60 protein-coding genes (1 of these 60 running past the window's edge) are annotated in these 56531 nt (G+C 63.5%); 33 read left to right on the plus strand and 27 right to left on the minus strand.

The annotated features are described in order from the left end of the window. Positions 1-231: 231 nt before the first annotated feature. The 15 genes from DAT37_RS27420 to DAT37_RS27490 all read right to left on the minus strand — a co-directional run bounded on the left by DAT37_RS27420 (position 232) and on the right by DAT37_RS27490 (position 13084). The gene (locus DAT37_RS27420; protein ID WP_109527777.1) at positions 232-1170 is read right to left on the minus strand and encodes an aminotransferase class IV; all 939 of its coding nucleotides are present in this window, start codon (positions 1168-1170) and stop codon (positions 232-234) included. 67 nt (positions 1171-1237) lie between these two features. Then, positions 1238-1852, minus strand: coding sequence for a D-glycero-alpha-D-manno-heptose-1,7-bisphosphate 7-phosphatase (locus tag DAT37_RS46495; protein WP_109527778.1), 615 nt, complete (start codon positions 1850-1852; stop codon positions 1238-1240). After that, positions 1843-2448, minus strand: a complete 606-nt coding sequence (locus DAT37_RS27430) for an SIS domain-containing protein (RefSeq protein WP_109527779.1) — start codon at positions 2446-2448, stop codon at positions 1843-1845. The genes DAT37_RS46495 and DAT37_RS27430 overlap by 10 nt, the downstream gene beginning before the upstream one ends. Further along, positions 2445-3449, minus strand: a complete 1005-nt coding sequence (locus tag DAT37_RS27435) for a GHMP family kinase ATP-binding protein (protein ID WP_157978732.1) — start codon at positions 3447-3449, stop codon at positions 2445-2447. Before DAT37_RS27435 ends, DAT37_RS27430 begins: the two co-directional genes overlap by 4 nt. Then, the gene (locus tag DAT37_RS27440; RefSeq protein WP_109527781.1) at positions 3446-4405 is read right to left on the minus strand and encodes an NAD-dependent epimerase/dehydratase family protein; all 960 of its coding nucleotides are present in this window, start codon (positions 4403-4405) and stop codon (positions 3446-3448) included. Before DAT37_RS27440 ends, DAT37_RS27435 begins: the two co-directional genes overlap by 4 nt. Next, positions 4393-4974 (minus strand): NUDIX hydrolase, encoded by a 582-nt coding sequence (locus tag DAT37_RS27445; RefSeq protein WP_109527782.1) that lies wholly within the window; start codon positions 4972-4974, stop codon positions 4393-4395. Before DAT37_RS27445 ends, DAT37_RS27440 begins: the two co-directional genes overlap by 13 nt. Next, a complete protein-coding gene (locus tag DAT37_RS27450; RefSeq protein WP_109527783.1) occupies positions 4971-5711 on the minus strand; it encodes a sugar phosphate nucleotidyltransferase in 741 nt (246 codons plus the stop codon). The genes DAT37_RS27445 and DAT37_RS27450 overlap by 4 nt, the downstream gene beginning before the upstream one ends. Beyond that, on the minus strand, positions 5708-6898 hold the full coding sequence (locus DAT37_RS27455; RefSeq protein WP_109527784.1) for a glycosyltransferase family 4 protein: 1191 nt from the start codon (positions 6896-6898) through the stop codon (positions 5708-5710). The genes DAT37_RS27450 and DAT37_RS27455 overlap by 4 nt, the downstream gene beginning before the upstream one ends. Then, entirely contained in the window at positions 6895-7941 is a 1047-nt protein-coding gene (locus DAT37_RS27460; RefSeq protein ID WP_109527785.1) for a sugar phosphate nucleotidyltransferase, read from the minus strand. The genes DAT37_RS27455 and DAT37_RS27460 overlap by 4 nt, the downstream gene beginning before the upstream one ends. A 57-nt stretch (positions 7942-7998) precedes the next feature. Then, complete coding sequence (locus DAT37_RS27465; protein ID WP_198654459.1) at positions 7999-9246, minus strand: amidohydrolase family protein; 1248 nt, start codon at positions 9244-9246, stop codon at positions 7999-8001. 78 nt (positions 9247-9324) lie between these two features. Then, a complete protein-coding gene (locus tag DAT37_RS44345) occupies positions 9325-9921 on the minus strand; it encodes an FkbM family methyltransferase (RefSeq protein ID WP_157978733.1) in 597 nt (198 codons plus the stop codon). A 380-nt stretch (positions 9922-10301) separates the two neighbouring features. Next, positions 10302-10991 (minus strand): HAD family hydrolase, encoded by a 690-nt coding sequence (locus tag DAT37_RS27475; protein ID WP_109527787.1) that lies wholly within the window; start codon positions 10989-10991, stop codon positions 10302-10304. A gap of 46 nt (positions 10992-11037) precedes the next feature. After that, the gene (locus DAT37_RS27480) at positions 11038-11661 is read right to left on the minus strand and encodes a uridine kinase family protein (RefSeq protein ID WP_198654460.1); all 624 of its coding nucleotides are present in this window, start codon (positions 11659-11661) and stop codon (positions 11038-11040) included. After that, complete coding sequence (locus tag DAT37_RS44350; protein WP_332873364.1) at positions 11651-12331, minus strand: HAD-IA family hydrolase; 681 nt, start codon at positions 12329-12331, stop codon at positions 11651-11653. Before DAT37_RS44350 ends, DAT37_RS27480 begins: the two co-directional genes overlap by 11 nt. A gap of 15 nt (positions 12332-12346) precedes the next feature. Beyond that, positions 12347-13084 carry a methyltransferase domain-containing protein gene (locus tag DAT37_RS27490; RefSeq protein ID WP_157978735.1) on the minus strand — a complete coding sequence of 246 codons (738 nt, stop codon included), beginning with the start codon at positions 13082-13084 and terminating at the stop codon, positions 12347-12349. A gap of 601 nt (positions 13085-13685) precedes the next feature. Between DAT37_RS27490 and DAT37_RS27495 the strand changes: the two genes are divergently transcribed. From DAT37_RS27495 to DAT37_RS45020, 4 genes are all read left to right on the plus strand, one after another. Then, positions 13686-14630 (plus strand): NAD-dependent epimerase/dehydratase family protein, encoded by a 945-nt coding sequence (locus DAT37_RS27495; RefSeq protein WP_109527790.1) that lies wholly within the window; start codon positions 13686-13688, stop codon positions 14628-14630. A 107-nt stretch (positions 14631-14737) separates the two neighbouring features. Continuing rightward, positions 14738-16243, plus strand: coding sequence for a carbamoyltransferase C-terminal domain-containing protein (locus DAT37_RS27500; RefSeq protein WP_269814807.1), 1506 nt, complete (start codon positions 14738-14740; stop codon positions 16241-16243). Positions 16244-16391: 148 nt separating this feature from the next. Then, the gene (locus tag DAT37_RS45015; protein WP_332873366.1) at positions 16392-16715 is read left to right on the plus strand and encodes a transposase; all 324 of its coding nucleotides are present in this window, start codon (positions 16392-16394) and stop codon (positions 16713-16715) included. Between the two features lie 32 nt (positions 16716-16747). Then, a complete protein-coding gene (locus DAT37_RS45020) occupies positions 16748-17296 on the plus strand; it encodes a transposase (RefSeq protein WP_232840039.1) in 549 nt (182 codons plus the stop codon). A gap of 602 nt (positions 17297-17898) precedes the next feature. Here DAT37_RS45020 and DAT37_RS27510 read toward each other — a convergent pair. The 4 genes from DAT37_RS27510 to DAT37_RS27525 are packed head-to-tail and all read right to left on the minus strand — an operon-like array spanning position 17899 to position 20271. Beyond that, the gene (locus tag DAT37_RS27510; RefSeq protein WP_157978736.1) at positions 17899-18300 is read right to left on the minus strand and encodes an SCO4402 family protein; all 402 of its coding nucleotides are present in this window, start codon (positions 18298-18300) and stop codon (positions 17899-17901) included. Then, positions 18267-19571, minus strand: coding sequence for a hypothetical protein (locus DAT37_RS45025; RefSeq protein WP_198654462.1), 1305 nt, complete (start codon positions 19569-19571; stop codon positions 18267-18269). The genes DAT37_RS27510 and DAT37_RS45025 overlap by 34 nt, the downstream gene beginning before the upstream one ends. 59 nt (positions 19572-19630) lie before the next feature. Next, the gene (locus DAT37_RS27520; protein WP_157978737.1) at positions 19631-19933 is read right to left on the minus strand and encodes a WXG100 family type VII secretion target; all 303 of its coding nucleotides are present in this window, start codon (positions 19931-19933) and stop codon (positions 19631-19633) included. Continuing rightward, the gene (locus tag DAT37_RS27525) at positions 19933-20271 is read right to left on the minus strand and encodes a WXG100 family type VII secretion target (RefSeq protein WP_157978738.1); all 339 of its coding nucleotides are present in this window, start codon (positions 20269-20271) and stop codon (positions 19933-19935) included. The genes DAT37_RS27520 and DAT37_RS27525 overlap by 1 nt, the downstream gene beginning before the upstream one ends. Before the next feature lie 445 nt (positions 20272-20716). Between DAT37_RS27525 and DAT37_RS27530 the strand changes: the two genes are divergently transcribed. The 6 genes from DAT37_RS27530 to DAT37_RS27550 all read left to right on the plus strand — a co-directional run bounded on the left by DAT37_RS27530 (position 20717) and on the right by DAT37_RS27550 (position 23466). Next, positions 20717-21025 (plus strand): prevent-host-death family protein, encoded by a 309-nt coding sequence (locus DAT37_RS27530; protein ID WP_109527795.1) that lies wholly within the window; start codon positions 20717-20719, stop codon positions 21023-21025. Further along, complete coding sequence (locus DAT37_RS45030; RefSeq protein ID WP_198654463.1) at positions 21012-21167, plus strand: hypothetical protein; 156 nt, start codon at positions 21012-21014, stop codon at positions 21165-21167. Before DAT37_RS27530 ends, DAT37_RS45030 begins: the two co-directional genes overlap by 14 nt. A gap of 17 nt (positions 21168-21184) precedes the next feature. Continuing rightward, a complete protein-coding gene (locus tag DAT37_RS27535; protein WP_198654464.1) occupies positions 21185-21550 on the plus strand; it encodes a hypothetical protein in 366 nt (121 codons plus the stop codon). Between the two features lie 81 nt (positions 21551-21631). Continuing rightward, positions 21632-21928: a hypothetical protein gene (locus DAT37_RS27540; RefSeq protein WP_109527796.1), complete on the plus strand. Its 297-nt coding sequence runs from the start codon at positions 21632-21634 to the stop codon at positions 21926-21928. A 196-nt stretch (positions 21929-22124) separates the two neighbouring features. Next, on the plus strand, positions 22125-22586 hold the full coding sequence (locus tag DAT37_RS27545; RefSeq protein WP_157978739.1) for a hypothetical protein: 462 nt from the start codon (positions 22125-22127) through the stop codon (positions 22584-22586). A gap of 193 nt (positions 22587-22779) precedes the next feature. Next, on the plus strand, positions 22780-23466 hold the full coding sequence (locus tag DAT37_RS27550; protein ID WP_109527798.1) for an LppP/LprE family lipoprotein: 687 nt from the start codon (positions 22780-22782) through the stop codon (positions 23464-23466). A gap of 6 nt (positions 23467-23472) precedes the next feature. Here DAT37_RS27550 and DAT37_RS27555 read toward each other — a convergent pair whose 3' ends face one another. Beyond that, positions 23473-24306, minus strand: coding sequence for a DUF1460 domain-containing protein (locus DAT37_RS27555; RefSeq protein WP_408637446.1), 834 nt, complete (start codon positions 24304-24306; stop codon positions 23473-23475). Between the two features lie 173 nt (positions 24307-24479). Here DAT37_RS27555 and DAT37_RS27560 point away from each other — a divergent pair, with 173 nt between their 5' ends. From DAT37_RS27560 to DAT37_RS27570, 3 genes are all read left to right on the plus strand, one after another. Beyond that, positions 24480-24917 (plus strand): hypothetical protein, encoded by a 438-nt coding sequence (locus DAT37_RS27560; RefSeq protein ID WP_109527800.1) that lies wholly within the window; start codon positions 24480-24482, stop codon positions 24915-24917. An 89-nt stretch (positions 24918-25006) separates the two neighbouring features. Continuing rightward, positions 25007-25228, plus strand: coding sequence for a hypothetical protein (locus tag DAT37_RS27565; protein ID WP_157978740.1), 222 nt, complete (start codon positions 25007-25009; stop codon positions 25226-25228). 154 nt (positions 25229-25382) lie between these two features. Further along, positions 25383-26669, plus strand: coding sequence for a glycosyltransferase 87 family protein (locus DAT37_RS27570; RefSeq protein ID WP_232840040.1), 1287 nt, complete (start codon positions 25383-25385; stop codon positions 26667-26669). A gap of 125 nt (positions 26670-26794) precedes the next feature. On the opposite strand, the gene DAT37_RS27575 is transcribed toward DAT37_RS27570, so the two are convergent. Continuing rightward, on the minus strand, positions 26795-28981 hold the full coding sequence (locus DAT37_RS27575) for a glycosyltransferase family protein (RefSeq protein ID WP_232840041.1): 2187 nt from the start codon (positions 28979-28981) through the stop codon (positions 26795-26797). 215 nt (positions 28982-29196) lie between these two features. Here DAT37_RS27575 and DAT37_RS27580 point away from each other — a divergent pair, with 215 nt between their 5' ends. The 3 genes from DAT37_RS27580 (at position 29197) to DAT37_RS27590 (ending at position 30944) form a co-directional block, all read left to right on the plus strand. Further along, a complete protein-coding gene (locus DAT37_RS27580; protein WP_109527802.1) occupies positions 29197-29889 on the plus strand; it encodes a DsbA family oxidoreductase in 693 nt (230 codons plus the stop codon). 88 nt (positions 29890-29977) lie between these two features. Further along, positions 29978-30433: a MarR family winged helix-turn-helix transcriptional regulator gene (locus DAT37_RS27585; protein WP_109527803.1), complete on the plus strand. Its 456-nt coding sequence runs from the start codon at positions 29978-29980 to the stop codon at positions 30431-30433. A 52-nt stretch (positions 30434-30485) separates the two neighbouring features. After that, positions 30486-30944, plus strand: a complete 459-nt coding sequence (locus tag DAT37_RS27590; protein ID WP_109527804.1) for an SRPBCC family protein — start codon at positions 30486-30488, stop codon at positions 30942-30944. Here the strand turns inward: DAT37_RS27590 and DAT37_RS27595 are convergent. Next, complete coding sequence (locus DAT37_RS27595; RefSeq protein WP_109527805.1) at positions 30919-32532, minus strand: AMP-binding protein; 1614 nt, start codon at positions 32530-32532, stop codon at positions 30919-30921. The two genes, DAT37_RS27590 and DAT37_RS27595, sit on opposite strands and share 26 nt — an antisense overlap. A gap of 230 nt (positions 32533-32762) precedes the next feature. On the opposite strand from DAT37_RS27595, the gene DAT37_RS27600 reads away from it, so the two are divergent. The 8 genes from DAT37_RS27600 to DAT37_RS27635 all read left to right on the plus strand — a co-directional run bounded on the left by DAT37_RS27600 (position 32763) and on the right by DAT37_RS27635 (position 42181). Further along, positions 32763-33779 carry a GAF domain-containing protein gene (locus tag DAT37_RS27600; RefSeq protein WP_109527806.1) on the plus strand — a complete coding sequence of 339 codons (1017 nt, stop codon included), beginning with the start codon at positions 32763-32765 and terminating at the stop codon, positions 33777-33779. A 304-nt stretch (positions 33780-34083) separates the two neighbouring features. After that, positions 34084-34527 carry a GyrI-like domain-containing protein gene (locus DAT37_RS27605; RefSeq protein WP_109527807.1) on the plus strand — a complete coding sequence of 148 codons (444 nt, stop codon included), beginning with the start codon at positions 34084-34086 and terminating at the stop codon, positions 34525-34527. Further along, entirely contained in the window at positions 34524-34958 is a 435-nt protein-coding gene (locus DAT37_RS27610) for a GyrI-like domain-containing protein (RefSeq protein WP_109527808.1), read from the plus strand. Before DAT37_RS27605 ends, DAT37_RS27610 begins: the two co-directional genes overlap by 4 nt. Positions 34959-35214: 256 nt before the next feature. Beyond that, the gene (locus DAT37_RS27615; protein ID WP_157978741.1) at positions 35215-35988 is read left to right on the plus strand and encodes a hypothetical protein; all 774 of its coding nucleotides are present in this window, start codon (positions 35215-35217) and stop codon (positions 35986-35988) included. Next, the gene (locus DAT37_RS27620) at positions 35978-38119 is read left to right on the plus strand and encodes an Rv1355c family protein (protein WP_109527810.1); all 2142 of its coding nucleotides are present in this window, start codon (positions 35978-35980) and stop codon (positions 38117-38119) included. The genes DAT37_RS27615 and DAT37_RS27620 overlap by 11 nt, the downstream gene beginning before the upstream one ends. Positions 38120-38186: 67 nt before the next feature. Next, positions 38187-40004, plus strand: a complete 1818-nt coding sequence (locus DAT37_RS27625; protein WP_109527945.1) for a putative bifunctional diguanylate cyclase/phosphodiesterase — start codon at positions 38187-38189, stop codon at positions 40002-40004. A gap of 90 nt (positions 40005-40094) precedes the next feature. Beyond that, entirely contained in the window at positions 40095-41222 is a 1128-nt protein-coding gene (locus DAT37_RS27630; RefSeq protein ID WP_109527811.1) for a glycosyltransferase, read from the plus strand. A gap of 119 nt (positions 41223-41341) precedes the next feature. Further along, positions 41342-42181 carry an SDR family oxidoreductase gene (locus tag DAT37_RS27635; RefSeq protein WP_109527812.1) on the plus strand — a complete coding sequence of 280 codons (840 nt, stop codon included), beginning with the start codon at positions 41342-41344 and terminating at the stop codon, positions 42179-42181. On the opposite strand, the gene soxR is transcribed toward DAT37_RS27635, so the two are convergent. After that, a complete protein-coding gene (gene soxR, locus DAT37_RS27640) occupies positions 42150-42635 on the minus strand; it encodes a redox-sensitive transcriptional activator SoxR (RefSeq protein ID WP_109527813.1) in 486 nt (161 codons plus the stop codon). The two genes, DAT37_RS27635 and soxR, sit on opposite strands and share 32 nt — an antisense overlap. A 123-nt stretch (positions 42636-42758) precedes the next feature. Between soxR and arcA the strand changes: the two genes are divergently transcribed. Together arcA and DAT37_RS27650 are read left to right on the plus strand one after the other, a co-directional pair. Beyond that, positions 42759-44054, plus strand: a complete 1296-nt coding sequence (gene arcA, locus DAT37_RS27645; RefSeq protein WP_109527946.1) for an arginine deiminase — start codon at positions 42759-42761, stop codon at positions 44052-44054. A 6-nt stretch (positions 44055-44060) separates the two neighbouring features. Continuing rightward, the gene (locus DAT37_RS27650; RefSeq protein ID WP_109527814.1) at positions 44061-44423 is read left to right on the plus strand and encodes a GntR family transcriptional regulator; all 363 of its coding nucleotides are present in this window, start codon (positions 44061-44063) and stop codon (positions 44421-44423) included. A 17-nt stretch (positions 44424-44440) separates the two neighbouring features. Here DAT37_RS27650 and DAT37_RS27655 read toward each other — a convergent pair whose 3' ends face one another. After that, entirely contained in the window at positions 44441-46081 is a 1641-nt protein-coding gene (locus DAT37_RS27655; protein ID WP_109527815.1) for a dolichyl-phosphate-mannose--protein mannosyltransferase, read from the minus strand. Positions 46082-46415: 334 nt separating this feature from the next. Between DAT37_RS27655 and rsmI the strand changes: the two genes are divergently transcribed. Further along, entirely contained in the window at positions 46416-47258 is an 843-nt protein-coding gene (gene rsmI / locus DAT37_RS27660) for a 16S rRNA (cytidine(1402)-2'-O)-methyltransferase (protein WP_269814811.1), read from the plus strand. Beyond that, positions 47255-48007 carry an isocitrate lyase/PEP mutase family protein gene (locus tag DAT37_RS27665; protein WP_109527817.1) on the plus strand — a complete coding sequence of 251 codons (753 nt, stop codon included), beginning with the start codon at positions 47255-47257 and terminating at the stop codon, positions 48005-48007. The genes rsmI and DAT37_RS27665 overlap by 4 nt, the downstream gene beginning before the upstream one ends. Before the next feature lie 73 nt (positions 48008-48080). On the opposite strand, the gene metG is transcribed toward DAT37_RS27665, so the two are convergent. Continuing rightward, complete coding sequence (gene metG / locus DAT37_RS27670; RefSeq protein WP_109527818.1) at positions 48081-49643, minus strand: methionine--tRNA ligase; 1563 nt, start codon at positions 49641-49643, stop codon at positions 48081-48083. A gap of 163 nt (positions 49644-49806) precedes the next feature. Between metG and DAT37_RS27675 the strand changes: the two genes are divergently transcribed. From DAT37_RS27675 to rsmA, 3 genes are all read left to right on the plus strand, one after another. After that, positions 49807-50634 carry a TatD family hydrolase gene (locus tag DAT37_RS27675; RefSeq protein ID WP_109527819.1) on the plus strand — a complete coding sequence of 276 codons (828 nt, stop codon included), beginning with the start codon at positions 49807-49809 and terminating at the stop codon, positions 50632-50634. A 173-nt stretch (positions 50635-50807) separates the two neighbouring features. Continuing rightward, positions 50808-51935, plus strand: a complete 1128-nt coding sequence (locus DAT37_RS27680) for a resuscitation-promoting factor (protein ID WP_109527947.1) — start codon at positions 50808-50810, stop codon at positions 51933-51935. Positions 51936-51977: 42 nt separating this feature from the next. Next, complete coding sequence (gene rsmA / locus DAT37_RS27685; protein WP_109527820.1) at positions 51978-52859, plus strand: 16S rRNA (adenine(1518)-N(6)/adenine(1519)-N(6))-dimethyltransferase RsmA; 882 nt, start codon at positions 51978-51980, stop codon at positions 52857-52859. Positions 52860-53211: 352 nt separating this feature from the next. Here the strand turns inward: rsmA and DAT37_RS27690 are convergent, their stop codons facing one another. Both DAT37_RS27690 and DAT37_RS27695 read right to left on the minus strand, forming a co-directional pair. Beyond that, entirely contained in the window at positions 53212-54117 is a 906-nt protein-coding gene (locus DAT37_RS27690) for a hypothetical protein (protein ID WP_109527821.1), read from the minus strand. Beyond that, positions 54117-54323, minus strand: a complete 207-nt coding sequence (locus DAT37_RS27695) for a heavy-metal-associated domain-containing protein (RefSeq protein WP_109527822.1) — start codon at positions 54321-54323, stop codon at positions 54117-54119. Before DAT37_RS27695 ends, DAT37_RS27690 begins: the two co-directional genes overlap by 1 nt. A 185-nt stretch (positions 54324-54508) precedes the next feature. Between DAT37_RS27695 and DAT37_RS27700 the strand changes: the two genes are divergently transcribed. Together DAT37_RS27700 and DAT37_RS27705 are read left to right on the plus strand one after the other, a co-directional pair. Then, entirely contained in the window at positions 54509-55444 is a 936-nt protein-coding gene (locus DAT37_RS27700) for a 4-(cytidine 5'-diphospho)-2-C-methyl-D-erythritol kinase (protein WP_109527948.1), read from the plus strand. A gap of 82 nt (positions 55445-55526) precedes the next feature. Then, positions 55527-56531 carry the 5' portion of an ABC-F family ATP-binding cassette domain-containing protein gene (locus DAT37_RS27705; protein WP_109527823.1) on the plus strand. It continues 801 nt past the right edge of the window, so 1005 of the gene's 1806 nt are visible here — the first part of the coding sequence; it begins with the start codon at positions 55527-55529; its stop codon lies off the right edge, out of view.

The following is a 56531-nucleotide window of genomic DNA, read 5'->3' on the forward strand; positions in this document are numbered from 1 at the left end:
CCAGGTCGTGCACTGGTCGAACTGGCGGCGATTAAGCCAGACCCGCGCGCGCATCAGCCACTACAAACGACGCGGGCATCACAACCTGTCGTTGCCGTACTAAGTTGCCCGATAGTCCTGACCCAGCACGGGGTCACTGATCGCAACGGATGCTTGCCGAGCGTTCACCGGAAGTCGCTGCCAGAACCACGCATAAGCTTTTCCCGGACACCGAACCTAAAGAAATTGACCTCATAAAATTATCGGGCCAGGTGTTAGCCAGCCGCGACGATCACTCGCACCTGCGTGACAGGCACCGTAATATTCTTGTTGAAGCTGCCTTGTCAATTTCCCAGGAATGCCACGGCCTATCTTCGTCTGATCCACAAACGTTACCGGAGTTATCTCGCAAAGAGTTCCAGATAAAAAGATCTCGTCGGCGACATACAGCTCAGTACGATCAATCTCCCTAGCCTCCACTGGAATACTGAAAACACCTTCGAGCAGTTCCATTGCACTCTGTCGAGTAATACTTTCTAGGATCGAGTCACTGAGCCTCGGGGTTGCCACTCGACCATTACGCACTAAAAATATCGAAGCACCACCAGTCTCAGCGACCTTTCCGGCATGATTTAGCAGAATCGCCTCGTCAAACCCATATGCTTCTGCCTCTAGTCGCGCCAACCGAAAATTATAATAGTTTGCAGCGGCTTTTACGCGCGGCGGGGCAGACTCGTCCCCCGTTCTGCGCCACGAAGAAACGATACACCGCAATCCGAACTCGATTGACTTCTCTCTCGCCGACTGAAACACCGGCATGAAAAACCCGGTATCAGCTTCCGAGGTCTCATTAGTGTAGCGACCCTTTTTAAGGAACAATGTTGGCCGTGCGTAAATATCTTCCTGGTAGCCCAGCGTAGAGACAAGCTCAGTCAATCCATGAGTAATATCGTTTACGGACAAACTCATTGGAATATGGATCAGCTTAGCCGATTCCGCAAGCCGTCTGAAATGATCCGCAACGTGGACAAAATAGTGGCGCGATTCCGCTGGTATCCAATATCCGCGTAGTCCCTCGAACACGCTCGCAGCCCGCAAAACCACCTCTGACCACACATGCACGTGTGCATCACCCCAAGGGCGTACACCCCCATCCATCCAGATTACCTGCGGCTGAGTAAGTTCCGCCATCGCGCTATCTCCTCACTCCATCGCGTACCCTCAAGACCCTTCGCCCAATTCAGGAAGTTTCGTGGCTCTAACGCGAAATCGAAACATTCGTGCCTCCCAAGATCATTGTTACTGCCGCCAGCGGATCCGGTGCGACTAAGTCAGGCACAACATCAAGGTCGGACACGGAGGTTTCACAGTCGAATGATCGCACCCGGACACTACTGAAACCGGCTCGTTGGGCAGCCAGTATATCGACCCCGGAATCCCCGATCATCCAACATTGCTTGGGATCGACACCGAGACGGCTTGAGATACGCAGAAGCATACCAGGAGCTGGCTTACGATCCGGACATAGTGCACGTAGACCTGGCACTGCAGAATCGGGATGATGCAGACAGTAGCTGATTCCATCCACCACTGCGTCCTCTGATTCCAGTAGCTCAAGCAGCCTGCGGGTCGTCTTCGATAAAAGCGAAGCCGACATCTTCCGTTTTGCGATTCCAGGCTGATTGGAGGCAATAAAACAAGGTACGCCAGCATTGTTGACACGCCGCACAGCAAGCCCCGCTCCGTCGACAAGACGCACCTGACTCGGACTCGTTGGCGAATCGGCCAGACGCGACCCGGGAAAATAGCACAGTTCGTTAAGCACACCATCCCGATCAAACACGATTGCTGAAACACGTCCGGTCACGGGCATAGCGATTCCCAACGGGGAGCGGATATTCCAAGGCTCGGATGCAATACGAGCATGTGCCAAACCACCGACTGGTAGATCTCAGTGTGAGTGGTGCGGAAACGCCTATCAGTAACAGGAACGCGCACGCACTCATCCGAGACATCAGCCGTCACGCCGCCATCCGGACCGACTACCCCACAAACAAAGGCACCAGCCTTCTTAGCGAGTCGAACAGCCTCAACGATATTAATGCTTACCGGAGGATCCTCCGATCCACCACCTACCGAAAAAACCATCAGAGCATCATTTGTAGTTATCCTGCTGACCGACAGCCATTGTGCGATCGATCCGCGCCACCCGCTATCATTGATTGAGGCCGTCAAAGTCGCAACATTGTCTGTTGCCGAATAAGCCTCCAGGCCAGCAAGATTCCTCATGTCGCACACAGCGTGTGTCGCATTGCCCGCGCCGCCACCGACGCCGACAACGAACACTCTGCCACCCGATTCACGCACATTGGACAACCGGCAGGCGATACGGTCTATCACGTCACAGTCGATCCTCTCCGCGACTACAGCGACAGTACGGAGGAAAGCCATACTGTATTCGCGCGTCATAACCACACCTCCGTATCGGCACCCAATACACTTACCGTCGCGCCAGTCCGCGAGAACCGGAACGGCAAGTTCTGCAAACCAAACGACTCCAGTACCGAATTCAATGCCTCCCGTCGATCTGGGTCGACCCAGAATAGGATGAAGCCGCCACCTCCAGCACCGACCATCTTCCAAGCCGTTGCGCCGCCAGTTCGCGCAGCGTGAAAAATAGGCGCCCAAGCGGGATCGTGAGAATCTCCGGTCTTGATCGACCAGTGTTCGCGCAACAAACCGGGAACCTGATCCAAATCATCAGCCGCAAGGGCGTTTCGCATTCGTTCGCCAATCCTTCTAATTTGATGAAGTTGAGAAATCCTAGAATTCAGGCTCTTGGGGGATACAGCGAGCTGAGATGAGCTGTCCCGTCGAATTCCTGTATAGAACAACATCATACGCCGCTCCAGTTCACCTAATGTCGAATCCGCGACATCGACAGAATCAACTCGAACAGCCCCCTGTTCCGAAATAATCAACCTCCTAATGCCCCCGAGGCCGCAGATGTACTGATCCTGTTTTCCGACCGGCCGACCCAGCCGGTCCATCTCAAGCGTGCAAGCTTGTTCGATCAGCGCAATTCGATCCATGCGGTTACCCTTGAGAACATTCAGCACAGCGAGCAGGCCTACTGCGAACGCACCCGAGCTGCCGAGACCAGTTCCCGCAGGTACCGGGCCAATAGAGAATATCTCGCCCGAGTCACTGAACCCCACCATGTCCATCGCGGCAGATACAAATGGCTCCGACAGGCGCTGGGCGTGATTAGTGTAAACTGCGCCATCATGGACGAATCTAAGGGAACCGTCAAGCTGCCCACGACTGCCCACAACCACTACACGTGGAGAAATCGAGATGGCGAGTACGTCCGAACCAAACCGGCTCTGATAAAAAGGTAAATCTGTACCGCCCCCGCCGAGTGAGATACGAAGGGGAGTGCTAGCGACAACGATCGACTCACCAATCATTGCGGTGCCACCGAAATCCCAAGGTCGGCTACCATTCGATTTGCAGCAACACGAACCGCCTCGGTGGCCGAATATCGTGGAGCCCATCCCGATGCAAGAGCTTTTCCGATATCAAGCTCAATAACCGGCTGATCGCCTGGCCATGCTATCGAGGTTCCTTCAATAGCCAATTCCGGGGTCCGCAGCCCCATCGCGCGACTTACAATCCCGGCCACGTCGACAACACTCACGCTGCCACCTGCTGCTATATTGAAAATATCACAATAAGGCCCGTCGTTACGGCTATTTTCGCCGATCTGTCGCATACCTTCGATCGCATCGTCGACAAGAACAAAGCTCTTACGCTGGCGGCCATTACCCATCACGGGAAGCTGCTCAGGATTTTTGGAGAGCTTGCAGATGAAATCGTAAATTATACCTCGCCCCATCATTCCGCCGACGACATTTCCCAGCCGGAAGATGCATCCTTGAAGCCCGAATGTCGAACAATACGCGGATATAAGTCCCTCAGCCGCCAACTTTCCGGCAGCATGCAGCGAAGCGGGCAAGAAAGGCCCGACATGCTCAGCCCTCGCTAGTCCAGAGTTTCTCCCGTAAACGCCGCTAGTTGAGGGAAAGATCAACGATCGTACATGACTGTGCCGCATCGACTCCAGGAGTCGATGGGTTAGTAGTATCGATTCGCGAACATCTATACTAGTGTTATGCGCTCCCAGCGGGATATCTGCATTTGCGGCGAAATGCCAGACCTGATGCACGCCATCCATCACCCCAGGCAATATCTCAAAGAGATCACCTGGCACATAGCAGAGACCTTCATCTAGGAAATTACTGAGGCGAACCGCATCGGATCGCGGCAAAATATCCGTGGCGACAATATCGCACCCTGAGTTTCTCAGTGCGGCGACGACATGCGCTCCAATAAAGCCAGCAGCGCCTGTAATTAGAATAGCCACGGCCTACCACCGTCTCTCACGAGCAAATACACAAATATCGACGCGACCGTCGCAGCGTCGATAATAGAACCCCTCGAAATCAGATATGGCAGGTCAGTTAAGTCGATACTTCTCGCAGTTGAACCACTTTCATCTTCAGAAAGCCGCGGCGCCTCAAGACGGAGCGGCATGACCCGAACTATGTGAAAATGCTGGGTCGCCCAATCCGCAGCTTCATAGAAACTTCCTCCGAGAACTTCTGGTTCAGTACCAATCCACCCCGTTTCCTCACGCAGTTCGCGCAGTGCAGCTTGAACCACACTCTCTCCCGAATCGACTCCGCCCTGCGGAAGCTCGAGACTCCACCGATCTGCTGCGTAGCGATACTGATCGACCATCGCCAGCGCCCCGCCTGACTCACATATCACCGTTACAAAGTCAGACCGTGACACAACCCCAAATTCGTCCTTCCGACCATCCGCATGAAGAATTTCATCGACCCTGACACGTAGCCACGGCGACTCAAACACCGGCACGCTCGACAAACCCACCTTTGTTGAGGGCTTGCCGTCCCTTCCTGAAGGAATCATCGCATGTTCCCCGGGAAGGAGGTGATCAGACCTGCTTGGACCAGCCGGTCAAGCTCAGCAAGACCAGCCGGAGAGCCGATTTCGTAGAAACGCTGCGACACGTCCAGTGCAGCGAGCTCATCCTCTGCAATCAAAGAATCAAACAGAATCTTGAGATCGCATACGATGTCAGATCGTAGCCGCAATAGCGTCTCACGCCCAAGAATCGCGATCCCATAGTCGACGTAATCGAATCGGCCTTCTGCGCACAGCTTTGAATATTCCACAACTAGACCTTTGGCGATCCGCACATTGCTAGGGACCAACCAGCTATGATCACGCAGTACCACCATAGCTCCCGACCGGCCGGATGTTCGGAATCTCGACACTAGTTCACTGAAATCGATTGGCGTATAGGTATCGCCCAGTAAGACAACAAATTCTTTCTCCAACCATGGCAGTGCCATCCGGAGAGCACCTCCCGTTCCTAACGGGGTAGACTCGACGGTTGACGTAAATTCGAAGCCATTCGTTTCATATCGATTTAGATAATCCAAGATTTGCCGGGCGCAATAGCCGAGGCAAAAATGGATCCGCTTGATACCCTGGCCTAGTAGAAGTTTGAGCACGTATTCCAGGAACGGGCGCCCAGCCACTGGCACTAAAATCTTAGGAAGATCAGCAGTCACTGGTTGCAAACGACTCCCCATACCTCCTGCGATCACGACAACTTGAGGAACAGCTGACAGCGCGCTCATATATAAAACCTCGCGACAAGAGAACGTATGGCTTGATCTGTTTGCTCGATCATGTTATCAAGAGAGAAATTGTCTACAACATGTTTTCGACCGGCGCGGCCCAACATTAAACGCAGGTCGCGGTCATCGACAAGTTCATTTAGTGCACTCGCCAGCTCATCAACCTCCCCGGGCGCCACTAAGATCGCATTGTCAGATGATAAACGCATCTCAGCCGAACTCGCAATGCGAGTAGTGATTACCGGCCGCCCAACCGACATCGCTTCTAACACCGCTAAGCTGAACCCCTCGGCCAAACTCGGTTGAGCCACCAAGTCTGCTGCGGCCAGTACCTCAGGCATGTCAACATAACCGACATTCCGGTCGATTATAGTGCGATGTCCTACATCAAGCCGGTTTATCTCTTTTTCGAGACTATCAGCGTACTCTATCGATGCAGAGCTGAGACTTCCGACAATGAGCAGCCGTGCGCGCTCATCGCATATACTCGCAAACGCCCGCACTAGCTCCAATTGACCTTTACGAGGCTTTAGCCGGCCGGAGTTTACGATCAGGATCTCGTCGTCGCGTAGGCCGTATCGGCTCCGAACTTTGAGCCTTGAGGTTCGCGGACTGAATAACCCGGTATCGACGCCGTGGTAGACAACACGAACAATTTCATCTGACAGAAATGAGCGTGCCCGCTCGGCGTAGAACTCACATCCCGCGAGAACGAGATCTGGGGCAGCCCTGCGGTATGCCAACGACATACGCCCGCGGCCGAACGGTTCTGCCTCTGGAGCTTGTTCGTGGTAAATGCCGACGAGTGGCGCATCATACTGATCTGCGACAATGCGCCCAACAATTGTCATCTCCAAACTGTTCGATACCACCACATCCGGGCGCCAAGCACACATAGCTCGATGTAGCTCGGGCAACAGCCCAAAATAGAGCTGCTCCCACGCTAGCTTGCTTGGATCTTCCAGAAGGGACCGATACTCGTGCAGCCGTCCAACTGTAATGACATCATCGGCGACGGACGCAATAGCTTCGCCGGTGTCATCTGTCACGACGAATATGTCATGGCCACAATGGGCAAGGCCGTGTCCCAGAATACGAGCGTACGTCTCCGCGCCACCGATAGTTGGTTCGTAGCCACTGGTCAGAATCAGTATCTTGCTGTTTGATACATTGACAGAGGGATTCAAGTCACAACCTTACCGTGAATGATACTCCCAGGTGGCACCACGGCCCCGGGCATAATCAGTGAGTCCGACAGACGAGCGCCCACGCCTATTTTGGCCCACGTACCCACAACTGAGTTACTCAGCACGACATCATCACCAACAATCGCGCCTGCGCCGACAAGCGCGTCGTCCTTAAGAATCACGCCCCGACCAATAGCCCGCGTACCTTGGACCCACAGCCTTCCATCCCCAATCGGGACCGACGTCGCAACACGGGATGCCATATCCGATGAGAGTGCCCACAAGTTTGCACGCCGAAGCGAATCGACTGTACCTACGTCATCCCAATACGCCGTTGTCTGATACGCACGTATCGAACACCCTCTCGACAGCAGAGTCGGAATCACATGTTTGAAGTCATAAGAGCCAGCGACACCCGACGGGTTCAGCCAACTTAACACCTTTGGGCTAATGACATAGATCCCACAATTCACAAAGGCACCCGCTGGCGTTGCGACCGTCCAATCTTCAATTCCAACCACGTCATCTCCACGAAGCTGAACAACACCGAACCGATCGGTGTCCAAAACCCGAGTAACAACGATAGCCATGTCAGCGCCAGACGAGCGATACGTATCCAGAAGCTCGACAAAGTTGAGTTGTGTGAATGCATCCCCACTGACGACTGCATAACACTCCACGTCGGACACGGCCGACGCACATTCTACTAATCCGCCAGCAGGCCCACTTAAACTTCGCTCATGAACCAATATCAACCCGATGCCAAACTTCTCTCGCAACTTCGCTGCGGCAAGCTCAAACTGGTGTGATTTTGTATAAACATTAGCTACTAGCGTGCCTATGCCGGAGTCTGAAAGCGCTGCGATATTCCAATAGAGCAGCGGCGTGTTGAGGATAGGAGCGAGTGGCTTAGCCACGCTATCTGTGAGTGGCCTCAGTCGTGCTCCCATCCCCGCACATAACAGAACAGCCGCAACCCCAGACATAGAATGACTCATACGCTTCGTCGGCAACGGTGAATTTACAATCGAATCAAAAATCATAACCGCTGACTACCTCCAACCCCCGAATCTGGTAGCGTTCGAACTTACCCTTCCATCCTATTCCGTCGTCGCTGAAGTGACGGCAGATCTGACGCCGCTATCTTTGTGTACGAAGCTTCCCCCCTGCGGCCCAGAATTGATACCGAAAGCCGCATATGCTGAGCCGGCTGCTAACTGCCACACATCTCGTCTTTCAGCGATCAGCGAGCTAGCGGATTGCATTTGCGTATCCAATGGCTGAGACCCGGCTGCCACAATCCCATTTGACTCGTACCACAGAGAATTCTGCTTCACACGATGGAGCTTCTGACCGCCTAATCGAGCCGAGTCACACCGATCCGTCATCATCATGGTGTTGCCAAACCCCATCAGCTCTGCCGCCCGCGCAGCAATTGTTAGATCGACATGCTCACCATCGAAATTCACGCAGGCGGCTACACGCCCAGCTGCCGCACCACGCATGATCGCGCTCGGCACCGGCCCGACGATCTCTTCCATGTCCGAGAGTCGCCAATTCGGCAAATCGTACGAGCGAAGGAGGCTTTTCCGGTCCAGTTTTAACGTTGGCGTGCGGAAGGCGTACCGAATCTTCACTGGCATATCGTTGAACAGATGGTCGGTGATTATCCGAGCACCGCGACCAGGAAAAGAGGTAGCATATGCGACATCGATAATATGATCGACCGCCTCTGCACTACGAACCGGATCCGAGCGCCTGAAGTGCCCTAGCGCAGGTCGCAGCCCGCTATTAACCAAAGTAGTAACGACCCACTCCAGATCCACGTCCTTGTGGTTCAAAGAGGAATTCGATGTTACTTGAAGTGCGTCCGGCGAGATTACCGTGTAAAGTAAGCCAAGGTCTCCCAGACTTGCCAGTCTCTCCCATTCCCGCTTCGTTGGGCTCCATACCGTAGACGCTGGCGTGCCGCCTCGGCTCGCCAAAAGTGGGCCTTCTAATGCTATGCCAACAATACGCGGAATTACTCCGTCACGGCGCATGGCGCTATACCGAACCATAAACCGCTCAAACTCATCCAGCCGGTCATGGTGCAAATATAGAGTCGGTATGACCAGCACTCCCTCTTCGGCGCACAACTTGTCTAGCCCGCGCAGATCCAGTCGCATGAACTCCGAGAAATCAGCAGAGGCGAAACCATGACAATGCACTTCGACGGGCAACATACTGGTAAAATAGTACTCTCGCGAATTGGAGCTCAATGACCACACGTCTGCGGCGTTCCCTGCCGCAGACACATCGAGTTCCGCAATTCGATCATGACCTTCACCTTGTGTTGCGTCAGTCATGTTTTACCAATGCAATCTATGGCGTCAACCATCACGGTCTCCCAGTCCGGAGCCAAGCTCTATGCATTTATACTACGCCTAATCTGATTTATCCTCTACCTCAAAGACGGCCAGCTCGCCATTAACATAAACTTCACACCCCATCGGCGATCCTAAACCTACCCTTATGAACCGTCTCGCCTTTAAGATTTCCCTAATTCTGTTCGAATCAACATACTTGTCATGAATCTCAATCAAGAGAACTCGCACGGAGTGAAGCCAATTCAAACTGCCGGCGAACACCGACTCCTCGGCTCCCTCAATGTCCATCTTCAGGACGTCAATAGAGTCTATATTGTGTTCGGCTATAAGCGTATCCAGGGTGACAGCGGCGACTTTGCGCGGAGCCATTGCCAGCGTGGACTCAAACCGGTTATTGAGCGCTTGGCGTCGGCGCCAAATGGTGTCGACTATCGATCCGCTACCCCACCACTTACTTACACCGAAGGAAGCCGATCCATCCTCGCCTGAAATCGCGCATGAGATCAATTTCCAATTTTTTCGAGCATTAACGCGCAGGACATTTTGGTTCTCTGCCAAAGGCTCAATACAGAGAATCTTGGCGTCGGGGAATAGCTCCGAGAAATATGTAGCCGACAACCCAATATTTGCGCCGAGATCGACGACCGTCTGCACGGAATCACACCATTGATGGTAAGGGTAGTCGTACACTCCGCGGAGAAGCACATTTTGGAAAACAAAGAGATCACTCTGACAGCGCCTCAGATGCACCGTGAACTCGTGATCAGCCTTCCCGCGGAGCGATATCGGCGCTACCGATAGTCGTATGATCCGCTCCGACTTCATTGGCAATATTAAGAATCCGACGTGATAGCGAATCACCATCCACGTGCGACGAAATCTGGTTCTAGTCATGAATCCGCTTCGCCAGGACCGCGCGGCGAGGTATACCATGTCGCGCCAAGCCCTATTTGTAACATCGAGGAAAGACGCGCCTTTGGCAACCTCCTCGTCTGTCCAATATCTCGGGAACAGCTGCTGCAATCTCGGTACCATCATTTTCTCACTGCTTCGAGAACGACCGGCAGATCACTCAAACTTGGAATCTCACATCGCGAGCTGTTCAGTTCTATCCTGGCGCATAACGGAGAACAGTAGATCGAGGCACCAAAGGTCATGTTTCGAGCTGCCGCTACCTCGATTGGCGAATCACCCACGAACCAGCAATCACTTGATTCGATTCCGAGGAGACCAGTACATAATAAATACGCAGAGGGATCAGGTTTCGCCACGCCGACAACGCCAGAGTCCACAATTACTTCGAAATATTTGGCGAGTCCCTTGCGCTGCAGCGACTCAGCAAGGCCCCCATTGGCATTGCTAAGAACGCCCAGGGTAATTCCTTGGCCAGTCAGATCTTCAAGTACATCGAATGCAGCCGAGTCGATCTCAGTCCAAAGCGTATCGTCGGCCGCGCGATAAGCTCGCCAAGCTTCTTGCCCATCTTCAGCTGGAATACCAAGGTAGTCTGCCCAATGTTGCAACACTCGCGGCGTATCTTCGGGAAGTTCGTATTCATGAGCCCACGCCGAAGCGAGATATAGCGATAGTGCGCACAGGTCCGGGTCGACACTGTGGCCAGTCCTCGAGAAGATTGCGCGCGCCATCGCGATGCCGCTTGGATGCACCAGAATACCGCCGACGTCAAAGATAATTGATTTTGGAAATCTAGCACAAGGAGTCATCGCTTACCTGACCGATCCCGATTTCCGGGTTGAACCTGGTACTTCCCTAATCGCTCAACGTGAATATGTTAGCATCTCCGTTGACACCGGATCCATCGACAATTAGATCCGCAAACCTCTGCGGCTCCTCCAACGCAACATACACATCTTCTGTCGGCATCCACTTGTCAACCCACGTGCTTCGCATCTCCTCGCCGTCGCGCGCCACGCCTCGGGCAAGCCGAACTTCGTACGACGCATCGACCCAGGCTTTGAAATCAAAGTAGTCGCGCAGCAATGATGAAGTCGAATAGACTCCTTCGACTATCACCAGGCCAGCAGGGTCAACCTCGTGCCATTCAGCGAGTTCGTCTCTATTCCAGTCATATCGCTGATATTTTCCATGCCGACCAGCACGCAGTGGCTCCAGCACTTCAGATATAAGTCGATACCTGTCAAAGTTGGCGCCCGGTTTCGACGTATCGTCTGGCCGCTGATTCCGTGGAAGATAAAAATCATCCATCTCGATCACCGTGACGCCGCTCCAACCGTCGGCCAACTGTCGCGCGAGCGTCGACTTTCCTGACCCTCCCCTGCCGTCTATCCCCACCAGGGCAACTGCCGAACCTTCCGACCTAGCCGCGGTGATCTTGCTTCGGATCGTACTGATATCGACTTTGCTAGCTGCCACTTCGTTTCTCGCTTTCTATTCCAAGAATATCATAGATATCACTGATGCACTGACTTTCGGATATAAATATAATAGCGTTCCATCCGCGGCTCTGTGCGGCGAGCACGTTTCCGTCTCGATCGTCGATCAGCAATATTTCATGCGGCGGTATACCAGTCGCGGTCTCAACATGGTCCCAGTATGCCAGTTCAGGCTTGCGCGCCCCTACCTCGCTGGAGTCAAATACGTGCGTAAACGTCTCCATCGGAATAGTTTGTTGCCACACACTTCGGGCCTCAGATACATTGTTGGTTGCGATCCCCATCGTGAACATTGAGGCAATCTCATTTATTAGATCAAACAGGCCATGACGAACAGTGCGTCGTGTGGGGAACCCAACTCCTCCCCACCAGATATGCTTTCCGGCCTCATGGTTGGCAATCCCTCCTGAATCCAATACTCGACGATTGAGCTCGGCAGAAAACCAGGAAAGAGAAGCCTCACCTCGCTCGACTTTGTCCCACGCCCCTTCCAATTCAGTGAACTCTCTTACGATACCCAGCCAAGAATCTTTCGGGAGGCGAAACGCCGTATGCAGGAGGGCAACATCGAATTGCGCATCCTCAACAAGCACCCCGGAGTAGTCCCACAGGATAAGTGATATTCGGGTCACACTGTTACCACTTCCCACTCTTTAGCCGCAGCGCTATTTTATCGCCAGTATTCCTTCGAAGCAGAGATACTTCTGTACCGTCATAACGCTTTCGAATCCGACGTCTTCTAGAACCTCGTGATTCGATGCACTTACCTGCGGCGTCATAACGGAACGGAGGCTGCGGTTCTTTTCGTAAATTTCCTGAACGTTGAAGCCGCCATTTAATTTGTAGTCGGCGTATAGTTGCCCAACCATATCTTGGAGGCGTGCATCAGGACATAAAGTCTTTTCAAATAGAAACAGCGCCCCCCCGGTAACGAGCCCTTCGAAGATACGCTTAATTATCTCCCTTCGCTGTTCAGGCCTGGCGAACTGCAATGTATAATACAATATAACGACGTTGCTTCCTGAATAGTCCATAGAAGCAGCGTCGCCCGCGAGTATGCTGATAGTTGAGAAGCTCTTGCATTTTTCTCGGGCGACTCTGATCATATCTGGCTCGATCTCTACTCCAATAAATGCCGCAGGCCCGTCCAGCCGCTCCGCGAGAAGCGTAAGTAGCGTTCCTGTCGAGCATCCAACATCAATGATCTTGCTGCCAGGTGGGGTAAAGAACTCAGCGAGACTAGCTATCAGATCGTGGCCCTCAGTGTATAGCGGTATGCTTTTCCGAACGTGAACCTCGAAATGTTCTGGCGTGTTCCCTCCGAAGCTCCACTTCGTTGTGCTCAGAAGGATCGAGTCACCGACAGAACGATGAAGTGCGAGGTCGGCAGTCTCATCGGTCACTGTTATGCCTCACCGTCAAGCTCGTTTGATGGGCGGGGTCCGACGGTGGGCGGAGCTGTATGGCGATCGCGGTTGCGCGTTTCGACGGGAATCGCGCGAGCAAGGGAATACAGTCTTGCTTCGTCAACGCCCACCCCGAGTCCCAGGCTCGTCTACCAGATATCTGCACATACATCGCATTAACTCAGCCCCCTTCGAACGTGCCGCTTATCCAGCTTGGAGGTGGCCAGACGGTAGCCGGCGACCCCTGCTACGTGACCGCACTGTCTATCCGTAGCTTATCTGACGGGGGCGTGGCTGTGCGCCCATATCTGCAGGTTGCGCACTGGCTCAGCAGTTAACGCTGTTCATTTCCTGTGAATCTTCGCCAATCCTTCTGCTAGTCCGGAAGATCTCCGGTTGCTGTTAATTTTGGTGGCATCGTATTGCCGGTCTGTACATCCAGTGGATATGGTGGGTCCCGGGTCCGTTCGGGCTTGCGTTGCGGCTGGCGCGTGACTGGGGTTCCGCGTTCGCTTGGAGTGCCACCAGGAACTTTCCGCCTGTCTGAGTTCTTGGACGCCTGTGCGACTGGCTTGTGAGAAGGGGAGGGCGCGTTCGGATGCGTGTGCTAGTTACAGGTGGTGCTGGGTTCATTGGGTCGCATCTACTTGATCGACTCGCAGAAGGCGGCCACAAGATCTCGGTCATAGACAATCTCTCGACAGGGACAAGAGCACGCGTTCCAGCAAGGGTTCAGCTACATGCCTTCTCCGTCGAAGCCGCGTCTGCAGTCGCGGAGGTCATTGCTGTTGAACGGCCTGAGGTGATCTATCACCTAGCAGCGCAGACGAGCGTCCGCAGGTCGGTGGCTGATCCGATACGTGACGCCACGTCCAATGTCATGGGCACCTTGGCGATCCTGGAAGCGGCCAAAGAGATAGATGCTCAGGTGATAATGGCAAGCACCAGCGGCGCGATGTACGGTGATGGCGTACTTCAGCCAACACCTGAAACTGAACTTCCGCGAACAACTGCACCCTACGGAATCTCGAAATATTGCGCCGAGCAGTACCTTTGGCTGTTCAATCGGTTGCATGGTTGCCGTCACATCGCCCTCCGGCTAGGAAACGTCTACGGGCCGAGACAGGATCCGTACGGCGAATCGGGCGTGGTGGCAATTTTCTGCAGGCAGGTTGCCCAGGGCGAGAAGCCAACTGTTTATGGTGACGGTGCACAATCCCGAGACTATGTGTACGTTCGAGACGTCGTTGGAGCATTTATCGCTGCCACGGCTTACCGCGGCAGCGACACTGTATTCAATATCGGTACGGGGCACGGCAGCTCGGTGCTTGAGGTTCTCAACGCGGTAAACAGCGCTGCAGGAACGACATTGGTGCCGATCCACGCACCGGCACGTAGTGGTGAAGAGCGGCACGCGGTCCTTGATTCCTCCCGGGCGGCGAAGCAATTGGGTTGGATCGCGCAAACAAGGCTTCGCGTCGGAATCCATGAAACCTTCCATGTTGATCATGGTATATCCGATAGTTCTTCTGTGCCTCTTTGATGATAGCGAATTTTCACGGCACCGCCAGTTAGGAGCGAATCATACTAATCGTTGCTTTCAAACCCGGCCATGATGGCGGAATAGCGGTCGTCGAGAACGGTCATTTGTTGTACTCGCTCGAGTCGGAAAAGGATTCATTCGCTCGATATTCTGTTCTCACACCAACAACCTTGCTGAATATTGCTGAGCGGCTAGATACGCTTCCAGATGTTGTTGCTATCGGCGGTTGGCAGGAGCAAGGGGCCAATGTTCGTGGAGAGATTGGTGCCGGCTACCGCGGATTCGATCGATATTTTCTTTCTAGCCAAAAATTCTTCGGCAAGGAGATTGATTTCTTTTCGTCATCGCATGAGCGCTCACATATTTTCGGCGCGATTGGCATGGCTCCGTCGGAAAGTCACGTTATCGAGGTCGTTCTTGTGTGGGAGGGCACTACCGGCGCATTCTTCATGGTCAATAAAGAAAACCAGGTCGTCAAGCGCGTCGATGTTATGGACCAGCCTGGTGCAAAGTACGCAGCCTTGTTTGCAATCCTGGACCCCGGGTTTGCGCCCGAAGGCGGCTATCCCCGTGATAGCGACGCCGGAAAGTTGATGGCGCTAGCTGCCTACGCCGACCCACGAGATTCCGATGCCGACATCCGTGCGGCAGTCGAGCGAGTCCTGGCGATCACCGACGCCTACCCGATACCAAAGAACGATTTTAGCGACACAGTTCTGTTTAACGCCGGTGAGTCTTCAGAAATCGGTGTCATGGCCGCAGCGGTCATCAGCGAACGACTGTTTGAAGAGTTTTCCGAAGTCGCCCGACAAAGCATTCCGCGTGGACTGCCTCTGCGCATATCGGGTGGCTGTGGTCTGAATTGCAGCTGGAATCAGAAATGGCGCACCATAGGCCATTTCTCAGAAGTGTTCGTCCCGCCCTGCCCCAACGACTCAGGCTCGGCAATCGGTACGGCTGTCGATGCCCAGGCAGTGCTCACGGGGCAGAGTCATATCGAATGGGACGTCTACTCGGGCCTGAATTTCGTCAACGACGTGAGCCCTTCCTCTCACCGGTGGCACCGTCGCTCCCTCGACCATCACGCATTGGCGGACACGCTGGCTAGCGGTCGAGTAGTCGCTTGGGTACAAGGCAGGTGGGAGATCGGGCCGCGAGCCCTCGGCAATCGATCATTATTGGCTGATGCCCAGTCGTCGCAAAGCAAAGAGCGCCTTAACAAGATCAAGCAACGAGAGCACTACCGGCCTATCGCGCCTGCCGCTCGTATCGAGGATCTAGCAGTTGCGTTTGACAGCGATTTTGAAGACCCTCACATGCTGTACTTCCGGCGTGTCCGCGATGCACGTCTGAAGGCAGTGACACACGTCGACGGTTCAGCCCGTGTGCAGACTGTTTCCCAACGTAGTAACGCTACTCTTCACCAATTTCTGAGTGCGGTGGCGGACCGCCAGGATCTAGGGGTCGTGTGCAACACTAGCCTGAACTTCAGTGGGCACGGCTTTATCAACCGGATGTCTGACCTTATCGCCTATTGCGAAAGCCGCAATGTGACAGAGATGGTCGTGGGCCTCGACTGGTACCAGGATAGTTATAAAAGTCGCTCTATATAGAGACGCGCACACCGAGTCACCATGAAACGGTTTGCACTCGACTTAGAGCTCCTAACGGGTTCGGTCAGGTGGCGGCGAGACCTGCCGTCGTACAGGATGTTGCGCTGTGGCAGCGCCGTGGGTCGTGGATGATGAATTGTAGGCGGTTATCGAACCGCTACTGCCGGTGAAACCGGCAGGGACGCCGGGTCCGGCCCAGCACGACCTGCGGCTGGTGTTTCAGGGGATCGTGTTCGTGTTGTTCACCGGGATCGGGTGGGAAGACCTTCCCCAGGAACTCGGGTTCGGCTCCGGGATGACGTGTTGGTGCGGGCTGCGCGACTGGCAGACCGCCGGGGTGTTCGAGGCGATTCACCGAGCGGTCCTCGACCGTAGCAACGCCGCCGGGTTGATCGACTTCGACCGGGTCATGATCGACGGCTCGCACGTGCGGGCGAAAGAAGGGGCGCCGCGACCGGCCCGAGCCCGGTAGACCGCGCCAAGACCGGTTCCAAACATCATCTGTTGACCGGCGGCAACGGGTTCCCGATCGTCGTGGAGCTCTCCGCAGCCAATGTCAACGACCACCTGATGCTCGCGCCCGTGCTCGACCGGGTCCGCCCCTGGCGCGGGCGACCGGGGCCACCACGCCGCCGGATCAAAACGCTCATCGGCGACAAGGGCTACGACTACCCCAGCGTGTACGCCGAGCTGCGGCAACGCGGGATCACCGGATACATCCCTCGCCGAGGAACCCGCGACAAAGTCACTGCTGGCCGTTGGATCGTGGAGCAGACCTTCGCCCTGCTCCACCAGTACCGGCGCCTGGCCGTCCGCTGGGAACGCTGCACCGACATCCATTACGGAGTCCTGAATCTCGCTGCCGCGCTGATCACTCAGCAACCGAACCCGATAGGGGCTCTACACTGGCCTTGTTCGCCGCTTATAGCGGCAAAGGACCTTCCTCGGGTTGGACTCGATTATTGTTCACGTGCGCGTGCCTGGCGACCTCGCGGTCTGACTGTCACGCAGGCTTCGCGGAGGATCTTTAACACCGTCCCCTTAGCCAGTTGATGGTCATTCACCAACTGATTGGATGACACGCCAGCTTTGTACTGGGCGACAATCGCCGCCACTGTCGCCTGATCAACACGGCGCGCCTTGCGTTGTCGGACACCACTGCCAACGCTGGGTCGCGGCTGGCGTCCATCCTGTCGGATGCGTTGCCCCAGAACGTCGAGAGCCTCTCGGAGGTCTATTCGGTTCGAGTAAGTTCCCGGTAGGTCCACTCATAGACGGCCCATGCTCACAGAGAGCATGGGCCGGTTTCGTTTCGTCATGTCTTGTGGGGGTGCAGCCCCCACACCCCAGCCCGGCGGGCTCCGCCCCCGAACCTCCGCACGAGGTCGGCCGTGGTTCCACTCGTTCAACTCTTCTCTGAGCGTGGACCAGAAGTGATCGACCTGGCTGCTTCGGACGCGGCGGCCACGTGCAACTGCATCCTGATCCGACGCCGAAGAGCTCAATCGGCTTGCTGGTCCAGATGCATTCGGCCGACCTCGGCAATCTCCGATACTGTCAATACTTTCGCCCGGGCCGCTGGTCGATGACGGCAACGATGGTGACGCGGCGCCAAGTCTGCGTGCCACTGATTCGACAAGGGTTAGCTGATGCGGTCATTTATCCCGCATCGCAGCCAGGGCTGCACGTGCGGCTGCAACCACTAGTGGCCACTCTGAATCGCCGAGGTATGTGGCATCCGGTGCGTTTCCTAGTCGGCCGATCATGGGGCCGAGTACCCGGTCCAGCTCGATCAGTCGGTCGACCTCTGGTCCATCCATGAGCACGGTGCCGATCCTGCTGCGAGGGTCGGGGACGACGACGCAGTCGTCGTACAAGATGCTCACGTTCACGTCCAGGTCGTCGTAAAAATTCTCTTGCGGGAATTCACGATTTATCCAGACTCGCCTTTGATAGTCCGGATCGGCGAATGATTCGAGTGCTTCTAACACAGACTTGCGCATCTCGGGATATTTAACATCGGTCACGGGTGATCCCAACTCCTCCAAGTCAGCCATTCGCTCAATGGTATATGTGCCATTTCTGGGTTGGTTTTGATGCTTCCGTCGATGGGCTTTCCATCCCGACCTATCACCTTGCCCCCGGCTCGGATAATGACGTGGTCCACCTGTTGTGTAGGATACTGACTGGTGGGGTCGCCCTGGTCGATCCGTATACCGTTGCCTTGGTTTTTGGGGTCCTCCCAACGCTGTCCGACCTTCTTGCTGTTCGGTTTCCCTTCCCCCCACTCGCTCGGGACTTTGTCGATGGCGGACTTCGGGGGAAATTGTAGTGGAGCGTCTGGCTTTCCGTCATTATCTAGATCAATTTCGGTCGTCAATATCGGCAGGTCGGCAACGGTGGCCAGTCCGCCTTTCGTCAGCGCTGCCGTGGTGAAGGTGAATCCGCTCAGTGCGGTGAGGAAGGTATTGGCGGGACCAGCCAAAGCTCCGGCAGCTTGGTCCAGGAAGTCGATCTCTTCTTGGCGTTCGCGGGGTGTCTTTTGCTCGTTCGGCTTCTTTTGCTTCGTTGGTGGCTCTTTGACCCGCACCATCGAAGTCCCGATCTGAATGGCGGTGACGACTACCACCATGGCGAACCGAGTGTTCATGTCCGAGCGCATCGTGGTCAAAGCAACCATGTGGGCGTCGACTCCGGCCGCGATGTCGCGGGCGGCGGCTTCGATCTCGCCCACGCTGGTAGCGAGCACACGAAGGTGGCCTACGAGGTTCGGGATGTCGTCCGGGACTTTGGTTCCGTAGCCACGCTCCAGTCCGGAGGCGACCGTCGACAGGCGTCCCTTGCCGCCGTATACGGGGTCCGACTGAGCGAAGGTCTTCCACGCGGTTGCGGCGCGCGCGAGCTTGTCGGTGTCGCCGTCAGGGACTTCGCCACCAGCGACAAGCGCGGTGACTTTATCTTGCAGTTCGGTCCAGTCAGTCTCGAGTCCGCGACTGTTGGTCCCCGATGACGCGACGCCGGTGACGACGCCCGCGCCATAGGGTAGTTCCGAGGGGAAGCCACTGGGTAAGGCCGGTGGGTCACCCTTCTTGGGGTTGCGGTTGGCTTTGTACTCCCCGCACTTCCAGTTGTAGCCGGCCGCGGTCAGTATGTCCCCGAAGTGTTGCAGGGCCTGAGCGAAGCTGGTCGCCACCAGTGTCACGGCGGAGGCGCGGTCGTCGTAGGCTTTCGACCACGTCTTGACCGCCTGATAGCCACCGGCCATCGCACTGGTTTCCAAAAGGGCGCTTTGCAGCGAATTGTAGACCGTTTGGAATTTCTCCGACAAGTCGTAGCATTCCTTGGCCGCGCTCTCGTAGGACTGCGGGGAGATCGAGCCCACCGAGTTCAGCCACCGCTCATTCTCAAATTGATCTCCGCTGCCGCACTGTAGGCGTCGCGGGCGGTGACAGCGGCGTTGTACATGTCAGTGATTCCTTCAACCACCGCGGCTGCCCCGGTTGCCCATTCCCGGTAGGCTTCCTCCTGGGCGATGGCAGCGGCTCCCTGCCAGTTTTGCTGGATTGTGGCGATTCGGTGGTTGATTCCGTCGAGACTTTCGGTGAGGAAGCCTATGAATCCATTGGCGCGGGTGACGAGCTGGTCGAGCTCATCGATGTCGAACGTGAAGTCGCGCGCGTCGTCGCCCATCACATGTTCAGTTCCGGTAGGTCGAGCGAACTCAGGTTGACGGAATTCGAGATGTCCTGGTTGGCAATGGTTTTGCTTGCGACACTCAAGAGACCACCCATGGTGTTGAGGGCGTTCAACACGTCGGCGGCCCCCTCCTTGGTTTCAGTCCAGCCGTCCCCGAATGCATCTGCCGCCGCGCCGCTCCAATTGCCGAGAACACTCGATACGTCGCGGTCAAGCGCGCTCAGTCCGGTGATCAGAGAATCCGCGACTTGCTGGATGTAGACACCGGCATCAGTCACCTCGCTTGGAACCATCGCGAAATCTGTTCCGGGCGTATCTGACTCAGTCGACACGCGAGCCCCCCTCAATATGCAGAGACCAACGTATCGACACTCGGGCACGGAGCGCAACAGTTCTGCCGACCGGGCCCCAGGCCCTGGAACCCAGGTTCTCCTGACATGCCGGCAATGCCGCTGGGCCGGCGGTCGGCAGTGGCCCTGCTGCTCGACGGGGTGCCACTATCGAACGCTGCGCGCCGCCCGGGTGCCAACCGGTTGGACCCTGATCTGCGGCCCCTCTACCGTCAGGGTGTTCGGGTTGTGACACGTTAGGCCCACTTCACAGCGGGACCGCAGGTCATCGACCTGCGGTCCCGCCTTGTTTTGTAGCGATGCGCGAACTCGTGTCGGTTCATTCGTCGGTGAGTGTCTCTAGCCCGGTTTTGTGCGAGGACGCTGGAGGCCGATCCCGGTGCCGTGCCGTATCGAAAATCTAGCTAGAATTCTGTGCAGTTGCGGTATGTCCATCCTGCGCAACACCCGTGAGCTGAGTGTTTCCGACGCCGCGCAGCGAGGTGTCGCCGGACTGGTCGCGGATGCAGAAGGTGGTGCCGACTTGGTGGTCACGCGCCATCGCCGGCCGGTTGCCGCCGTGGTCAGTATGAATCGGCTCGCCGAACTGGATCGCGCGGAGTCCGACCTACGTGACCTCGCGCTGGTGCTTGCACGCGCTGCGACCGATAGCGGGAACCGCACGGCACTCGATGATGTGCTCGGCGCCTTCGGTCACACGAGGCAATCTCTGGCCGAACTCGATGACCACGAGTAACCCGATGATCGAAGTCGTCTTCACCGATATGGCGATCGACGACCTTCGGAAACTCGGTCCCGACGCCGTCCCCAAGGTTCTCGAAAAGGTCTCCTCCTGCTGGATTCACCGCTGGCCGGTTATCCACTCGGCGGCGAATTGACCGGATTCCGCAAGCTTGTGGTCGATCGCAATACCTGGCGGGTGGTGTATCGGGTGATCGATCAGCAGACGATCGAGATCTGCGAGATCTGGGCGATCGGAGAACGCGCCGACTCCGAGGTCTACGCGGAGGCAACTGCTCGCATAGTCGCGGCCGCCGGTCGGCTACCGGAGTTCAGCAAGCTCGGTCGAGTGGTCGAACGACTCGGCCGAAATATCGAATCATTCGGCGTTCCACCGACACCGACGCGCGAACCCGTCCCGGACTGGCTCGCGCAGCGGTTGATCCATACGGTCGGTATGGCTCCCGCCGAGGTCGCGGCACTCGATCTCGAACAGGCCGTCGACTGCTGGGCTGACTACACCTCGCGACCATCCACGTAACCCGGCCTGGACCTGTTTCTGGTGGATTCCGACTGACACCCTGGTAGTTCGGCATTGCACTCCACCCGTGAGAGGCCATGGATGGCATTGGACATCGTCGTGCAGGACATCAACCATGCCGAGATACGCCGCTTCGGTGACGATGCGGACGAAACGCTGTTGAGGCTGTGCGCAGCGCAGCCCGACACCAATCCGGTGCGAAGCATCCGGCGGTACTGCGACACGATGTTCAACCGGTACCAGCTCGGGGTGATCCTGGATCGGATCGAGGAGATCGAGGTGTGGACCGATGCCGAGCGGCGGGCCGTCGATCTGCTGCGGAGGGCGTCGACGATCGCGCTTCGCGCCAACGGATATCTCCTGTTCGTCGGCGACTGAACTGAGCACCTTTCCGGATCATGTGAGCGTCTCGCTGCTCGTTGGGTGGGCGTCCAGCGTTGCCGATGTGCGGTGTCGGCCGCATCGTTCGGGTGGGTGTGACGGTGGTCGATCCGGCGTCGTCGGAGTGCGTCCTGTTTACGAACGGCGTTGAGCGGAAATGCTTCCAGTCGACATCGCGATGGAAGGTGAACGCATGAAGGTACGGACGGTTTTCGGGGCCGCGATCGTGGCGGTCGGGGTGTCGACGGGGGCGTTTTCGGCGGGGGTGGGGACGGCGGGGGCCGATACGGTGGATCGGGCCGACGTCATCTGCTGGGGGTTGAGTCCGAATATCGTCGACCTGCCGTACGCGGGGCGGATCGCGGCGTATCAGTGGGATGCGACGCCGGGGCGGCCGACGATCGAGATCACCTCGGCGCAACCGAGTATCTGGGGGTATGAGACCAATCCGGCGATCCGGTGGACGAATCTGGCGACCGGTGAAACCGGTGAGGCGGTGGGCAGCGGTCGGGTGGGGCTCGGGTCGACCAATCCCGTGTTCTTCCTGCATCTGCCGACGGGGGCCGGACCGGTTCGGGTGGATCTGACGACGGTCAACGCCGGGCCGATCCAGGTGCCGCCGGTCCGCTGCTCCGGTGTGATCGATATTCGCTAGTGGGCTCTCGTTTCATCCAGGGAATTCCTGTAACACCTCGAAAACGGCGCAGATACACCTGACAATAGTTGGGGGATAATAATATTCGTCACGCGGTGATAACGCGCGGCGTGTGTATCGGTGTGCGGATATTCGTCCGGACACGATCGAATATCGAAATCGTAGAAAGCCCACGGGCTTCGAGGGGTGCGAAATGAATGTCGAACTATCGGTGGTGTTGTCGATCGCCGCGAGCGTGGTGATCGGAGTCGCCGCGTGCGGGACCGATTCGGGCACGTCGACCGGGGGCGGGACCTCGGCGGGGAGTGCCGCGACGTCCTGGGCGAGTCCGACGGCGACGCGGGCCACGAGCGCCGGTACGCCCCCGGTCGAAACGGCACCGGAGGCGACGGCGAAACCCGGGGGACCCGAGGTGACTTCGCCCGCCACGCCGAAACCCGCATCCTCGACCGCGCGACCCGCGCCGGAGGGCAGCGGCCACGGTCTGTGCTTCGATGTGAATTCGGCACTCGCGGCGTCGTCGGTCGCGAGTTTGGGCGCGCCGCCGGCGGGGGACGGCTGGGAGATCCAGGCGGGCAGCGACGATCCGATCGAGGCCGGATGTTCCGGTGTGCTGTCGTGGATGACGGTCGAATGGCCGGGAATTCACCCGGGCACGCACATCCTGTTCTTCACCGGTGGAAAGTATCTGGGTACCGCGAGCGCGCAGCCGTACGCGTACACGACGGTTCTCGGCAAGACCCGCGACACCGTCTCGGTGCAATACCGCTGGCCGAGGGAGGAAGACCCGCTGTGCTGCCCGCAGGGCGGGCCGAGCGTCGTGACCTTCACCCTGACCGGGACCACGGTGACGGCGAACGGACAGTTCCCGCCGAACTGAACGGCCCTACACCGGGCGCAGGACGACGATTCCGGGAACCGTTCTCGCGTATTCGAGCAACGGCGAGTCCACGACCTTGTTGTTCGCCGCGAGCGAGGAGGCGTTGCGCAGGACCGGGCCGGAAGGCGTCGTCGCGAAGATGCCGACGTGGGTGACGTCGAGGCCGGGCTGGTCGGCGTAGGCGCCGATGTAGTCGCCGTTGCGCAATCGGGCGATAACGGCCTCGTCGACGAATTCGCTCGGAATGTAGGTGATGTCGCGTCGGACGACGGGCAGGCCGGGCAGGTAGTTCCCGCCGTCGCCCTTCGCGTTCAGATCCTTGGTGACGGTCACCGCGCGGGGATCGACCGACGCGGTGACGTCGGTGGCGTTGATCTTCCTCGTGTGCGCCCAGTCGGTGAAGAAATGCCTGCGCTGGGCGAAATCGACGCGACCGTCGGTGTAGCGCGTCTCGATCAGATTCCGTACGAACTGATCCCGGTCACCGGATTCGCTCAGCGCCGCCACGTAATCCAGGTAGGTGAAGCAGTCGACGCGGCGGAAATCGACCACCAATTGTTCCGGCCGCGACGCCGAGCCGACGAGCATATCGGCGCCGTAGGGCGTGCCGAGGAATTGCCGCGACAGCAGTTCGACCAGATCCGCTCTGCTCCGGCCACTCTCCGATGCCCGTGCCGCCAGGGCATCATCGATTCTCCTGCCGGTGATGTCGTCGACGGCGATCGGCTCGCCGAGCGCGGTCGGACCGGTGAGCACGAAGCACCCGGCCAGCGCCAGTACTACGGCCAGGAATCGAATGATGCGCAAAGATACCTCCAGCGGTTTCGCGGTAGGACGAATCAGCCGTGCGGGTCCAGGCTAGCCGGTGCCCGCGGTGTCCTCGGACGCTCCCGGGAGCTGAGCACGCAGACCGACCCGGACCGCGATCCCGAGCCCGGCGGCGGAAACCGTCGCGCTGTCACCGATCCCGCTCCTATAGTGGAAATTCCGAAGACGACCAGGAGGCAGCGCGAATGACCAGGTTCATGTCCCGGATCACGGTCGGCGCCGCGGCGTTGCTGGCGACAGCGGCGGCGGTGGTTGTCGCGGGGGCCTCCGCGCAGGCGGAGGTGACCTCGGTGAGCGTCGCGGCGGGTCCGGAGGGACTCGCGGTCGGCTGCCGCTACACCGTGACCGCCGCCGTCACCGATGCCGTCATCCCGCCGGGCACGGTGTTCTTCATGGTCGCGGGTGGAGTCATTCCCGGCAACGGCGAACGGCTCCCCGCTGCGGCGGTGCACCATCCGGAGAACAACACCGTCACCGTCACCTGGACGCCGACCCGGGTCGGTGCGCAGAATCTGGTCGCGATCCAGTCGGAGCCCGGCCGGTACACCTCGTCGCAGTACATCGCGGTCGACGTGCGGCACACCGGAATCGATACGGGCAGTTCCTGCCAGGTCATCGGTTGATCCGTCGCGTTTGACGGCCGTTCGCCGACGCGTAACCATGGAGGGGAAACCGGACAAACCATCATCCGGTTCGGCGTGATGAGGGACGAGTGCGGGATCGATCCGATGTGGAACAGGCGCGAGTGTTCTACGACCTGCTCGTCGCGGAGGCCGAGACGCTCACCGCCGCCATCCGGGGGATGGGGTTGACCAGCCGGGGGACCCCGAGGGCCAATACCGAATCGCAGTTGCTGCAACGTGAACTGCGCGAGGTGCTGCGCTGTCTGGACAATCTGCGCGCGAGCTTTCCCGAACTGCGCGGCGAGAAGTAGCAACCCCGGGGTGACACGCCCCACTCGGAAATCATCTCGGCACAGGTTTGCGACCTGTTCACGCCGGGTTTCCGTGCCGGTGCCACATGGGCGCAAGCCGAACGTAATGACAGTGACATGTTTGTGATTCGCTGTTTCGGTAAGTTAACTGTCCGTGCGCAATTCGCGGCCATTGGATTTCCCTCGCACCGGGCCGACGTTTTTCGTTCTCGCGATCGGTGCGGTCGCGGCGCTGATTCTGGTCTTCACCACGGTCGATCCGTGGCTCGATAAATCGGGGATCCTGGTCGGCGGATTGGATGTGCACGTCTATCGGGACGGTGCCTGGCGGATACTGCACGGCCGCGCGCTCTATACCGAGCCGACGTTCCGCGGACTTCTCTATACCTATACCCCGTTCTCGGCGCTCGCCTTTCTCCCGATAGAACGGGTGCCGTGGTCGGCGGTCACCGATACCTGGCTCGCGGTGAATATCGCGGTGCTGCTCGGCTGCGTGCTGCTGAGCTGGCGAATCCTCGGCTATCGGATCGGGCGAGATCTGCTCGGGCTGAGCGTATTGCTGACCGCGACATGCCTTTTCCTCGAACCGGTGCGCACCACCCTGTACTACGGGCAGATCAATCTGGTGTTGATGCTGCTCGTGCTGTGGGATTGGTCGCGGGCCGACGGCAGCCGAGGGCGCGGATTCGGCGTCGGTATCGCGGCGGGCATCAAACTGGTCCCCGGCTATTTCGTCGTGCAGTTCCTGGCGCTGCGGCAGTGGCGTGCGGCGGCGACCGCGTCGGGCGTTTTCGTCGCGACGGTCGCGGTGAGCTGGGTGGTGCTGCCCGAGGACTCGCGCCGGTACTGGACCTCGACTTTCTTCCAGTCGGGCCGGATCGCGGTCGATACGCATCCGGCCAACCAATCGCTGCGCGGCGCGCTGGCCCACCTGATCGGACGGCCGGCCCCGGTGTGGCTGTGGCTGGTACTCGCGGCGGCGGTCGCGGTGCTGAGTTCGGCGGTCGTCGCCGAGTTGTATCGGTGTGGGGAGCGGCTGCTCGCGGTCACCCTGGCCGGGCTCACCGCCTGCATGGTCTCGCCCTACGCGTGGGGGCATCACTGGGTGTGGTTCGTGCCGTTGCTGGTCTACCTGGTCCATCGGGCGCAGTACCGGCGCGGCTGGTGGATCGCCGCCATCGCGCTCTTCCTGTCGACCGGCGCGTGGGCCTATCACTGGAGTCCGACCTGGGTGTCGATCGGCGTCTTCCTGCTGCCGCCGTCGTGGCCGGTGTCGCCACTGCTGATCAACGCCTACGTCCTCGCGTACTGCGGGGTGCTGGCCGGGTCGATGGTTCTGGTTCGCCGGACGCGGCGCGAGGTCGTCGCGTTGCCGGAGGGGATCGAGGGCTCGCAGTGCCTCCCGTTGCCGCGCCGCGGTTCGGACGTGACCGTCGATTGATCGGCTGCCGTGGGGAATCGGGTGGGCAACGGCGGAGCCGTCGCGTGGTCGGCGGCTCCGCGCGGTGACGGTTCCGGTGGCCCGTCAGCCGACCGAGGGCGAGTCGGTGCCGACGACGCCGGGACTCACGTGGTCGAGGACGTACCCACCAGGGCTCTCTCGCTCGATGCGGGCTCGTCCGCAGGGACTTCGAGATCGCGGCGGCGCTGCCGGTGAAAGGCCCAGTGCAACAGTCCGATTCCGGCCAGGCCGCCGGAGGCGCCCGCGATGCCGAGTTCCCAGCCCGGCGGGCGCCAGGCGAGGACGAGTTCGGCGTTGTCGGTGCCCGCGGGGATGTTCACGGCGATGAAGGTGCCCGCGACGGTGGTGTACGGGATCTCTTCGCCGTTCAGGGTGACGCGGTGGCCCGGCCAACCGAGTCGGGACAGGACCACCCGGCCGCCTTCGATCGAGGTCACACGGGCGTTGCTGGTGAAACTGTTGTGCCGGGTCGCGGTGGCGTGCACGCCCGCGGTGTCGGCGATGATGCCGTTGCGGGTGGAGATCGGCCCGTCGACGCGTTCGAGGACGACGATGTAGCGTTCGTGCCCCGGGTAGTCGACCCACTGCCAGCCCTCGGGCGCGGCGTTGTCGCGGGCGTTCGGGTACTGGGCCCGGTGCAGCACCACGCGGTCGATCTTCATCAGGTCGACGATCGTTCGCCCGGTGGACGGTTCGGTCGCGAAGGCGCGGCGGAAACCGTCGGCGCAGGTACTGCCGTCCCAGGCCATGCACAGCAGTCCCGCGAAGGCGGCGTGCCCGATGGGCGTGTAGCCGTTGACGTATTCCAGGCCGAGGTTCTTGGCGTAGTTGCCGATGGCGAGTGATCCGTACGCGTCGGTGATACTCCGGTCCTGCGGCGCGAGCAGGGCTCGGTCGGCGAGTTGCAGTGTGCGACCGTCGAAGTCGGGGAAGGCCGCGGTCATCGTCGAACGGCGTTCCGGGAAGTTGTAGGACAGTGGCGTGCTTGGCGAGGCTTCCACCTGGCCGAAGGCGATCGGCAGCATCGCCACGATGGCGAGCACGCACGCCGTGGCCGCGCCCTTGTGGCGGGCCAGCCACACCGCGGCCGCGCCGAGTGCCGCGACGGTCAGCGCGGCGACGAGGTGGCGCAGGACGAGTTCGGGGGCAGCCGAGACCGATCGGATGAACAGCACGCCGATCAAGGCCGCCGCCGCGACGGCGCGCCTGCGTGAGGAACTGAACACGCCGTGGCGGCTGAGCAGTACACACACCAGCACGAGCAGGGTGACGGCCAGCATCGGGAGTACGCGCGCGGGCCAGCGCAGCGGGCCGATCGCTCCCGGGCCGGCGGTCCACATGAGCACGGCCGCCGCGAAGAAGGCGATACCGCTGATCTCACCCGCCGAGCGCGCCACCGCCCGCCAGTCGATGAACGCCAACGCCGGAATCAGGAACCAGGCGATATAGACCATCGGCAGTGGCTGGACGTAGCCCCACCAGGCGGTGAACGCCGGGGTGGTGCTGGGCAGGCTGGCGTTGAGCGATTCCGACCACGGCACCGTGAGGAACGGATCGTTGTGGATCTTGGCGTTGCCGCGCCAGGTGACCTGTGAGGAGAGCAGGCCGGGCAGATTGGCGATCAACGCCGCGAGCGCCGCGCAACCGGAGGCGAGGATCAGCCGCCGGATCGGCGCCCACTCACGCCGGTGCACGTACTCGCCCGCGAGTACCGCCGCGATCATCAAGCCCGCGAGCACCGCGGGGAAGGCGTATTGGACGGTCAGCGTCAGATAGAGGAAGACGAACAGCGGAATCGGTCCGCCGCGTCCGCGGGCGTAGAGCACGGCCGAGGCCCACGCGTTCACCAGCCACGCCGTGGCGGTGTGCGAGGTCATCCAGCTGGCCTGGTCGAAGAACAGGAACCATCCGCTGAGCGGGAAGGCGACACCCGCGACGGCCGACCACGGTGCGCGTGCGCCGTAGGCGAGGCAGGTCCGGTAGACGCCGAGTCCGGCGATGATCGAGAAGACCAGTTTCACCAGGGTGGCGTAGACGGCGAGGTTGTCCATCGACGGCGCGAGGAAATGGACGAGCAGTTGGGGCGGGTTGTAGAGACCCGCCTCCTCCAGTGAGTAGTTGCCCGCCATCCATTCCCACGGCACCAGCGCGGGAAAACGTCCCTCGCGCATCTCGTTTCCGAGATGCACCCACATCGGCGCGTACTGGGCTTCGGTGTCGTCGGTGTAGTAGTGCCTGGCGTCCGCGAGCAGAACCGCCGCGTAACCCGCGATCACTCCGAACGCGGTCACCGCCCCCCACGTGTATCTCTCTTTTCGCGATGCGATTGCCGCGCTTGTACTCACGAGGGCCGGAGCGTAGGCGAATCGGGTAAACAGGACAAGACCGGCATCGGAATCCAAGACTGTCGGCCTCGTCGGTCTCGGAATATTCGCCGGTCAGGCAATGTTTCAGCTATTCGGAACCGGGGAGATGCCCCGCTGCCGAAATGCGGAAGTGAGCTGTGATGCGCGTCGAGATCTGGTCCGATATCGCCTGCCCGTGGTGCTACGTCGGCAAGGCCCGATTCGAGAAGGGGTTGGCCGGATTCGCCCATCGTGACGAGGTCGAGGTGGTGTACCGGTCCTTCGAATTGGATGCCGGGTCACCGCGCGCGGCCACGCCGCTGCTGCCGCTGCTCGCCGCGAAATACGGGCTGACCGAGGAACAGGCGAGGCAGGCCGAACTCAGGACCGCGCAGAACGCGCGCGACGAGGGGCTGGAATATCGCACCGAGGGCCGTGACCACGGCAATACCTTCGATATGCATCGGCTTCTGCATCTGGCCGCGAAACACGACCGTCAGGACGAATTGCTGACACTGTTGTATCGGGCGAATTTCGCGGACGAGCGCTCGGCCTTCGCACCGGCGCGCCTGCTCGAACTCGGCGTCGCGGCCGGACTCGACGAGCGGGAAGTGAGCGCCGTGCTCGCCGACGAGAGTCTCTTCGCGGCGCAGGTGCGCGCCGACGAGCGCGAGGCCGCCGAACTCGGCGCGACCGGTGTGCCGTTCTTCGTCTTCGACCGCAGGATCGGCGTCTCCGGTGCGCAGCAGGCCGAGACGTTCACCCGCGCGCTGGAGCAGGCGTGGTCGGCTCGTTCGCCGCTGGTCACGGTCGCCGCCGAGGACGCGGAGTCCTGCGGTCCCGACGGCTGCTGACACCCGGCAAACCGGGCGATAGGTGTCACACCAGCAATTATTGTGTGCAATTGAGTTGCCCGCTACCGTTTGGGTAGGAGGTGTGACGATGACACAGGGTGAGATCGCCGTCGGCGAGGAATTGCGGCTCGACAGCCAGGTGTGTTTCGCGCTGTACGCCGCCTCCCGCGCGGTCACGCGACTGTACCGTCCGCTGCTCGATCCACTCGGGCTGACCTATCCGCAATATCTGGTGATGCTGGTGCTGTGGGAACGCGGGTCCGTCGCGGTGAAGGAGCTGGGGGCGGCACTCGACCTGGACTCCGGCACCCTCTCGCCGCTGCTCAAGCGGTTGGAGGCGAACGGACTGCTGACGCGCAGCCGCAGCGCCGAGGACGAGCGGTCGGTGCGGGTGGGGCTGACCGACGACGGTGTGGCATTGCGCGAGCGCGCGGCCGATATTCCGCGGAGTTTGGCCTGCGCCATCGGCTGGGATCCCGCGGAATTGGTCGAGTTCCGCACCCGTCTGCGCGAATTGACCGCCGTGATCGGCGAAGAACACTAGGCCGGTGCCGATCATCGGCCGAGCCGATCGCCGCACCTGCTAGCGTGCGGGTATGCAGGACAGCGTGACAGTTCGGATGGCCGCACCCGCCGAGAAGATCTGGGAACTCGTCGGCGACGTCACCAACACCGGGCGATTCAGTCCCGAAACCTTCGCCGCCGAATGGGTGGGCGACGCGAAGGAGCCCGTGGTCGGGGCGAAATTCCGCGGACATGTGAACCGCAACGGCTGGGGTCTCAAATATTCGACCGTGTGCCGCGTGACCGCGAGCGAACCGGGACGTGAATTCGCCTTCATCGTGCTCGGCCCCGGCGGTATGGCCATCAACACCTGGCGCTATGTGTTCGAGCCGGTCGACGGCGGCACCGATGTCACCGAATCGTTCGAACTGTCCAGGACCGTGCCGCTGCGGTTGTACTGGGCGTTGGCCGGTCGTTGGCGGGGGCGGACCAATCGCGAGGGGATGCTGGAGACATTGAACCGCGTCAAGGCGTATGTCGAAGCCGCGTAGGTGATCCGGGCCCGCCAGGGCCGGATTCTGTTGTCGTGCCGAGGGTTCGGTCCGAGTAGAGGGCTCGCAGTCGGCGTTTGTAGATCTTCCCCGAATCATCGCGCGGGAGTTCGGTGACGATTCGCAGTTCGCGCGGGATCTTGTAGTCGGCGAGCCGGTCGCGCAATCCTTTCCGCAATTCCTCGGTGTCCAGAAGCGCACCGGGACGCGCCACGACATGCGCGGCGACGACTTCGCCGAGATCCCCGGCGTGCGGGATGCCGAATACCGCGACATCCTCGACGCCGTCGAATTCGAGGAAGGCCGATTCGATTTCGGCGGGATAGATGTTCACCCCGCCGGAGATGACGATCTCGCTGGAGCGGCCCGTCAGGTAGAGGTAGCCGTCCTCGTCGAGGTAGCCGGTATCGCCGATATCGAGGAAACCGGGGATCGGTGTGGTGGCCTCCGCGTCGCGGCCCAGATAGCGGAACGCCGGCCAGTAGTCCGCGCCGCGCACGAACACCCGGCCGATTTCGCCCGGGGGAAGCCGGATTCCGTCCGCGGTGGCGACGACGGCGGCCGACCCGTCCACGCCGCGACCGACACTGCCCGGATGCGCCGACCATTCGGCGGCGCTGATCCAGGTGATGGTGCCTGCCTCGGTGCAGCCGTAGAACTCGATCAGGGCGTCGCCGAACCAGTCGATGGCCGCGCGCTTGACCGCGGGCGGGCACGGCGCGGCGGAATGGATCAGGTGGGTCAGGCTGGAGACGTCGCAGCGGCGGCGGATGTCGTCGGGCACCGACAGCAGTCGTGACAGCATCGTCGGCACGACTTTGGCCTGGGTGATCCGTCGTTCGTCGACCAGTCGCAGGAAGCGCGTGGCATCCCAGCGCGGCATGATCGTGATGTCGGTGCCCATGCGCAACGCCAGCACGGCGACCGCGTTCGGGCTGGTGTGGTACAGCGGCCCGGCGACGAGCATCCGGCCACCGGGGACCAGGCCCATCCGCTGTGCCGTGCCGCCCGCGATAGACAGCAGCTGAGTCGGCGTCATCCGTTCGCGCAGTACGCCTTTGGGGGCCCCGGTGGTGCCGGAGGTGTAGATCAGGCCCATGGAATCCGCGATCGCCCCGTCGACGTGACCCAACGGCGTCTCGCTGTCGGCGATCCACTGCTCGAGGGTGGGGTGCCTGCCGGTCGGCGTCGCCGCGGTGTGGTCGAGCCCGGCTTCGTCGAGTAGTTCGACCGGCATCGCGACTTCGACGATCCGCGCTGTGAGACAGGCGGATTCGATCGCCCGTTCGACGGCGGTGATGAACTCCGTATGCGCGATGACGATCCGCGCGCCGCCGTCGGCGAGCACGTGGGCGATCTCGCGCGCCTGCCATCTGGTGTTGATGGGCACCGGATTCGCGCCGCAGGTGGCGACGGCGAGGGAGACCTCGAGGAATTCGATGTCGTTGCGCAGCAGTACCGCCACCCGATCACCGCGGCCGATACCCCGCGCGGCGAGTGTCGCGGCGAGTCGGCCCGCGCGTTCGTGCGCCACGGGCTGCTCACGCACGCGTGCCCCGCAGCGGATGGCGGGGACCGTGGGACTCACGCGGCGGATCCGGATCGGGCTGGCGGCACCGGGCGGTGGCGCTGTCGGAGGACGTGTTCGGCGTGGACGGGTATCCGGGTCCGCATGGTGATCGAGTCTGCTCGACTGTGTTCTCGCGCGCCAGTGGTCGTAGAGTCGGTGCGACGAGCATCCGGTGGGACAGGGACGGAGCTCAGGCGGGGTGACGGGCAGGGGAATGCGACCGTCCGAACGAAGTCGAGGGGTGGGATATGTGGTACGTGATAGACGCCGCGGAACCGGATCGGGCGATCAGGCAGGTGCCGGAGGAGCGGACGGCGCGCGAGCGCTCGCTGCACCGGCTGGTGCGGCCGGGGTCGCTGTCCACGGTCGCGAGTTCGGTGGTGGCGCAGGCCATCGAGAGCAACGAGAGCTGCGATCGCGAGGTCCTGGTGCGGGGGGAACGGCGGGATGTGCACGCCGAGCCGGTGCCGGGGCCGGACGGGACGCCGCTGGCCGTGCGGTTGTGGGTCGGCAGGCGGCGGCGTGATCCCGCGCCCGGTATCGACGCCTTCCTCTGGCACGGCAGACAGTGGACGGTGCTGGCGGACGGGACGGGCGGGACGGTCCTGCCGCCCGGGCATCCACGGCTGCACGGCGCGTGGTTCCTGTCGCGGATCATCGAATGCGAGGAGCGCGACCGGCTGATGACGGCGGCGCTGGACTCGCGGCCGGGGACCAGGTGGCAGGGCGCCATGCAGGTGCGTACTCCGGACGAGCGCAGCGCCAGGGTGTTCGGATTCTTCCGCCACCACGGGCCCGATGTCCTGCGGGGACTGCTGCTCCAGGTCGAGCCCGCGCGTGAACCCGGCCTGATCGCGCCGACCTACCGTGATGACGCCGCCGTCGCGCTGCTCGGCGGCACCACCGCGCTGATCGATGCCGAGACCATGCAGATCATCGAATGGCTGACGCCGCCGCTCGGCGACATCGCGTGGCGTCATCATCCCGCGTCCAAGGGCACCGATCCGTCGGGCGCGGGTGACTTCGATCTGGCGACCACCCATCTGATCCACCCCGACGACATCGGGATCTATCTGACGGCGCTGCGATCACTGGTGGAGAACCGGGTGGATCGGGCGCGCGGGGTGGTGCGATTGCTCACGTTGTCGCGGGGCTGGCAGCCGGTCGAACTGTCCTGTGTCCGGCTTCCGCACGGCCCGTCGCGGTTCCTGACCTGTCTGATCCGGCCGGTCGGGCCGGACACGCCGTCGGGCTTGATCGAATAGCGGTGAGTCTGCTCGGGGCGATTTTCGGAGCGTGTGTTCGCTGTGACGGCACCTCCCGGGATTGCCCCGCGATTGCGAACCCCGTGCGGGGTCGGCGTGCCGGTTCGGCGCGCCCGGCGAAGGGCGGCCGCGCAGCCCGGGTGCAAGCCCCCTTGGCGGACATCCGTCCAGTTCAAACCGGGTGCGTGCGCGGGAACCCGGCGGCCGAGGTGATCGTTTTCCGTCCGGCCGTGTTGATAGCATGGCCTTTCTGTCCGACCGGATGCGGGCGTCGCCCCCGGATATATCTCGAAAGAGTCTTTTCATGCAGTTTGAAATCGTCGAGCGGGACGAGACGTGGGTTGCCGGGTTACCGGTGCGCAGCCCGAAACGTGCGCTCGGAGAATTGCGTGACCAGGACCTCGAGGCCGCTTGGGCCGCGGTGCTGCATCAGGATCTGGGCGGCCCGCTCGCGAGTGCGTATACCGATTACAGCGGCGAACTCGGCACTTACCACACCCAGATCGTCGGATATCAGTGCGCGACGTTCGAGGAAGTCACGCGCGGTCACCTCGTGGCACTGCTTCGGGGCGGCTCCTATGCCCGCTTCTCTTCGGTCGGTAACTTTCCGCAGGTGATGACCGACCTGTGGACGCAGATCGCCTATGCCGAGGAGCACAACCAGATCAAACGCACCTATACGGGTGATTTCGAGTGTTATCCGCACGCCTACAAAATCGATCTGTATCTGGCGGTAGATCCCCGATGAGCTATGCGATCGTTGTCCGCAACGAGGCGATCTACGGTGGGCTGGTCGTTCCGCGGGTGCGTCCGAGCTTCAAGGTCAGCAACAGCGATCTGATCGAATTCCTCAAGGATCGGCTGCGCGACCGGGCGGCGACCTCCCAGCCGCTGTTCACCGTCTACGTGCCCGATCCCGCGGGAAACTACAACGCGCTGGTGTGTTTCGAGTACCGCGCGCCGCAGGCGGCCCCGGTGGGCGACCTCCTGGTCCGGGTGCCCAAGGGTGTCTACGCCCGCTTCGAGCCGAACGGCGACTACCACGATCCGGTCGAGGACGTCTGGGCGCAGGTGGACGACGCGACGGCCTCGGCCGAGATCACCCGCGCCTACCGCGAGGAAATAGAGATCTGGCGCGGGCCGGAGTCGGTCGAACTCTTCATTTCCATCCTGGTTTGATAGCCCGCTAATTGCGATGAGGGAACCAACTGGTCTTTTCGTTGCGAATCGTATTGGTTGTCGGGGTCCTGAACTGCGGTAACTCGGGCGATTTCGCGATGTTTCCGGAAGGTTAGCCGGATGCCTGGTGAATTCTCGTGGGATGGCGGATACTGCCCTAGGCGACTCTGCCGCCCGAACGAATCCGGGGGCCGTGTTCGCCGGATGGGGTATGAACGACCGTGCGCGAGCGCGGAGCAACGGAGTAGGAATGCCGATGACTGTCGAAGCGATTGCAGTCGTTCCGGAAGACGCCCTCGGCGCGGGAATCCCGCGATTCCGTGACGAGCAATCCGGATACACATTCTTTGTCGCCGCTCCCGCCGCGTGTCCTACCTTGTGGAATCGCTATCTGAACGGGGCGCACGAGGTCTACCGCCAATTCGGCGTCGAACCCGCGCTCGAATTCGAGCGGACGAGCGACGGCGCCTCGACGGCGCTGTTCTTCCTCGGTCTGGATCCGGCGGGCGAGGCGGTCGCCGGTGTCCGGATCCAGGGCAGGTACACCCATGTCGACGAGGTCCGCGGCGTCGCCGACTGGGACGGGCGTCGCGGCTCCGTGGAACTGCGGCGCATGGTCGCCGACCGCATTCCCGAGGGCGTGGTCGAGGCCAAGGGCGCCTGGGTGGCGCGGGACTCGCCGCACCGATCCGCACTCGGCGATGTGGTCTCGCGCGCCGTGCTGCACGGCGCGCTGCTGCTGGACGCCCGCTTCGGATTCGCCACCGTCGCCACCTTCACGGTGCCTCGGCATCGGGCCAGCGGGGCCGTGCGCGCCGCGCACATTCCGTCGGTGCCCTACCCGGACGCGCGCTACCGGACCGTCCCGATCTGGTGGGACACCCGCACTTATCGTGCGTTCGCGGATCGGTCGCAGAGCGCGCGGATCCGCGCCGAGACCCGCGCGCTCGCCGAGGCCGACCATTCCTACTTCGCCCCGCCGCCGGGCAGCGAGCGGGCCGCACAGGGGCGGGACGGCCATGGGCGATGATCCCGCCCGAGTGTCGGACCATCGCCCGCTGATCCTGGACGAGGCCGACCCGGCGCACGCGAGAACCCTCGCCGAATTGCGCGACCTGCCGCATATCGAGCACATCGACCTGCGGGAACCGCTGCGCGCCGAGTTCGACCGCCTCGCGGGCGCCGCGGGGTCGGTCGCCGATCCGGACGCGCAACGGTGGATCTACTACCCGTGGCGTCGCGCCCTGGTCGGACTTCCCGGTCCGGATGTCTTCCGCGCGGTGCGGCTCGATCGCAATCGCAACAAACTGACCCGCGCCGAACAGGACCGGCTGGCCACCTCGACGATCGGCGTGGTCGGTCAGAGCGTCGGACACGCGATCGCCTACCTGCTCGCGCTGGAGGGCGTGGTCGGCACGCTGCGGCTGGCCGACCTGGACGACATCGAACTGTCGAATCTGAATCGGGTGCCCGGCACGGTATTCGACATCGGCGTCAACAAGGCTGTCGTCACGGCGCGCAAGATCGCCGAACTCGACCCCTACCTGCCGGTCGAGATCTTCGAGACCGGTCTGGACGCCGATTCCGTCGACGCGTTCCTCGCCGGATTGTCGATCGTCGTCGAGGAATGCGATTCGCTCGACATGAAACTGGTGATCCGCGAGGCGGCGGCGACGCACCGCGTTCCGCTGCTGATGGAAACCAGCGACCGCGGCCTGCTCGATGTCGAGCGCTTCGACCTCGAACCGGATCGGGAGCCCTTCCACGGTCTGCTCGGCGGGGTGCGCGCGGCCGATCTGCGCGGCCTCTCCGCGCAGGACAAGGCCCCGTTCGTGGTGCGGCTGCTCGGGGCTCGCGGCCTGTCGGCGCGAATGGCGGCGAGCATGGTCGAGGTCGGCGAGACGCTGTCGAGCTGGCCGCAGCTGGGCAGCGATGTCATGCACGGGGCGGCGAGCGTGGTGGCGGCGGCCAGGCGGATCGGGCTCGGCCGGAAACTGCCGTCGGGGCGTATCAGGATCGATGTGGACGACTGTCTCGACGATCTGGCCGAGCCCGTGCCCGAGGGCGAGCCGGTCTGGGACGATCCGCCCGAGCCCGCACCGGCCGTCGATCCGATCGGCGCGATCATGACCGCCGCCCAGCGAGCGCCCTCCGGCGGCAATTCCCAGCCGTGGCGGCTACGGGCCGATGCCTGCGCGCTCCGGATCGAACTCGCGCCGGAAGCGTCATCGGCGATGGATATCGGATTCCGCGGCAGCGCGGTCGCGCTCGGCGCCGCGCTGTACAACGCGCGGACCGCCGCGGCGGCGCACGGACTGCTGGGGCCGCACCGATTCGTCGAACAGGACGCGGGCGTCGTGCTGACCGGAGTGCTGACGCTGGGCGACGGCGACGATCCGGTGCTGGCCGCGGACTACCCGGCGGTACTCACCCGCGCGACCGATCGCGCACCCGGCACCGGCGCGGCGATACCGGACGCGGTCCTGGCCGCGCTGAACGCCGTCGCCGTCGACTCGGGAGCGAACCTGCGCGCGCTCACCGACCGCGACGATCTGGCGCTGGCCGCGACACTGTGCGGCGAATCGGACCGGGTGCGCTATCTGACCCCGCGGACGCACGCGGAGATGATGGACGAGGTGCGCTGGCCCGAGGACGATCCCGACGTCGGCATCGACGCGCGCGGCCTGGCGCTGACACCGAAGGAGTGGGCGGGTTTCGAGATAGCGCGCCGCGCCGATGTGATGGCGCAGTTGCGGTCGTGGGACGGCGGCGCGGCACTGGGCGCGTACACCAGGGATCGGGTGCGCACCGGATCGGCACTCGTCGCGGTCACCTTCGGCGCGGCGGATTCCCGTCTCGAGGGCTACGCGAGGGCGGGTACGGCGGTGTCACGGGTGTGGATCGAGGCGCAGCGGCACGGTCTGGCGGTGCAACCGATCTCGCCGATGTACCTCTACGCGCGAAGTTCTGGTGAACTCGCCGCGATTTCCCCCGACTACGTGGATACACTAGCGTCACTTCAGAGCCGTTTCCTGAACCTACTGGGAGTGCCGGGGCATGAGATCATGGCATTGGTTCTGCGCTTGAGTTACCCGGCCGCCGACACTGCCCCGGTGCGGAGCAGGCGGCGTCCGCTGCCGGGCGTGGACAGCCGTAGTTAGCGCGATCGGAGACAAAGTGCCTCGGCGGACACTCGACTCACTGGTGACCCAGGTCGCCTCCGAGCTGATGGGTGTGGACGCCACGACCATGGTGGCGGCTACCGAACGCGTGCTCGCCCAGCTGGTCGAATACTTCGACGTCGATTTCAGCTACGTGCGTCATACCGACCGTGAACGGCGAGCGACGATCCTGGTCGCCGAATGGCCGCACCGCCAGCAGGTGCCCGATCCCGATCCGCTCGGCATCATCTACTTCGAGAGCGCCGACGGCGTGTTCCGTCAGCTCGAACATTCGACCGAACCGGTGCTGGCCAGGCCGACCCCCGAATTCGCCGACTACCAGGAGACGGTGCGGCGCGCCTCGGGCATTCCGCAGGTCACCTCGGCCGCCATGCCGCTGCTCTCGCGCGGCGAGTCGACCGGGGTGCTCGGGTTCATCAAAGAGGGCGACCGCGAGTGGAGCACCAGGGAACTCAATGTGCTCAAGGCCATCGCGGCGCTGTTCGCCCAGCTCCAAGCGCGGGTCGTCGCCGAGGAGCGGTTGCGCTACATCGCGCTGCACGACGACCTGACCGGGCTGGCCAACCGTCGCGCCCTGCTCGAACACATGGAAGAGCGTCTGCGCGCGGGCTCCCCGGGACCGGTCGCCGCCTTCTTCCTCGACCTGGACCGGCTCAAGGCGCTCAACGATTTTCTCGGACACACCGCGGGCGACAATTTCATCAGGACGCTGTCGTCGCGGCTGCGTGAGCATCTGGACCCCAACGACATGATCGCCCGTCTCGGCGGCGACGAATTCGTCATCGTGCCCGCCAAGCCGATGGACGCGGTCGCCGCGGAATACGAGGCGGCGCGGATCCAGCAGTTGATCGGCAGGCGGGTGACCGTCGGCGGTGAATCGGTCAGCCGTGGGGCCAGCGTCGGCGTCGCGGTCGGCATTCCCGGCGAGACCACCGTCGCCGACGTGCTGCGTCGGGCCGATCACGCCCTGCTGTCGGCCAAATCCGGGGGCGGCAACGGCGTCGCGGTCTTCACCGACGCCATGCGCGCGCAATTCGAACTCCAGGACGATGTCGAGCTGAATCTGCGCGGCGCGGTCTCCGACGGTTCCCTGCTCCTGCACTACCAGCCCGAGGTGGATCTGCGCACCGGCCGGATCGTCGCGCTGGAGGCGCTGGTGCGCTGGATGCATCCGACCAGGGGACTGCTACCCCCGGCCGCTTTCGTCACCGTCGCCGAGGCCACCAATCTGGCCGGTGAGCTGGGGCGCTGGGTGATCAGGTCGGCGTGCGCGCAGTTCGCGGAATGGCGGCGGCGCGGGCTGGCGGGCAATGTGGTCATGCGGATCAACGTCTCGCCGGTGCAGTTGGTCAGCCTGGATTTCGTCGAGCGCATCGAGGACATCCTGCGGCTGTTCGGCATCGACGGCAGTTCGGTCTGCCTGGAGATCACCGAACACGTCGTCGTCCAGGATCTGGCGCGCACACAGGTCACCCTGCGCGGACTCAAACGCATGGGCGTGCAGATCGCCATCGACGATTTCGGCACCGGCTACAGCTCGCTGTCCCATCTCAAGGCGCTTCCGGTCGACGCGGTGAAGATCGATCGCGGCTTCGTGCAGCGGCTCGGCGCGAGCACCGACGATCTGGCGATCGTGAAATCCATCATCGGCCTGGCGGGATCGTTCGGTCTCGGCGTCGTCGGCGAGGGTGTCGAAACCGCCGTCGCCGCGCGCACCCTCGTCGGTCTGGGCTGCTATCGGGCGCAGGGTTTCCTCATCGCCCGGCCGATGCCCGCCGAGCAGGTGGAGGAACATCTGGCGCTCGGCCGGATTCCGCTGGACCTGGATCTGCCGCGCGTCGGGCGCACCCAGACCGCGCGCTGAACCACGGTTTCGCGCGTTCTTCCCCAGCTGTTCACGCCCCGTTGAGCGCTACAGTCCCCGGGGTAACGGTGTCGGGGCGACGATCGGCTGGTGCGCATCGTGCAGCTGGCGAACTTCTACGGTCCGCGGTCCGGTGGTCTGCGCACCGCGCTGCACCATCTCGGCGAGGGATATGTGGCGGCGGGACACGAGGTCGTCCTGATCGTGCCCGGTCCGCGTCGTGACGAAGAGGTGCTGCCGACCGGCGCGGTGCGAATAACCCTGCCCGCGCTGGCAATCCCGTGGACCGGCGGCTACCGCGCGGCCGATCCGCGCCGGGTGGCCGATGTGCTGGCCGGGCTCGCCCCCGACGTCCTCGAGGTCTCCGACCGGCTGACGCTGCGCGGTTTCGGACGGTGGGCCCGCCGCCGCGGCGTGGCGAGTGTGATGATCTCGCACGAAAGGCTCGACCGCCTGCTCGGTCAGGTGATGCCCGGTTCGCTCGCGCGGCGGTGCGCCGACATCGCCAACCGCCGCACCGCCGAAGAATACGACATCGTCGTCTGCACAACGGAATTCGCGCGGGCCGAATTCCTGCGGATCGGTGCGGCGAACGCGGAACTGGTACCGCTCGGGGTGGATCTCGATCTGTTCAGCCCGCGCAGGCGCGACGATCGGCTGCGCGCGGACCTCGGTGTCGGCGCTCATCCGCTCCTGGTGCACTGCGGACGCCTCTCGGTGGAGAAACGGGTGGACCGCAGCATCGAGGCGGTCGGCGAACTGCGCAAGGACGGTGTGGCGGCGCGACTGGTCGTCGCGGGGGACGGGCCGCGTCGCGAGGCACTCGAACGCAGGGCGCGGAGTCTGCCCGCGTTGCCGGACGGATCGCCCGCCGTGCACTTCACCGGATTCATCTCCGATCGCACCATGGTGGCGAAACTCCTGGCGACCGCGGATGTCTCGCTCGCGCCGGGCCCGCACGAGACCTTCGGGCTCGCCGCGCTGGAGGCATTGGCCGCGGGCACCCCGGTGGTCGCGAGTCGTTCCTCGGCGCTGGTCGACATCGTCACGGCCGAATGCGGCGCGGTCGCCGCCGATCACCCGTCGGCCTTCGCGCACGCGGTCACCGACGTGCTCGCGCTGCCCACGGTGGGGCGGCGACGGGCCGCGCGAATCCGCGCCGAACAGTTCACCTGGCCGCGTGCGGTGGCGGGCATGCTCGACGTCCTCGGTCGGTGACCTGTCACAGATCGGCCGTAAGGCATGGGCCCTCGCGCGACCGGCCGAGTAGCCTGCGGGGACGAAGCGGGTGGACTCGAGGACAGGGAGCAGCGGTGCGAGAACTCGGGCGTAGGACGATGCGCGGGGCGAAGGTACTGGTCACGGGTGCGGCGAGCGGAATAGGTCGGGCGACGGCGCTGGCCGCGGCCGACGCGGGGGCGCTGCTCGTGCTCACCGATATCGCCGAAGAGGGGTTGGCCGACACGGCCGAATCCATTCGCGCCGCGGGCGGGACCGTGCTGGCGAGCCGGGCGTTCGACATCACCGACTACGACGCGGTCACCGCCTTCGCCGCCGATGTCCACGCCGAGCACGACGCCCTCGATATCGTCATGAACGTCGCGGGCATCTCGGCGTGGGGGACCGTCGAGACGCTGGAACACCGGCACTGGCGGAATATGGTCGAGGTCAATCTGATGGGGCCCATCCACGTCATCGAGAATTTCGTGCCGCCGATGGTGCGGGCGGGCCGAGGTGGCGCACTGGTGAACGTGTCCTCGGCGGCGGGGTTGATCGCGCTGCCGTGGCACGCGGCCTACAGCGCGGGCAAATTCGGGATTCGCGGTGTCTCCGAGGTGCTGCGCATCGATTTGCGCCGCCATGGCATTTCGGTGCACCTGGTGGCGCCGGGCGCGGTGAATACGCCGCTGGTGCACAGTGTGGATCTGGTCGGTGTGGACCGCGACGATCCGCGAGTGCGGAAACTCACCGCGAAATTCACCGGGCACGCCATTCCGCCGGAACGGGTGGCGAACGCGATTCTGCGCGGCGTAGAACGCAATAGGTTCATCGTCTACAGCTCGTTCGATATTCGCTTCGGCTTCTGGTGGGTGCGAAAGTTCCGCTACCCGTACGACTTCCTGATGCGGCGGGTCAGCGCCTCGTTCAGCAGGCTGTTGGTTTCGAAGAGCAGTTGAGGTGGGTGTCGAGGACGCGGGCGCCGGGACCGTCGACGCCGAGGCGGTCGTGCTCGTTCACCAGTTTGCAGCTGCCCAGTGACAGGCAGCCGCAGCCGATGCAGCCGGTGAGGTTGTCGCGCAGGCGGATCAGCTGATTGATCCGGTCGTCGAGATCGGTGCGCCAGGTGGTGGACAACGTCTCCCAGTCGCGCCTGGTCGGGGTGCGGCCCTCGGGCAATTTGTCCAGTGCCGACCGAATCTCGCTGAGCGGTATGCCGACCCGTTGGGAAATGCGGATGAACGCGACCCTGCGCAAAGTCTCACGGGTGTACCGACGTTGATTCCCACTGGTGCGACGACTGCTGATGAGGCCTTCGCGTTCGTAGAAGTGCAACGCGGAAACGGCCACTCCGCTACGCTCGGACAGTTGCCCGGGGGTCAGTTCCTTCGCTCGCCAATCGGCAGTCGACATGCACGCTCCTCCATTCACCTCAACAATACTTCAGGTTGAAGCGGCGGGTGTGAGATTCGGACACCGGCGTATTCGAAGGGCGAATTGCGTGCTCGGAAGCGATTCGCGAACTACGGTCGGACCATGGGAGCAGACGCGGTGCCAGGGGGGACCGGAGCGAGTCCGCCCGACGAGACGTCCGGCCTCGCCGACGGAACGAAGCTCGGTGTGACCTCCGAGGTCGGCGCGCTGCGTGCCGTGCTGCTGCACCGACCCGGCGACGAGCTGCGCAGGCTGACCCCACGCAACAACGATCAACTGCTGTTCGACGGCATCCCGTGGGTGGAGCGGGCCCAGCAGGAGCACGACACCTTCGCGAACGTCCTTCGCGATCGCGGCGTCGAGGTGCTGTTACTCGCCGACCTGCTCGCCGAGACCCTCGCGGTCAGCGGGGCCGCGCGGATCCAGGGCATCTCCGCCGGGGTCGACGCGCGCCGCCTCGGACACGCCCTGGCCGACGAACTCGCGGCCTACCTGCGCGGTGTGCCCGCCGCCGAACTCGCCGATATCCTCATGGCCGGGATGACCTTCGACGAACTGCCGTTCGGCCCGACCACGGCCTCGCTGGTGCGACGAATGCACCACGGCGCCGATTTCGTCATCGATCCGCTGCCGAACCTGCTGTTCACCAGGGATTCGTCGTTCTGGGTCGGACCGAGGGTCGCCATCACCTCGCTCGCGTTGCCCGCCCGGATGCGAGAGACCTCGCTCACCGATCTGATCTACGCCTTCCATCCGCGTTTCCTCGGGGTGCGCCGCGCCTACGAATCGCATACCGCGCCGATCGAGGGCGGTGACGTGCTGTTGCTGGCCTCGGGCGTGCTGGCCGTCGGCGTCGGCGAACGTACCTCGCCCGCAGGAGCGGAAGCGCTGGCGCGCAGTCTGTTCGACGACGAACTCGCCCACACCGTCCTGGTCGTTCCGATCGCGCAGAATCGCGCGACCATGCATCTGGACACGGTCTGCACCATGGTCGACACCGACGCCGTCGTCATGTATCCGGCCGTGCGGGACTCGCTGCGCGCGTTCACGATTCGCCGCGAGAACAGCTACGGCGGACGCGGCGGCGGCGACGGGGTGTCCATGCGCGGGCCCGACCCGTTCCTACCCGCGGCCGCCGAGGCGATGGGGATCGGCAAACTGCGTGTGATCGATACGGGACTGGACGGAGTGACCGCCGAACGGGAACAGTGGGACGACGGCAACAACACCCTGGCGCTCGCGCCCGGGGTCGTCGTCGCCTACGAACGCAACGAAATGACCAATGCGCGACTGATGGACGCGGGCATCGAGGTGCTGCCCATACCCGGCTCCGAATTGGGGTCGGGACGAGGCGGACCTCGGTGCCTGTCCTGTCCACTCGCCCGCGATGACGTGTGAGCCGCCATGTTCCAGTTCACGATCAACACCGCCTCTCCGATACCGCCCTACGAGCAGCTACGCCTGGGCATCATCGCCAGGGTGCGGGCGGGAGAACTGACCGCGGGTACCAAGATCCCGACGGTGCGAGCCCTCGCGGCCCAGCTCGGGCTGGCCCCGAACACGGTGGCCCGCGCCTACCGCGAGCTGGAAGCGGACGGGGTACTGGAGACCAGGGGCAGACAGGGCTCGTTCATCGCGTCCTCCGGCGACCCGACCAGGGACGCGGCCGGGCGGGCGGCGAGCGAGTACGTCACGGCGGTGCGCAGACTCGGCGTGGACGACGAGACCGCCGTGCGCTATGTGAAGGCGGCGCTCGAATCGCGGTGACGTGCTCCGGTGCGACCTCAGCGCCAGCTCGGCAACCACAGGTGGTCGTGCCAACTGCTCGGCGTGATGGGGTGGGCCACCAGAATTGGCCACAGCCACACGAAATTCGCGACGACCAGGCCCAGGTACAGGCAGACGGCCAGCAGTCCGAGGCTGCGGCGTTCGCTCGGTAGCGGGGGCAGGAACGCGCCCGTGGGACTTCGGCGCGCGGCGAATTCCCTGGCGGGCCCCAGGATATCGCCGAGCACCAGCGCGATTCCCATCACCAGGAATGGGGCCAGCGGCACCGCGTAGAAGTAGTACATCTGCCGGTCGAGGGTGAGGAACCAGGGCAGCAGGCCCGCGCCGTAGCCGACGAGCACCGCGGTGTAGCGCCAGTCGCGGTGGGTGATCGCGCGCCACAGCATCCAGCCCAGGATCGGCAGCGCGATCCACCAGATGGCGGGGGTTCCGACGAGCATGACGGCCTTGACGCACTGGGATTGGCCGCAGCCCTCCACATTGGCGTCGGCGTAGTAGTAGAGCATGGGGCGCAGGCCCATCGGCCAGGTCCACGGCTTGGATTCCCACGGGTGGTGATTGCCCGCCGAGTTGGTCAGTCCCTCGTGGAATTGCAGCGATTCGCCGCTGTAGTACCACAGCGACCGCAGCGCGTCGGGCACGAACGAGAAGGTGCCCCCGGGCCCGATCTGGTTGCCGACCGCGTACCTGTTCACCCCGGTCTCGCTGGCGAACCATCCCCAGTAACTCGCGAGGTAGACCCCGAGCGGGATCACGACCAGCGCGTACAGCGCGGGCCCGATATCGCGCACCGCCGTGCCGAACCAGGGGGCGCGCACCCCGTAGGTGCGCCGCGCGGCGAGGTCGAAGAATACGCTGAGCAGCCCGAACGCGACGATGAAATAGATGCCGGACCATTTGGTTCCACACGCGAGCCCGAGCAGGACGCCCGCGCCGAAACGCCACCACCGCACACCGAGCCTCGGTCCCCACGACGTGTCGCCGATACGTCCCTGGGCCGCCGCGCGCGCGAGGCGATGCCGCACCTCGTCGCGGTCGACGATCACACAGCCGAAAGCGGCCACGACGAACAGCGCCATGAAGATGTCGAGCATGCCGATCCGCGAGGAGACGAAGGTCACCCCGTCGCAGATGAGCAGGATGCCCGCGATGGCGCCGATCAGCGTGGAACGCGCCATTCGCCGCACGATCCGGATGACCAGCAGGACCAGCAGCGTGCCCGCGACGAAGGCGCTGAACCGCCAGCCCCAGCTGTTGTAGCCGAAGATGGCCTCGCCGATGGCGATCATCTGTTTGCCGACCGGCGGGTGCACGACCAGGCCGTACCCCGGGTTGTCCTCGACCCCGCCGCCGGTGAGCATCTGCCAGGCCTGCGGCGCGTAATGCTTCTCGTCGAAAACAGGGGTGCGCGCGTCGGTGGGACTGTGCAGCAGGAACAACCGTGTCACGGCGGCGACGGCGGTCAGGATCGCGGTGACGACCCAGCCCCGCAGGGTGTCGGTCGGCCCGAAATCCGGGGACGGCCGCAGCGGGGCGGGACTCGACCACTGTGGCACGGTCCCGAACGGTGTGCTCGTACGGGAGGTCACCTGGGTCACGCCCCGATCGTATGCGGTTCCCGCCCGGCGGTCGCGCATCGGTGAGCACACCGCCGCCCCGCCGCCTGTCGGTCGCGACGGCGTCTCGCGCAACCCCCTGTTCGCGTAACCTCGCGGACCGGTCCCAGGTCCGGATCGCCCGTTCCGGGCGTCCGATCCGCGTACCTTCCGAATCCGCCTGTTCGGTGCGCCTTCCCGTTCAGCGCGACCAGCGGCCCCGGCGGCGAGCACTAGGCTGCTTGTGGATCCGGCGACCGCCGGGCGATCCGGTCGAGGCGGGAGTGCGGTGGCGGACGAATCTGCGGCGGAGGTATCGGCGGCGGACGAATCGACGGGCGGACCGGCCGAGTCGGCACGCGGTGTCGGCGGCAGATTGGTACTGGCCGCGACGCCGATGGGCGATGTCGGCGACGCGTCGCGGCGATTGCGCGAGGCTCTGGCCACCGCGGATATCGTGGCCGCCGAGGACACCAGGCGCACCAGGGCGCTGGCGAAGGCGCTCGAGGTGGAGATCACCGGGCGGGTGGTCAGTTTCTACGATCACGTCGAGACCGCTCGCATCCCCACGCTGCTCGCCGATATCGAGGGCGGCCGGACCGTACTGCTGGTGACCGACGCGGGCATGCCCTCGGTGAGCGATCCCGGCTATCGCATGGTCGCCGCCTGCGTGGCACGCGACCTGCCGGTGACCTGTCTGCCCGGCCCGTCGGCGGTCACCACCGCCCTAGCCCTTTCCGCGCTTCCGGTCGAACGGTTCTGTTTCGACGGGTTCCCGCCGCGCAAATCCGGCGCGCGCCGGGAATGGCTGCGCAGCCTCGCGGCCGAGCCGAGGGCCTGTGTGTTCTTCGAGGCCCCGCACCGGCTGGCCGATTGCCTCGCCGACGCGGTGCAGGTGCTCGGTCCTGATCGACGCGCCGCGGTGTGCCGTGAACTCACCAAGACCTACGAGGAGGTCGTGCGCGGCACCCTCGCCGAATTGGCGGCGTGGGCGCGGGAAGGTGTCCGGGGGGAGATCACCGTCGTGCTGGCGGGCGCTGCGCCCGAATCCGCCGACCCGGCCGATCTGGTCGGCGAGGTCGAAACGCTCACGGCGAGCGGAATGCGGCTCAAGGACGCGTGCGGCGAGGTGGCCGCCATGGCCGGGGTGTCACGGCGCGAACTCTACGACGCGGTCCTCACCGCGCGTTCATCCGACGAGAGGATGATCGAGCCATGACGTCATTGGAGAAGAAAGCGAAAATCTTTCTCGAGCTGCACCAGCCGGGTAACCCGGCGGTGCTGCCGACAGTGTGGGACGCGTGGTCGGCCAACCTCGCGGTGTCCGCCGGTTTTTCCGCACTGACCCTCGGTAGTCATCCGGTCTCCGATTCGGTCGGCCGCAGCGACGGCGAGGGGATGACCTTCCTCGAACTGCTCACCAGGGTCAGGCAGGTCACCGACGCCGTCACGGTGCCGGTGTCGGTCGATATCGAAGCCGGATACGGGCTCGAACCGGCGCAGCTCATCGAGGGACTGCTCGAGGCGGGCGCGGTCGGGCTCAATATCGAGGACACCGTGCACAGCGAGGGCAGGCGGCTGCGAACCCCCGAGGAGCACGCAGACTTCGTGCGCGGGCTGCGCGAATTCGCCGACGCCGCGGGCGTGCACGTCGTCGTCAACGCGCGCACCGACCTGTTCCTGCGCAAGAACGGCGAGGAGGCCGACCGCGTCGACCGTGCCATCGCGCGGTTGAAACTGGCGGCCGAGGCGGGCGCGGATGTGCTCTATCCGGTCGGCAGGCATTCCGACGCCGATATGCGTCGCCTGACCGCCGAATTGCCCAGGCCCGTCAACGCGATCGGCATTCCCGACACCTCCGACAAGGCCGAGCTCGCCGCACAGGGGGTCGCCAGGATCAGTTTCGGGCCCTACCTCCAGTTCGCGCTGGCCGAGGAGGCCAAGCGCCTGCTCGCGCGCTGGACATAGGGGAACTTCCGTCCGAATCGACAACGCCGACGTACCGGATCCGGTACGTCGGCGTTGTCGGAACTCGTTGTTACTAGCCCTCTTTGGGCTCCACGTAGCGCGGATACACCGGTTCCGGCGCAGGCAGCGCGACACCGGGGGTGAGCGGGGTCGCGATATCGGCGAAGGTCCGATTCTGCTGCGCGAGCAGATCCAGGATCTTCGCCGCCGATCCCGGCATCACCGGCTGCACCAGGATCGCGACGATCCGCACCACCTCGAGGGTGACGTACAGGACGGTCGCCATCCTGGCCAGATCCGCCTCGGTCCCCGATTTGCGCAGGGCCCACGGCTGCTGGGCCGAGAAATACCTGTTCGTCTCGCCGAGCGTCAGCCAGATCGCCTCCAGCGCGAGATGCATCTGCTGGGCGTCGAATTCGGCACGGCACCGGTCGAGCAGCGAATTCGCGCGGTCGAGCAGCGCGCGATCCTCCTCGGTGAATTCCCCCGGCGTCGGCACCGCGGCATCGCAGTTCTTGTTCACCATGGTGAGGCTGCGCTGCACCAGATTGCCGAATTCGTTGGCGAGGTCGGCGTTCATCCGGCCGACGATGGCCTCGTGGCTGTAACTGCCGTCCTGCCCGTAGGAGATTTCGCGCAGCAGGAAGAAGCGCAGCGCGTCCAGGCCGTATTCGTCGACGAGCGCGAGCGGGTCGACGACATTGCCGACCGACTTCGACATCTTCTCGCCCTTGTTGTACAGGAACCCGTGCACGAAAACGCGTTTCGGCAATTCCACACCGGCCGACATCAGGAACGCGGGCCAGTAGACCGCGTGGAAACGGGTGATGTCCTTGCCGATGATGTGCACGTCCGCCGGCCAGAATTTCCCGAACGCGGCGGAATCGGTATCGGGGAAGCCCACGCCGGTGAGGTAGTTGGTGAGCGCGTCGACCCAGACGTACATGACGTGATCGGGGTGGCCCGGCACCGGCACACCCCAGTCGAAGGTGGTGCGCGAGATCGACAGATCCTTCAGGCCCGCCTTGACGTAGCTGACGATCTCGTTGCGCCGGGTGGCGGGCGCGATGAATTCCGGGTGCTCGTCGTAGAGCGCGAGCAGTTTGTCCTGGTACTGCGACAGTTTGAAGAAGTAGTTGGACTCCTCGGTCCATTCGACCGGGGTCTTGGTGTCGGTGGAGATCCTGGTGCCGTCCTCCTGGACGGTGGTCTCCTCGTCGGTGTAGAACGCCTCGTCGCGCACCGAGTACCAGCCGGAGTAGTTGCCGAGGTAGATGTCGCCGCTGGCGAGCATCCGCTCCCAGATGGCCACGCTCGCGCTCTGGTGATCCGCGTCGGTGGTGCGGATGAAACGGTCGAAGGAGATGTCGAGCGCCTTGTCCATCGCCTCGAACACATCCGAATTGCGCGCCGCGAGCTCCTCTACCGGCACACCCTCGGCGGCGGCGGTCTGCTGCATCTTCTGGCCGTGCTCGTCGGTGCCGGTCATGAAGAACACGTCGTAGCCGTCGAGCCGTTTGAACCTGGCGATGGCGTCGGCCGAGATGTACTCGTAGGCGTGCCCGATATGCGGTGCGCCGTTGGGGTACGCGATGGCAGTGGTGACGTAGAACGCCGGGCGCTCGGTGTCGCTCATGCCTGCGCCTGCCTGACATCGGGCTCCGGCACGACCGAACCGTCGGCGGTGGGGATGGATCGCTCGCTTCGCTCGCTCATGGTTTAACTACTGTAATGCGCGTGCATTCAGTCGCTCGATCGAATATCCCCGCATCCGGTGCGCTGTCACCGGCAGGCCGCCGATGAGCGCGAAACGGCCCGCGCCGGAACTACCCGAACCGCTCGAACCGCTGGTCGACGCCCACACCCACCTCGACGCCTGCGGCGCGACCGACGCCGATTCGGTCCGGGTGATGGCCGACCGGGCGGCCTCGGCCGGGGTCGGCACCATCGTCACCGTCGCCGACGATCTGGCCGCCGCGCGGTGGGCGGTGCGCGCCGCGCACTGGGATCCGCGGGTGTACGCCGCGGTGGCATTGCATCCGACCAGGGCCAACGCTCTCGATGACGAGGCCAAGTCCGAGCTGGAACGGCTCGCGGCCGATCCGAGGGTGGTCGCGGTCGGCGAGACCGGGCTCGACTACTACTGGCCCGGAAAGCTCGAGGGCTGCGCGGATGTCGAAACCCAGATCGAGGGTTTCCGCTGGCATATCGATCTGGCGAAACGGTCGAGGAAACCGCTGATGATCCACAATCGCGAGGCCGATCACGATCTGCTGACCGTATTGCTGGACGAGGGCGCGCCGTCGAAGGTGATCTTCCATTGCTTCTCGTCGGATACGAATATGGCGCTCGCGTGCGTGGGGGAGGGCTACTTCCTGAGCTTCTCGGGAACGGTGAGTTTCCGTAACGCGCACGAATTGCGCGAGGCCGCCAAGGTGGTCCCGGTCGAGCAGATCCTGGTGGAGACCGACGCGCCCTATCTGACCCCGCATCCGTTCCGCGGAGCGCCGAACGAACCGTACTGCCTGCCGTACACGGTGCGCGCGTTGGCCGAATTGCGGGAGCAGGATCCGTTCGAGTTGGCCGAACTCACCACACTCAACGCGAGACGCGTCTACCGGGTCTGAGATCGCGCGAATACCCGTTCGGCACCGCACTACACGGGTGTGTGATCCAGCTCACTTGTGGTCGCCATTCCGTGATTTACCTGCGGTGTCGAGATTTGTTCGTGATAACGGTCCGCGCAGTTCGCGTGTCGTCGGTTGTCGTGCCATCCCGGCTTCGTTATCGTGCTGTGACCATGTCCCCATTCGTGCGCATCAACCAGTCCAGATCGCCGCTGCTCTACGCGGCGATCGCGGCCCTGCTGATGACGCTGATCGTGGGTGCGGCGATGGCGATCGTGAACCGCAAGACCGTCACCGTCGTGGTGGACGGCGAGCAGACCACCCAGACCACCATGTCGCGCAATGTCGCCGGACTGCTGCGGGCCGCGGGCTTCGACGTCTCCGACCGCGACCTGGTGCGCCCCGGTCCGGCCGCCGCGCTCGTCGACGGCGCGACGATCGTCTTCAATCGGGCCCGCGAGATCACCCTGACGATCGACGGCAAGGCGCAGAAGGTGTGGACCACCGGCGTGACCGCGGGTGAGGCCATGGAACAGCTGAAGATCCCCGCCGACAACTACGTCGCGCCCGCGCGCGGCGAGCGGCTGCCGCTGGTCGGGGCCTCGATGCGGGTATCGACCCCGCGCACCGTCGCGCTGCTCGACGGCATCGGCAATACCGTCGACGTGCGGCTGGCCGCGCCGACGGTCGGCGAATTCCTCACCGTCGCGGGTATTCCGCTCATCGAGCGGGACAGCGTGGAACCGGCCGCGGACACCCCGCTCACCGACGGGATGAAGGTGGTCGTCACCCGCCAGCGGATCGAGAAGCGCGTCGAGACGATGCCGCTGGATCCGCCGGAGAACATCATCGAAGACGTCACGATGAACATGAGCCGCACGGTCGTCGAGGAAGTGGGCGCGCCCGGCGTCCAGGACGTCACTTTCGCGGTCACCATGCTCAACGGCTCCGAGATCGGCCGGGAGCAGATCGCCAGTACCGTCGTCACACCCGCGCAGCCCAAGACCGTGCGCAAGGGCGCCAAGCCGGGCACCGAGGTGCCCCCGGTACGCGACGGTGCGATCTGGGACGCGCTGGCCCGGTGCGAATCGACCGGCAACTGGGCGATCAACACCGGCAACGGTTACTACGGCGGTATCCAGTTCGACCAGAGCACCTGGGAGCGCCAGGGCGGCACCCGCTACGCGCCGCGCGCCGATCTCGCCACCAGGGAAGAGCAGATCGCGATCGCCGAAGTCACCCGCGCCAGGCAGGGCTGGGGCGCCTGGCCCGCCTGTACCGGCCGCCTCGGCCTCGGGTAGACCGCGCCTTTCCCGACGTCGGGCACTTGGTAGGTTCTTCGGGTGTCAGAACCCGATACCTCCGTGCGTGGCAGCGCAGCTCTGCTCGGCCCCGCCGAGGTACGAACGCTGGCGGAGCGTTTCGGGGTTCGTCCGACCAAACAGCTCGGGCAGAACTTCGTGCACGACGGCAATACGGTGCGCCGGATCGTCGCGGCGGCGGGTGTAGGGCGCGCCGACACCGTGCTCGAAGTGGGCCCCGGACTCGGCTCGCTGACCCTCGCCCTGCTCGACGTGGTCGATTCCGTGGTCGCCGTGGAAATCGATCCGGTACTCGCCCGCCATCTTCCGGTCACCGTGGCCGACCGCGCGCCGGAGCTGGCCGACCGGCTGCGGGTGGTCGAGGCCGACGCGCTGCGGGTGGCCGCCGCCGACCTGCCCGCGGTGCCGACCGCGCTGGTCGCCAATCTGCCCTACAACGTCGCGGTGCCGGTGCTGCTGCATCTGCTCGCCGAACTGCCGAGTCTCATGACCTCGCTGGTGATGGTGCAGGCCGAGGTCGCCGACCGGCTCGCCGCCGAACCCGGCGGCCGCGTCTACGGTGTCCCGAGCGTCAAGGCGGGGTTCTTCGGCACGGTGCGTCGCGCCGGTGCGGTCGGTACCCAGGTCTTCTGGCCGGTGCCGCGGGTGGAATCCGGTCTGGTCCGCGTCGAGCGCTACGCCGAACCGCCCTGGCCGACCGACGAGGAACACCGCCGACGGGTATTCGCCGTCGTGGACGCGGCATTCGCGCAGCGCAGGAAAACGCTGCGCGCCGCGCTCGCCGGGTGGGCGGGATCGGCGCCCGAGGCCGAGCGCAGGCTGATCGCGGCGGGTATCGCGCCGACCGCGCGCGGGGAAACCCTCGACACCGCCGCCTACGTCCGCTTGGCCGCGCAAGCCTGATTCGGACTGCCCTGCTCGAATGACCTCGCGGGCCCGACGGGAAGGCGTCCGCGCCGCTCTGTCGCCCGAACGGCGGCGGCACTCCCCGATTCCGTCAACGTGGAGCAGACCGATCGAATCGGCGCGGCGAACCTTCTCGCCCGCCCATCGACCTCGAATGCCGCTCCGCGGTGACGGCCGGCGGCCACCCCGCGCCGGAACTGTGGATAACCGACGTTTGCCTTCCTACGGTCGATCGACGGGCGGGCGGCCCAGGAACGTCGCCCGTGCCGCCGAATCGACCTTACATGTCGACAAAACCACTGGTAGAACCCTGTTTATCCGCGATGTCAGCCGCGGACGACCGGAACGCTCACCGGTGTCCGCCACCCGTGTGACCGCCGCCACCGGATGTGGATGGGCCTGTGAGTATTTCCGAACCCGTGGCCGAGACGGTGAATTCCGCGGTGTGCACCGCACCGCCGTGGGAGAAGTCCAGGTAGAGCCGGTAGTCGTCGGCGCTCGGGGCCTGCGCGTGGAATGTCACGTCCGGTCCTCGGGTGCCGTCGGTCGCCGGATGCACGTGCAGGTAGGCCAGATCCTCGGCGCGTAACGCGACCAGATGGGCGTTGGCCCCGAGATAGGGATCGAGGTCGGTGACCGGTTTGCCGTCGCGCGAGATCGTGAAACGCAATTCCCCTCCGCGCGTGGACAGCTCGCCGTGGCGGGTGACCCGGTAGCCGTCGACGTTCGCGGTGTCGGCGGGCGGGGGCAGCGGTGCGAGGGTCACCGTGCCCGCGACCTCGACGGTGCGACCGAGCACCAGATCCTTTCGCTCCCCGGTGGTCTCGGGCACGAAATCGGCGAACACCCGGAAGCTTCCCGGCGTGGCCCACGTCCAGTCGATCGACCAGAGGCCCGTGGCGTCCATGGTCGGGTGCACGTGCCGGAATTCGGTGGCATCCGAGCGGACGACGATGAGGTGCAATTCCTTCTCGTGCTGGGTGGTGAACCTCGTGACGGGTTCGCCGTCCGGCCCGGTGATGCGGAATGTCAGGGGACCGGCCTGATTCGGCGCGGTCGGTGCGTTCAGGTCGACGAGGCGGTAGCCGGATTCCGAATCCGACAGCCCGCTCGCCGCTCCGGTCGCCTCGGCGTGATGCGCGCCGCGATCCACCGTCTCGTCCGGATCACCCACCAGGGCCCCGATTCCGAGCGCGACGCCGAGCAGCGCGACGAGTCCACCGCCGACCGCGACGAATCTCAGCCGGTCCCGCATCAGACGGCGACCTCGTAGCCCGCCTCGTCGACGGCGGCCGCGATCGCGGCGTCGGTGACGGGTTCGGTGCTGTCCACGCGCACCGCGCCGGTCGCGAGGTCGACATCCACCGAGGTCACCCCGTCGATCCTGCCGATCTCCGTCTTGACCGAACTGACGCAGTGCCCGCAGGTCATGCCCTTGACGGTGTAGGTGGTTGTGGCCATCTCCGACTCCTTCGCTCGTCGTCGATAATACGGTCCAGGGGTATCCGGACAGTTCGAAGATACCCCCATGGGGTACGTGGTGCAAACAGTCGGTCGCGGTCGGTCGTCACCGAATCGCGACCGGCGGGTGAACGGCTCATATCGGCCGGGACGGGTGTCGTAGCCACCGGTTAGGCTTGAGCATCGTGTTGTCAGTAGTGCCAAGCCCAGTCATCGTGCGCGCGCCGTCGAAGGTGAATCTGCACCTCGGAGTCGGCGATCTGCGCGCGGACGGCTACCACGATCTGACGACCGTTTTCCAGGCGCTCTCGCTGAGCGACGATCTGCGGATCGCCCCGTCCACGGTACTGAGTGTGCGCGTCACCGGCGAGGGCGCGGCGCAGGTGCCGACCGACCGGACCAATCTCGTCTGGAAGGCGGCCGTGCGGCTGGCGCACCTCGCGGGTCGCGCGCCCCTGGTCGAGATCGCGATCACCAAGGGCATTCCGGTCGCGGGCGGGATGGCGGGCGGTAGCGCGGACGCCGCCGCCGCGCTGGTCGGGCTGAACGAACTCTGGGAACTCGGGCTCGCCCGTGACGAATTGGCCGTGATCGCCGCCGAACTCGGCAGCGACGTGCCGTTCTCGCTGCACGGCGGCACCGCGCTCGGCACCGGCCGGGGCGAACGGCTGCTGCCCGTGCTGTCCCGCAATACCTTTCACTGGGTGCTCGCCCTGGCCAAGGACGGACTGTCGACGCCGTCGGTCTTCGCGGAACTGGACCGGCTGCGCGCCAACGGTGATCCGCCCCGCCTGGGCGAACCGCAGGACCTCATGCAGGCGCTCGCCTCGGGCGATCCGGCCCAGCTGGCCCCGCTACTCGGCAACGACCTCCAGGCCGCGGCCCTGTCGTTGAAGCCGGAACTGCGCAGGACGTTGCGCGCGGGCGTCACGGCGGGTGCGCTGGCCGCCCTGGTCTCGGGCTCGGGACCGACCTGCGCCTTCCTCTGCGAAAGCGCGGATTCCGCGATCTCGGTCGCGGCGGAACTGGCGGGCGCGGGCGTCACCCGCAGCGTGCGCACCGCCAGCGGGCCCGTCCCCGGCGCGCGGGTGATCGGCGACGAGGCGCACGGTAAGCGCTGATCGGCGCGGAACCGGACATGGCGGGCGCGTTACGCTTGCCGGGGCACGCAGCGCGCTGCCCGCGCGACCTTCGGAAGGATCCATGTCCAACCTGATCAACCTCGAACAGGTGTCCAAGAGCTTCGGCGTCACGCCGCTTCTGGACAATGTGTCGCTCGGCGTGCACGCCGGTGAACGCATCGGTGTCGTCGGTCTGAACGGCGGCGGTAAGACCACGCTGCTCGAGGTGTTGACCGGGATCGAGGCGCCCGACTCGGGCCGGGTGAGCCGGGTCGGCGGACTGCGCGTCGCCGTGGTGACCCAGCGCGGGGTGCTGCCCCCCGGGTCGACGGTGGGTTCGATCGTGCTCGCGGGTCTGGCCGACGATCAGAGCGTCGGCGGCTCCCACGATCTGGCCGAACACGAATGGGCGTCGAATCCGCGGATCCGCTCGGTCATCGAGGGTATCGGCATCGAGGGCCTCGGCATGGACACCTCGGTGGACAATCTCTCCGGCGGTGAGCGTCGCCGGGTCGCGCTGGCCGCCGCGCTGGTGCGCGATCTCGACCTGCTCGTCCTGGACGAGCCCACCAACCACCTCGACGTCGAGGGCGTGCAGTGGCTGGCGCGGCATCTGACCGCGCGGCGCAGCGCGCTCGTCGTCGTCACCCACGATCGCTGGTTCCTCGACACCGTCGCCACGAATACCTGGGAGGTCGTCGGCGGCAAGGTCGAGAGTTACGAGGGCGGCTACGGCGACTGGATCTTCGCCAGGGCCGAACGCGCGAGGCAGTCCGACGCGAGCGAGGCCCGCCGCAGCAATCTGGCCCGCAAGGAATTGGCGTGGTTGCGACGCGGCGCGCGGGCGCGCACGTCCAAGCCGCGCTACCGGGTCGAAGCGGCCGAGGCGCTCATCGCCGATGTGCCGCCCCCGCGCGACAGCGTCTCGCTGGCCGCGTTCGCCCGCAAACGTCTCGGCCGCGTCGTGATCGAACTCGAGGACACCACTCTCACCACCCCGGACGGTCGGGAACTGGTGCGCGATCTGACCTGGCGGCTCGCGCCGGGCGAGCGCGTCGGCCTGGTCGGGGTCAACGGTTCGGGCAAG

This window comes from Nocardia aurea, from assembly GCF_003123685.1.
GTDB classification, from domain to species: Bacteria; Actinomycetota; Actinomycetes; order Mycobacteriales; family Mycobacteriaceae; genus Nocardia; species Nocardia aurea.

Excerpts from the sequence above, each read along its gene's own strand:
- DAT37_RS27420 (WP_109527777.1), bottom strand. The coding sequence starts at position 1,170 with ATGGCGGAACTTACTCAGCCGCAGGTAATCTGGATGGATGGGGGTGTA.
- DAT37_RS46495 (WP_109527778.1), bottom strand. The coding sequence starts at position 1,852 with ATGCCCGTGACCGGACGTGTTTCAGCAATCGTGTTTGATCGGGATGGT.
- DAT37_RS27430 (WP_109527779.1), bottom strand. The coding sequence starts at position 2,448 with ATGACGCGCGAATACAGTATGGCTTTCCTCCGTACTGTCGCTGTAGTC.
- DAT37_RS27435 (WP_157978732.1), bottom strand. The coding sequence starts at position 3,449 with ATGATTGGTGAGTCGATCGTTGTCGCTAGCACTCCCCTTCGTATCTCA.
- DAT37_RS27445 (WP_109527782.1), bottom strand. The coding sequence starts at position 4,974 with ATGATTCCTTCAGGAAGGGACGGCAAGCCCTCAACAAAGGTGGGTTTG.
- DAT37_RS27450 (WP_109527783.1), bottom strand. The coding sequence starts at position 5,711 with ATGAGCGCGCTGTCAGCTGTTCCTCAAGTTGTCGTGATCGCAGGAGGT.
- DAT37_RS27460 (WP_109527785.1), bottom strand. The coding sequence starts at position 7,941 with ATGATTTTTGATTCGATTGTAAATTCACCGTTGCCGACGAAGCGTATG.
- DAT37_RS27465 (WP_198654459.1), bottom strand. The coding sequence starts at position 9,246 with ATGACTGACGCAACACAAGGTGAAGGTCATGATCGAATTGCGGAACTC.
- DAT37_RS27475 (WP_109527787.1), bottom strand. The coding sequence starts at position 10,991 with ATGACTCCTTGTGCTAGATTTCCAAAATCAATTATCTTTGACGTCGGC.
- DAT37_RS27495 (WP_109527790.1), top strand. The coding sequence starts at position 13,686 with ATGCGTGTGCTAGTTACAGGTGGTGCTGGGTTCATTGGGTCGCATCTA.
- DAT37_RS27510 (WP_157978736.1), bottom strand. The coding sequence starts at position 18,300 with ATGGCTGACTTGGAGGAGTTGGGATCACCCGTGACCGATGTTAAATAT.
- DAT37_RS27520 (WP_157978737.1), bottom strand. The coding sequence starts at position 19,933 with ATGGGCGACGACGCGCGCGACTTCACGTTCGACATCGATGAGCTCGAC.
- DAT37_RS27530 (WP_109527795.1), top strand. The coding sequence starts at position 20,717 with ATGTCCATCCTGCGCAACACCCGTGAGCTGAGTGTTTCCGACGCCGCG.
- DAT37_RS45030 (WP_198654463.1), top strand. The coding sequence starts at position 21,012 with ATGACCACGAGTAACCCGATGATCGAAGTCGTCTTCACCGATATGGCG.
- DAT37_RS27540 (WP_109527796.1), top strand. The coding sequence starts at position 21,632 with ATGGCATTGGACATCGTCGTGCAGGACATCAACCATGCCGAGATACGC.
- DAT37_RS27545 (WP_157978739.1), top strand. The coding sequence starts at position 22,125 with ATGAAGGTACGGACGGTTTTCGGGGCCGCGATCGTGGCGGTCGGGGTG.
- DAT37_RS27550 (WP_109527798.1), top strand. The coding sequence starts at position 22,780 with ATGAATGTCGAACTATCGGTGGTGTTGTCGATCGCCGCGAGCGTGGTG.
- DAT37_RS27560 (WP_109527800.1), top strand. The coding sequence starts at position 24,480 with ATGACCAGGTTCATGTCCCGGATCACGGTCGGCGCCGCGGCGTTGCTG.
- DAT37_RS27580 (WP_109527802.1), top strand. The coding sequence starts at position 29,197 with ATGCGCGTCGAGATCTGGTCCGATATCGCCTGCCCGTGGTGCTACGTC.
- DAT37_RS27585 (WP_109527803.1), top strand. The coding sequence starts at position 29,978 with ATGACACAGGGTGAGATCGCCGTCGGCGAGGAATTGCGGCTCGACAGC.
- DAT37_RS27590 (WP_109527804.1), top strand. The coding sequence starts at position 30,486 with ATGCAGGACAGCGTGACAGTTCGGATGGCCGCACCCGCCGAGAAGATC.
- DAT37_RS27600 (WP_109527806.1), top strand. The coding sequence starts at position 32,763 with ATGTGGTACGTGATAGACGCCGCGGAACCGGATCGGGCGATCAGGCAG.
- DAT37_RS27605 (WP_109527807.1), top strand. The coding sequence starts at position 34,084 with ATGCAGTTTGAAATCGTCGAGCGGGACGAGACGTGGGTTGCCGGGTTA.
- DAT37_RS27610 (WP_109527808.1), top strand. The coding sequence starts at position 34,524 with ATGAGCTATGCGATCGTTGTCCGCAACGAGGCGATCTACGGTGGGCTG.
- DAT37_RS27615 (WP_157978741.1), top strand. The coding sequence starts at position 35,215 with ATGACTGTCGAAGCGATTGCAGTCGTTCCGGAAGACGCCCTCGGCGCG.
- DAT37_RS27620 (WP_109527810.1), top strand. The coding sequence starts at position 35,978 with ATGGGCGATGATCCCGCCCGAGTGTCGGACCATCGCCCGCTGATCCTG.
- DAT37_RS27625 (WP_109527945.1), top strand. The coding sequence starts at position 38,187 with ATGGGTGTGGACGCCACGACCATGGTGGCGGCTACCGAACGCGTGCTC.
- DAT37_RS27635 (WP_109527812.1), top strand. The coding sequence starts at position 41,342 with ATGCGCGGGGCGAAGGTACTGGTCACGGGTGCGGCGAGCGGAATAGGT.
- soxR (WP_109527813.1), bottom strand. The coding sequence starts at position 42,635 with ATGTCGACTGCCGATTGGCGAGCGAAGGAACTGACCCCCGGGCAACTG.
- arcA (WP_109527946.1), top strand. The coding sequence starts at position 42,759 with ATGGGAGCAGACGCGGTGCCAGGGGGGACCGGAGCGAGTCCGCCCGAC.
- DAT37_RS27650 (WP_109527814.1), top strand. The coding sequence starts at position 44,061 with ATGTTCCAGTTCACGATCAACACCGCCTCTCCGATACCGCCCTACGAG.
- DAT37_RS27655 (WP_109527815.1), bottom strand. The coding sequence starts at position 46,081 with ATGCGCGACCGCCGGGCGGGAACCGCATACGATCGGGGCGTGACCCAG.
- DAT37_RS27665 (WP_109527817.1), top strand. The coding sequence starts at position 47,255 with ATGACGTCATTGGAGAAGAAAGCGAAAATCTTTCTCGAGCTGCACCAG.
- metG (WP_109527818.1), bottom strand. The coding sequence starts at position 49,643 with ATGAGCGACACCGAGCGCCCGGCGTTCTACGTCACCACTGCCATCGCG.
- DAT37_RS27675 (WP_109527819.1), top strand. The coding sequence starts at position 49,807 with ATGAGCGCGAAACGGCCCGCGCCGGAACTACCCGAACCGCTCGAACCG.
- DAT37_RS27680 (WP_109527947.1), top strand. The coding sequence starts at position 50,808 with ATGTCCCCATTCGTGCGCATCAACCAGTCCAGATCGCCGCTGCTCTAC.
- DAT37_RS27690 (WP_109527821.1), bottom strand. The coding sequence starts at position 54,117 with ATGCGGGACCGGCTGAGATTCGTCGCGGTCGGCGGTGGACTCGTCGCG.
- DAT37_RS27695 (WP_109527822.1), bottom strand. The coding sequence starts at position 54,323 with ATGGCCACAACCACCTACACCGTCAAGGGCATGACCTGCGGGCACTGC.